This is a genomic window from Streptomyces sp. CRN 30 (assembly GCF_034105845.1).
The window spans coordinates 57,672-115,342 of the sequence record NZ_JAVRHI010000159.1 but is presented as its reverse complement, the minus strand read 5'-3'; the positions used below and the strand labels follow the sequence as shown (position 1 = coordinate 115,342).

At 72.8% G+C, this 57,671-nt stretch carries 38 protein-coding genes (2 of these 38 cut by a window edge); 26 read left to right on the top strand and 12 right to left on the bottom strand.

Annotated features, from left to right (window positions below; all coding sequences use genetic code 11):
• The 5 genes from UW392_RS15935 to UW392_RS15915 all read right to left on the bottom strand — a co-directional run.
• A protein-coding gene (locus UW392_RS15935; protein ID WP_320775676.1) for an oxygenase MpaB family protein crosses the window boundary here: on the bottom strand, window positions 1-254 show its beginning. It extends 910 nt beyond the left edge of the window; only the first 254 of its 1,164 coding nucleotides appear in the window; the start codon lies at window positions 252-254; its stop codon lies beyond the left edge, outside the window.
• Between the two features lie 45 nt (window positions 255-299).
• Window positions 300-1,352, bottom strand: a complete 1,053-nt coding sequence (locus UW392_RS15930; RefSeq protein WP_320775655.1) for a polyprenyl synthetase family protein — start codon at window positions 1,350-1,352, stop codon at window positions 300-302.
• Window positions 1,345-1,629, bottom strand: coding sequence for a polyprenyl synthetase (locus tag UW392_RS15925; RefSeq protein WP_320775654.1), 285 nt, complete (start codon window positions 1,627-1,629; stop codon window positions 1,345-1,347). Before UW392_RS15925 ends, UW392_RS15930 begins: the two co-directional genes overlap by 8 nt.
• Window positions 1,630-1,836: 207 nt before the next feature.
• Complete coding sequence (locus UW392_RS15920) at window positions 1,837-2,478, bottom strand: ALF repeat-containing protein (protein ID WP_320775653.1); 642 nt, start codon at window positions 2,476-2,478, stop codon at window positions 1,837-1,839.
• A 150-nt stretch (window positions 2,479-2,628) separates the two neighbouring features.
• Complete coding sequence (locus UW392_RS15915) at window positions 2,629-3,255, bottom strand: TetR/AcrR family transcriptional regulator (RefSeq protein ID WP_320775652.1); 627 nt, start codon at window positions 3,253-3,255, stop codon at window positions 2,629-2,631.
• A gap of 162 nt (window positions 3,256-3,417) precedes the next feature.
• Between UW392_RS15915 and UW392_RS15910 the strand changes: the two genes are divergently transcribed.
• Together UW392_RS15910 and UW392_RS15905 are read left to right on the top strand one after the other, a co-directional pair.
• Window positions 3,418-4,173 (top strand): SDR family oxidoreductase, encoded by a 756-nt coding sequence (locus UW392_RS15910; RefSeq protein WP_320775675.1) that lies wholly within the window; start codon window positions 3,418-3,420, stop codon window positions 4,171-4,173.
• A gap of 198 nt (window positions 4,174-4,371) precedes the next feature.
• Window positions 4,372-5,580 (top strand): oxygenase MpaB family protein, encoded by a 1,209-nt coding sequence (locus UW392_RS15905; protein WP_320775651.1) that lies wholly within the window; start codon window positions 4,372-4,374, stop codon window positions 5,578-5,580.
• Between the two features lie 120 nt (window positions 5,581-5,700).
• Here the strand turns inward: UW392_RS15905 and UW392_RS15900 are convergent, their stop codons facing one another.
• A complete protein-coding gene (locus UW392_RS15900; RefSeq protein ID WP_320775650.1) occupies window positions 5,701-6,864 on the bottom strand; it encodes a TetR/AcrR family transcriptional regulator in 1,164 nt (387 codons plus the stop codon).
• Between the two features lie 239 nt (window positions 6,865-7,103).
• Here UW392_RS15900 and rph point away from each other — a divergent pair, with 239 nt between their 5' ends.
• Window positions 7,104-9,719, top strand: coding sequence for a rifamycin-inactivating phosphotransferase (gene rph / locus UW392_RS15895; RefSeq protein ID WP_320775649.1), 2,616 nt, complete (start codon window positions 7,104-7,106; stop codon window positions 9,717-9,719).
• A gap of 141 nt (window positions 9,720-9,860) precedes the next feature.
• The gene (locus UW392_RS15890) at window positions 9,861-10,619 is read left to right on the top strand and encodes a glycosyltransferase (protein ID WP_320775648.1); all 759 of its coding nucleotides are present in this window, start codon (window positions 9,861-9,863) and stop codon (window positions 10,617-10,619) included.
• 27 nt (window positions 10,620-10,646) lie between these two features.
• On the opposite strand, the gene UW392_RS15885 is transcribed toward UW392_RS15890, so the two are convergent.
• From UW392_RS15885 to UW392_RS15875, 3 genes are read right to left on the bottom strand one after another with little or no spacing between them, the layout of a single operon-like run.
• On the bottom strand, window positions 10,647-12,107 hold the full coding sequence (locus UW392_RS15885) for a short-chain fatty acid transporter (RefSeq protein WP_320775647.1): 1,461 nt from the start codon (window positions 12,105-12,107) through the stop codon (window positions 10,647-10,649).
• 7 nt (window positions 12,108-12,114) lie between these two features.
• Window positions 12,115-13,074, bottom strand: coding sequence for an ornithine cyclodeaminase family protein (locus UW392_RS15880; protein WP_320775646.1), 960 nt, complete (start codon window positions 13,072-13,074; stop codon window positions 12,115-12,117).
• 35 nt (window positions 13,075-13,109) lie between these two features.
• Window positions 13,110-16,496 carry a molybdopterin-dependent oxidoreductase gene (locus UW392_RS15875; RefSeq protein ID WP_320775645.1) on the bottom strand — a complete coding sequence of 1,129 codons (3,387 nt, stop codon included), beginning with the start codon at window positions 16,494-16,496 and terminating at the stop codon, window positions 13,110-13,112.
• Window positions 16,497-16,608: 112 nt separating this feature from the next.
• Between UW392_RS15875 and UW392_RS15870 the strand changes: the two genes are divergently transcribed.
• The 7 genes from UW392_RS15870 to UW392_RS15840 all read left to right on the top strand — a co-directional run bounded on the left by UW392_RS15870 (window position 16,609) and on the right by UW392_RS15840 (window position 26,045).
• Complete coding sequence (locus tag UW392_RS15870; RefSeq protein WP_320775644.1) at window positions 16,609-17,283, top strand: GntR family transcriptional regulator; 675 nt, start codon at window positions 16,609-16,611, stop codon at window positions 17,281-17,283.
• 136 nt (window positions 17,284-17,419) lie between these two features.
• On the top strand, window positions 17,420-18,712 hold the full coding sequence (locus UW392_RS15865) for an ABC transporter substrate-binding protein (protein ID WP_320775643.1): 1,293 nt from the start codon (window positions 17,420-17,422) through the stop codon (window positions 18,710-18,712).
• Between the two features lie 109 nt (window positions 18,713-18,821).
• Window positions 18,822-19,757, top strand: a complete 936-nt coding sequence (locus tag UW392_RS15860; protein WP_320775642.1) for a sugar ABC transporter permease — start codon at window positions 18,822-18,824, stop codon at window positions 19,755-19,757.
• 15 nt (window positions 19,758-19,772) lie between these two features.
• Window positions 19,773-20,600: a carbohydrate ABC transporter permease gene (locus UW392_RS15855; RefSeq protein WP_320775641.1), complete on the top strand. Its 828-nt coding sequence runs from the start codon at window positions 19,773-19,775 to the stop codon at window positions 20,598-20,600.
• Entirely contained in the window at window positions 20,597-21,649 is a 1,053-nt protein-coding gene (locus tag UW392_RS15850; protein WP_320775640.1) for a LacI family DNA-binding transcriptional regulator, read from the top strand. The genes UW392_RS15855 and UW392_RS15850 overlap by 4 nt, the downstream gene beginning before the upstream one ends.
• A 53-nt stretch (window positions 21,650-21,702) precedes the next feature.
• Window positions 21,703-23,637 carry a cellulase family glycosylhydrolase gene (locus UW392_RS15845; protein WP_320775639.1) on the top strand — a complete coding sequence of 645 codons (1,935 nt, stop codon included), beginning with the start codon at window positions 21,703-21,705 and terminating at the stop codon, window positions 23,635-23,637.
• Window positions 23,634-26,045 carry a glycoside hydrolase family 3 N-terminal domain-containing protein gene (locus UW392_RS15840; RefSeq protein WP_320775638.1) on the top strand — a complete coding sequence of 804 codons (2,412 nt, stop codon included), beginning with the start codon at window positions 23,634-23,636 and terminating at the stop codon, window positions 26,043-26,045. Before UW392_RS15845 ends, UW392_RS15840 begins: the two co-directional genes overlap by 4 nt.
• On the opposite strand, the gene UW392_RS15835 is transcribed toward UW392_RS15840, so the two are convergent.
• A complete protein-coding gene (locus UW392_RS15835) occupies window positions 26,042-26,524 on the bottom strand; it encodes a hypothetical protein (RefSeq protein ID WP_320775637.1) in 483 nt (160 codons plus the stop codon). The two genes, UW392_RS15840 and UW392_RS15835, sit on opposite strands and share 4 nt — an antisense overlap.
• A 310-nt stretch (window positions 26,525-26,834) precedes the next feature.
• Between UW392_RS15835 and UW392_RS15830 the strand changes: the two genes are divergently transcribed.
• The 5 genes from UW392_RS15830 (at window position 26,835) to UW392_RS15810 (ending at window position 31,327) form a co-directional block, all read left to right on the top strand.
• On the top strand, window positions 26,835-27,848 hold the full coding sequence (locus UW392_RS15830) for a ParB/RepB/Spo0J family partition protein (protein ID WP_320775636.1): 1,014 nt from the start codon (window positions 26,835-26,837) through the stop codon (window positions 27,846-27,848).
• Window positions 27,849-28,074: 226 nt separating this feature from the next.
• The gene (locus UW392_RS15825; RefSeq protein WP_320775635.1) at window positions 28,075-28,332 is read left to right on the top strand and encodes an acyl carrier protein; all 258 of its coding nucleotides are present in this window, start codon (window positions 28,075-28,077) and stop codon (window positions 28,330-28,332) included.
• A gap of 13 nt (window positions 28,333-28,345) precedes the next feature.
• On the top strand, window positions 28,346-29,251 hold the full coding sequence (locus tag UW392_RS15820; RefSeq protein WP_320775634.1) for a phytanoyl-CoA dioxygenase family protein: 906 nt from the start codon (window positions 28,346-28,348) through the stop codon (window positions 29,249-29,251).
• A gap of 46 nt (window positions 29,252-29,297) precedes the next feature.
• Entirely contained in the window at window positions 29,298-30,173 is an 876-nt protein-coding gene (locus tag UW392_RS15815; RefSeq protein ID WP_320775633.1) for an amidohydrolase family protein, read from the top strand.
• A complete protein-coding gene (locus UW392_RS15810) occupies window positions 30,170-31,327 on the top strand; it encodes an acyl-CoA dehydrogenase family protein (protein ID WP_320775632.1) in 1,158 nt (385 codons plus the stop codon). Before UW392_RS15815 ends, UW392_RS15810 begins: the two co-directional genes overlap by 4 nt.
• 21 nt (window positions 31,328-31,348) lie before the next feature.
• Here the strand turns inward: UW392_RS15810 and UW392_RS15805 are convergent, their stop codons facing one another.
• Window positions 31,349-32,263: a hypothetical protein gene (locus tag UW392_RS15805; protein ID WP_320775631.1), complete on the bottom strand. Its 915-nt coding sequence runs from the start codon at window positions 32,261-32,263 to the stop codon at window positions 31,349-31,351.
• Between the two features lie 161 nt (window positions 32,264-32,424).
• Between UW392_RS15805 and UW392_RS15800 the strand changes: the two genes are divergently transcribed.
• Window positions 32,425-33,588, top strand: coding sequence for a benzoate/H(+) symporter BenE family transporter (locus tag UW392_RS15800; protein ID WP_414496208.1), 1,164 nt, complete (start codon window positions 32,425-32,427; stop codon window positions 33,586-33,588).
• An 87-nt stretch (window positions 33,589-33,675) separates the two neighbouring features.
• On the opposite strand, the gene UW392_RS15795 is transcribed toward UW392_RS15800, so the two are convergent.
• A complete protein-coding gene (locus UW392_RS15795; protein WP_320775629.1) occupies window positions 33,676-34,686 on the bottom strand; it encodes a threonine/serine dehydratase in 1,011 nt (336 codons plus the stop codon).
• 105 nt (window positions 34,687-34,791) lie between these two features.
• On the opposite strand from UW392_RS15795, the gene UW392_RS15790 reads away from it, so the two are divergent.
• The 9 genes in view from UW392_RS15790 to UW392_RS15750 are tightly spaced (at most 37 nt apart) and all read left to right on the top strand, a layout consistent with a single transcriptional unit that may run on beyond the window.
• A complete protein-coding gene (locus UW392_RS15790; RefSeq protein WP_320775628.1) occupies window positions 34,792-36,456 on the top strand; it encodes a carbamoyltransferase N-terminal domain-containing protein in 1,665 nt (554 codons plus the stop codon).
• A 28-nt stretch (window positions 36,457-36,484) separates the two neighbouring features.
• A complete protein-coding gene (locus tag UW392_RS15785) occupies window positions 36,485-38,314 on the top strand; it encodes a non-ribosomal peptide synthetase (RefSeq protein WP_320775627.1) in 1,830 nt (609 codons plus the stop codon).
• On the top strand, window positions 38,311-39,240 hold the full coding sequence (locus UW392_RS15780) for a chlorinating enzyme (RefSeq protein ID WP_320775626.1): 930 nt from the start codon (window positions 38,311-38,313) through the stop codon (window positions 39,238-39,240). Before UW392_RS15785 ends, UW392_RS15780 begins: the two co-directional genes overlap by 4 nt.
• Before the next feature lie 2 nt (window positions 39,241-39,242).
• Window positions 39,243-40,433: an alpha/beta hydrolase gene (locus tag UW392_RS15775; RefSeq protein WP_320775625.1), complete on the top strand. Its 1,191-nt coding sequence runs from the start codon at window positions 39,243-39,245 to the stop codon at window positions 40,431-40,433.
• Window positions 40,430-41,824 carry an FkbM family methyltransferase gene (locus UW392_RS15770; protein ID WP_320775624.1) on the top strand — a complete coding sequence of 465 codons (1,395 nt, stop codon included), beginning with the start codon at window positions 40,430-40,432 and terminating at the stop codon, window positions 41,822-41,824. Before UW392_RS15775 ends, UW392_RS15770 begins: the two co-directional genes overlap by 4 nt.
• Window positions 41,821-43,455: an AMP-binding protein gene (locus tag UW392_RS15765; protein WP_320775623.1), complete on the top strand. Its 1,635-nt coding sequence runs from the start codon at window positions 41,821-41,823 to the stop codon at window positions 43,453-43,455. Before UW392_RS15770 ends, UW392_RS15765 begins: the two co-directional genes overlap by 4 nt.
• A complete protein-coding gene (locus tag UW392_RS15760; protein WP_320775622.1) occupies window positions 43,448-49,945 on the top strand; it encodes a condensation domain-containing protein in 6,498 nt (2,165 codons plus the stop codon). The genes UW392_RS15765 and UW392_RS15760 overlap by 8 nt, the downstream gene beginning before the upstream one ends.
• Window positions 49,946-49,982: 37 nt before the next feature.
• Window positions 49,983-56,927 (top strand): non-ribosomal peptide synthetase, encoded by a 6,945-nt coding sequence (locus UW392_RS15755; RefSeq protein WP_320775621.1) that lies wholly within the window; start codon window positions 49,983-49,985, stop codon window positions 56,925-56,927.
• Between the two features lie 37 nt (window positions 56,928-56,964).
• Window positions 56,965-57,671 carry the 5' portion of a thioesterase domain-containing protein gene (locus tag UW392_RS15750; RefSeq protein WP_320775620.1) on the top strand. The gene runs 460 nt beyond the window's last position, so only the first 707 of its 1,167 coding nucleotides appear in the window; its start codon is at window positions 56,965-56,967; its stop codon lies off the right edge, out of view.

The window sequence follows — 57,671 nt, the reverse complement described above, 5'->3', positions numbered from 1 at the left end:
TCGATGAAGAACAGCCGGGCCCGTTCCATCTCGGCCCAGTCGACCCAGTCCGGCGGCGCGGCGGTCGTCTCCAGATACTCGCGGGCGACCTCCGGCAGGCCGTCGGGCAACTCCTGCCCGCTGGTGGAGACGTAGCGCATCAGCGAGTTGAACTTCCCCACCTCCCCCCGTTCGAAGAGCGTGGCGACGACCGCGTCGGCGAGCTCGTCACCACCTTGGCGCAGCGCGTCCATCGAGGCGTCGGTGTACGTCAGGTCGTGCGTCAGGTCGTGCGTCATGGGGCATGTCCTCCGTTGTTCTCAGTGCGGGCGGTCCGTGGCCGCCGACGCCAGAGCGGTCAGCGCCCGGTGCGCGTGCGCCGGCAGGTCCAGCCCGTCCAGGCTCCGCGTGGCGTCCTCCACCCGGGCCCGGATCATCCGCTCGATCCGCTCCGGCGCCCGCACCTCACGCATCAGGGCGCGTACGCGGGTCAGGTCGTCGGCGTCGAGGCCGCGCCGTCCCAGCACCCCGCGCAGCTCCTCGCGCTGGGCAGCATCGGCGGCCTGCCAGGTCTCGGCCAGCAGGGCGGTGGGCCGGTGCGCGCGGATGTCGTCCAGCCCCGCCTTGCCGGTGCGGCCCGGGTCGCCGAAGAGCCCGAGCAGATCGTCGCGGAGCTGGAACGCCTCGCCCAGCGGCAGCCCGTAGGCGGAGAACCCCTCCCGCAGCCGGGTCTCCGCACCGGCCAGCAGCCCGCCGATCAACAGGGGGTGCTCCACGGTGTACTTGGCGGTCTTGTACCGGATCACCCGCAGGGACACGGCCGTGTCCGGACGGCCCCCGGTGTGCAGGATCTCCAGGCACTCGCCCGCGATCAGCTCCCGCGCCAGCGCCGCCCACAGCGGACGGGCGCGCGCCAGGTACGCGGCGGGCAGACCGCTCGTGGCGAAGAGCTGGCCGGCCAGCGCCATCAGCAGGTCACCGACGAGCAGCGCCAGCGAACGGGCGGCGCGTCGCGCGCGGGGCCGGCCCCGCAGCGGTTCCCGCAGGGCGCGGTGCGCGGTGGGCAGACCGTGGCGCAGCGGACTGTCGTCGATGAGGTCGTCGTGGACGACGGCCGCCGCGTGCACCAGCTCCATCGACGCGGCGGCCCGCAGCAGGGCGTCGTTGTCGGGCTGGCCGGCCGCGCGCCAGCCCCAGTAGCAGAACGCGGCCCGCAGGCGTTTACCGTGTCCGGCTGCCCGTTCGAGCTGCTCGGCGACCGGCGCGAGCTCCTCGTCGACGTCGAGCAGCCGATCGGCCTCCTCGGCCAGGAAGGCGCTGAGGACCGCGTCGATCCGCTCCTTGAAGGCCGCCGGTTCCCAGCGGTCAGACATCGTCGCCCGCAGGGGGCCGCCGGGTGAGGGTGTGCCGGGCGAGGAGTTCCAGGTGGGCGGGTGGTGCGGACGCGTACCGGTCGAGCACCAGCCGCCCGCGCGCCGCCAGTTCGCACTCGGCGTCGCGGGCGAGGTCGGCGGCGTCGGACCGGCGCAGCAGTCCCCGTACGGCGCCCAACGCCGACCCCGCCGTACTCACGGCGAGATCGGCCAGACCGGCCAGGAGGAGGACGGCCCGGCCGTCCGGGCCCGGTCCACGGTGAGGTGCGTGCGTCATTGACCACCCACAGGTCGAGTACCAGCAGCGGAAGAGAACACCGGCGCGCGGCGCGGCGTCTCCAGCATGGCGGCACGGACCTGTGGAACGATCACGGATTCCCGGATCGGGGGACGGTGCTGTACGCCTGTCGGATTATCGGCGGCACGGGGCACCCGCCGACCCGTCTCCCTCCGTCCCCCTCCCTTCCGTCCCCCTCCCTCAGCCTCAGTCGACCTCGTACTGTCCGTACAGCCGGAAGTACCGCAGTGCCTCCGGCGTTCCGTCCTCCAGCGCCTGCTCCGCCGCCTCGCGCAGCGCGCTGCTGATGGCCGGGTCGGCGAGGATGCGGAAGACGGCGACACGGTCGTCCTCGAACTGGGCCGCCGGGTACCCGGTCACCCGGAAGGCGCGCAGCGCCTCGGGCGAGCCGTCCTCCAGGGCGGCGACGACCGCGGCCTTGACCGCCACGTCGTCGTTCCGCTCGGCGACGGCGAGGATGCGGAAGGCGGCGAAGCGGTCGTCCTCGAACTGGGCCGCTGGGTAGCCCGTCTCCAGGAAGGCGCGCAGTGCCTCGGGCGAGCCGTCCTCCAGGGCCGCGGTCGCCGCCGCGGCGACGGCCTCGTCGTCGTTCTCCCGGGCGACGGCGAGGATGCGGAAGGTGGCGACGCGGTCCTCCTCGACCTGGTCGTCCGCGCCGTCCGCGGCCGAGTCCCCCTGGGCCGCGGCCGTCGCCGCGGCACCGGTGGCGGACGCGGTGCCGGTCGGCTGCGCGGCGAAGGCCGGAGCGGCGGTGGCCGGAGCGGCCAGGAGAAGCGCCGACGAGAGACCGGCGGCCGCGACGGTCAGGGCGGTACGGGTGGATCTCATGGGTGAGCCTTCCTCGCGGTGCGGATGTCCGGTGCGGACGTCCGGTGCGGGCACCCCCGAGGAGCCCGCGCACACATGCTCGCCCCGCTCCCGTCATGGATCACTGCCCGGACCGGGCAGTCTTGACGGGGCGTCGACTGCCGTAGCCGCTCAGCCCGCGCCGTCCGCCGGGTCCGGGGCGATCCCCAGGAACAGATGGGCGATCAGCCGGTCCGCGAACTCCGTCGTGAGGGGCTGCGCGGGCATCAGCAGCCGGTGGTACGCGGCTCCCCAGAGCTGGTCGACGAGGGTCTCCAGATCGACGCCCTCGCGGATCTGACCGGCCCGCCGCGCCACGGCGAGGCGTTCGACGGCGAGGCGGCGGCGCTGGGTGACGTAGTGCGTGGAGAGCGCCTCGGCCAGGTCGGGGTCGCCCTGGGCGGCGCCAACGATCCCGGAGATGACGGGGCCGTTGCGGTTCAGCAGGTCGATGAAGGCGTGCAGTTGTGTCGTCAGGTCGGCCCTGACGTCCCCCGTGTCGGGGAAGGCGAGGGTCTCCTCGAAGGCGTCGAAGTAGGCGTCGAAGGCGAGGGCCCCGGGGGAGGGCCACCACTTGTAGAGCGTCATCTTGCTGACGCCGGCGCGGGCCGCGACCTTGGAGAAGGTCAGGGCGTGGACCCCCTCGGTGAGCAGCAGTTCCGCCGCCGCGGCCAGCGTCGCGCGGCGGACGTCCTGCGCACGGCGGCGGCCGCGGCCCGGCTTGAGCGCGCCGGGATCCCCGGGGTCCGTCGGCTCCATGTACTCCTCCTCGTCCGGTGCGTCGTTGGGTCGGCACGTCGGCACGTCGATGCGACCCGCGACCCGCGACCGATTATATGGACCGGCAGCACACATACATATGGACCGCCGGTCTGCATCCTGTTAGTGTACTAGTAGTCCACAAAATCTGAGGAGACCATGATGACCAGCACCGACCAGTCCGCCGCCCGTACCCGCGTGGCGATCGTGACCGGCGGCTCGGGCGGGATCGGCGGCGCCGTCGCGCGGGCCCTCGCCGAGCGCGGCACGGCGGTCGTCGTGCACTACTCCGGCGGCGCGGAGCGCGCGGAAGAGGTCGTGGCGTCGATCCGCGAGGCCGGCGGCGAGGCCGTCGCCGCCGGGGGCGACGTCGCGGACGAGGTGGCGATGGCGGCCCTGTTCGACACGGCCGAGGAGCACTTCGGCGGGGTGGACGTGGTGGTCAACACCGCCGGGATCATGCTGCTCGCGCCGGTGGCCGAGATGTCCCTGGACGCGTTCGACCGGATGCACCGGGTCAACGTGCGCGGCGCCTTCGTCGTCTCGCAGCTCGCCGCCCGCCGGCTGCGCCGCGGCGGCGCCCTCATCAACTTCTCCACCTCGGTCACCCGGCTCCAGCAGCCGGCCTACGCCGCCTACGCGGCGACCAAGGGCGCGGTCGAGGCGATGACCCTGATCCTCGCCCGCGAGCTGCGCGGCCGGGACATCACGGTCAACGCCGTGGCCCCCGGCCCGACCGCCACCCCGCTCTTCCTGGACGGCAAGAGCCCGGAGCTGGTCGACCGCATCGCCGCCGCCTCCCCTCTGGAGCGGCTCGGCACCCCCGAGGACATCGCACGGGCGACGGCCTTCCTGGCCGGTCCCGAGGGCCGCTGGATCAACGGCCAGGTCCTGTTCTCCAACGGCGGCGCGGCCTGACCGTCCAGCGGACCGCGCCTGCTTCCCACAGGCCCGTGGTATCGACATCGGTCCCGACCGTTGCCGCCGGTAACGCTCCTCGCTATGTTAATGAGGAATCACATCCCTTAACAAGATCGTAGCCACGGGGAACGCGCAACTCGCACGTCGGATACGGCGCTCCGCGTCGTCTGGTCTATCAGGGAAGCGGGTAAGTCAATGCAGAATCTTGACAGGCGGAGAGTCCTGTCCCTCGGCGCCGCGCTCGGCCTCGTCGGTGTGACGGGCACCGCCAAGGCATGGGCGTGGCCGGCGGCGGACTCGGTGGCCGGTGCCGGTGCGGGAGCCGACCCCGAGTACGTCTGGGACGACGCGACGGATCCGCTGATGGCCGCCCTGCTCGACAAGGGCCTCGTCCCGTCGGTCAACACCGCCATGGCGAAGTGGGTGAACAACGGCGACGCGCTGCCCGGCGCCTTCCCCGCCGAACTCACCGCCCACCTGCGGCAGTACAACAAGCTGCCGTCCTGGGCCGACACCGCCAAGCTGACCCGCGCCGCCGACTTCAACCGCCGCCGCGACACCTACCTGTTCATGCTGTACGGCCTCGGCAGCGGCATCATGAGCACCGTCATCCCGCGTGAGGCCCGGAGCGTCTACTGGTCCGCGGGCGGCGCCGACATGAAGGACCGCGCGGCCAAGACGTTCACCTTCGGCTACGACCTGTCGCAGCTGAAGGCGTTCGAGCCGACGGGCCAGTTCGTCGTCACCGCCAACAAGACACGGCTGGTGCACGCCGCGGTGCGCCACCTGCTGCCGCAGTCACCGCACTGGACCCAGGGCGCCGACCAGCAGATCCCGATCAGCGCCGCCGACATCCTGGTCACCTTCCACAGCCTCGGCACCTACGTGCACAGCAAACTGCTGGAGTGGAAGATCCCGTACCCGGCCGCGGACCAGGAGGCGTTCCTGCACTCCTGGCAGGTCGCCATCCACCTGCTCGGCGTGCCGGACGAGTACATCCCGCAGACCTGGGCCGCCGCGAAGGCCCAGTCAGCCCAGGTCCTCACCCCGATCCTCGCCCCGACCACCGAGGGCGTCGACCTCGCCGAGTACTTGCTCGGTCTGGTGTCGGAGGTAGACCTCGGCGTCACCCGCGGCTTCCTCAACGAGTTCGCCCGCTACGTCCTCAGCGACGAGGTCGGCGACTGGCTGGGGCTCAAGCGCGACTACGCGGCGGCCGCCCTCGTACGCACCGCCTGGCCGGCGTACATCCTCTTCCGCGAGGGACTGTCGCCGATCATGCCCGGCACCTTCTACATGGTGGACCAGTTCATCCGCGCGCTGGCCATGCTGTTCCTCAACAAGGGAACCTCCACGACCACCACCCCCATCACGATCCCCACGGGCAACCGGGCCGCCGGCTGAGCGGCCTCCCGCTCGCACCGTTGCCGCCGCGGCTCCTGCCCCGGCGGCAGCGGCGCGGTACACCCGGCCGCGACCGTCCCGGCGCGGTACGCCCGGCCGCCGCCGTCTTCGAAGCCTGTGTCATATCCCCAGCGCCGCCACGAGCAGCGCCGTCACGGCGTCCCGGTGCCCGGGACCGTCCCGCCACCGCAGCCGCCGCCCGGCCTCGACCGCCACGCCGAACCCCGCGTGCACCAGCACCCGGGCCTGACGCGGATCCAGCTCCGGCCGCACCGAGCGGAGTTGCTGCTCCCACACGGCGATGTGCTCGCGCTGCGCGAGGACAAGGGACCGCCGCAGCTCGGCCGGCAGCCCGGCCACCTCCGCCTCCGCCACACTGTTGAGGGCGGTGTACTCGAAGCAGTAGGCCACGTACGTCGCCGCCAGCGCGACGATCGCGTCCCGCGGGCCGGACACCGCACGCAGGCTCTGCTCCACCCCTTGCGCGAGCAGTCCCGCCGCCTGGGCGCACGCCGCCGCGAGGATGTCGACCTTGCCGGAGTAGTGGCGGTAGAGCGCGGACGGGGCCAGGCCCACGGCCTCCGCGATCTGGCCGTTGGTGACACTGGCGAACCCGTCCCGCGCGAACAGCGGGATGGCCGCCGCGAGGATCTCGGCCCGCCGGGTGCGCGCCACCGGCCGGGCGGGCAGGTCGACGGGGCGCGCGCCCGCGAGCGGCACCGCGGGATCGGTCACGGCCACCCGCGACGCGGACGCCGACAGGAGCCCCTCCGCCCGGCGTTGGGCGATCGACGTGTGGTGCATCGTGATCGACCCGACCGCGCCGAGGACTGCCACGGCCCGCAGCCGCTCGTCGGGCAGGGCGCACTCCCGCTGCACCGCCTCGTCGACCCGCTCGACGACGCGCCCGAACTTCGCCTTGAGCCGCAGCCGGTCCTCGCGTTCGAGGTACCGGGCCTCCCACCGGTACACGCCGCCCGACGCGCGGTGCGCGACGGTGACCCGGATGACGGCGGTGAGCACGTCCGTCAGGTCCGCGCCGGGCGGCACCTCGTCGAGCGCGGCCACGAGCCCGTCCGCCATGACGTGGGCGCACTCCGCGAACAGCGCGTACTTGTTGGGGAAGTGCCGGTACAGGGCCGCCGCGGTGATGCCCACACCGGCGGCGATCTCCTCCATGGACGCCGCGTGGTAACCGCGCTCGCTGAAGACCCGGCCGGCCGCCTCGACGATGAGCTGCTTGCGATTGCGGGGCCGGGTGGCGGTGACCGGATCGGCGGTCACGGCCGGACGGGCGGGTGCGGGGACGGAGCCATGCGGATCAGTCAATCACAGCCGTCCACCGCGCACGGCTCGCTCCGCGTCCGCTCGGCCGGACAACGGAAAAGCGAGGAGAACCCTCTCCTCGCCACTCTTAACTTATAGCGCACCGGGGGGCTTGCGGCAAGGCCCCACCCGTCCCGCACAATCGGCGGCCTGAGCCACTGACCCGGCCGACGAGCCGGGAGAGACGAGGGCACCACGTGCGGGCGGACGTGCAGTACGTACGGCATCTGGAACAGATCGAAGAGACACAGACCGCGGTCGTCGGCGGCAAGGGCGCGCACCTCGGGGCGCTGACCCGGATCGACGGCGTCCGCGTACCGGCCGGGTTCTGCGTGACGACGGACGCCTTCCGGCGGGTCGTGGCGCAGGCCCCCGCGATCGGCACACAGCTCAGCCGGCTGTCGCTGCTGGACCCCGGCGACCGGGACGGGGCCCGCACCCTCAGCGCGGAGATCCGGCGGAGCATCGAGGAACTGCCGCTCCCGGACGACCTCGCGGCGGAGATCACCCGCGCCCTCGCCGGGCTCGGCGCGGACGCCGCCTGCGCCGTCCGCTCCAGCGCGACGGCGGAGGACCTCCCGACCGCGTCCTTCGCCGGACAGCAGGACACCTACCTCAACGTCATCGGAGCGGAGGCGGTCCTGCGGCACGTCAGCCGGTGCTGGGCCTCACTGTTCACCGAACGCGCGGTGGCCTACCGGCGGCACAACGGCATCGACCACCGCACGGTGCACATGGCCGTGGTCGTCCAGCGGATGGTGTTCCCGGCCGCGTCCGGCATCCTCTTCACGGCCGACCCCGTCACCGGCAACCGCAAGGTCGCCAAGGTGGACGCCGGGTTCGGCCTCGGCGAGGCGCTGGTCTCCGGCATCGTCAACCCGGACGTGTTCACCGTGCGCGACGGCGAGGTGGTCGCCGAGACGATCGCCGCCAAGGAGCGCGCCGTCCAGCCCCTCACCGGCGGCGGTGTGCGCGAGGTGCCGGTCGACGCCCTCCGGCGGGAGCAGCCGTCGCTGACCCGGCCGCAGGTGCTGCGGCTGGTGGAACTGGGGCGGCGCATCGAGGCCCGCTTCGGCCGTCCGCAGGACATCGAGTGGTGCCTGGACGACGACGGTTTCCAGATCGTCCAGAGCCGGCCGGTCACCACGCTGTTCCCCGTGCCGTACGCCGCCGACGGGGGCAACCACGTCTACATGTCCGTCGGCCACCAGCAGATGATGACCGACCCCATGAAGGCCCTCGGGCTGTCCATGTGGCAGCTGACCGCCATGGTGCCGATGCACGAGGCCGGCGGACGGCTGTTCGTCGACGTCACCGAGCGCCTCGCCTCGGCCGCGGGCCGCGCCGCCCTCCTGGACACCGCCAACACCTCCGACCCGCTGACCCGGGACGCGCTGGAGACCGTCCTCGGCCACGAGGGCTTCCTCCCCCCGCTGCCCGAGGCACCCGACGCGGCTCCGGCCGCCCCCGGCCCGACCCCGCCCGCCCCCGAACCCCTTCCCACCGACCCCGCGATCGTCGCCGGGCTGATCGAGCGCAGCGAGGCGGCCGTCGCCGCGCTGGCACGCGACATCGCGACGAGGTCCGGCCCGGCGCTCTTCGACTTCCTGCTGGAAGCCTTCGAGGAGCAGAAGCGCGAGCTGCGGGACCCGCTGAACTTCCAGGCGATCATGGCGGGCATGGAGGCCACCTGGTGGCTCAACGACAAGCTCCGCCAATGGCTGGGCGAGAAGAACGCCGCCGACACCCTCACCCTGTCCGCGCCCGACAACATCACCTCCGAGATGGGACTGGCACTCCTCGACGTCGCGGACGCCGTCCGCCCCCACCCGGAGGTGATCGCCTACCTCCGGGGTGTCGAGGACGACGACTTCCTCGACGGGCTCGCCGACGTCCCCGGCGGCGCCGGGGCCCGCGACGCCGTCCTGCGGTACCTCGACCGGTACGGCATGCGCTGCGTCGGCGAGATCGACATCACCCGGCCCCGCTGGAGCGAGCGCCCCTCCGAACTGGTCCCCGTCATCCTGGACAACGTACGGAACTTCGAACCGGGCGCCGCCGGGCGGCGGTTCGAGCAGGGCCGGCAGGAGGCGTTGAAGAAGGAACAGGACGTACTGACCCGGCTGCGGGCCCTGCCCGACGGCGCGGAGAAGGCCGACGAGACCAAGCGGATGATCGACCGGGTCCGCACCTTCATCGGCTACCGCGAGTACCCGAAGTACGCCATCGTCCGCCGCTACCACGTCTACAGGCAGGCCCTGCTGCGCGAGGCCGACCGGCTCGTCGGGGCCGGGGTGCTCCGCGAGCGCGACGACGTCTTCCACCTCACCTTCCAGGAGTTCCGGGAGGCGGTGCGCACCCGGCGGGTGGACGACGGGCTGATCCGGCGGCGCGAGGAGGAGTACCGCTCCCACCGGGCGCTCACCCCGCCCCGGGTGCTCACCTCCGACGGCGAGGCCGTCTCGGGGTCCTACCGGCGCGACGACGTACCGGACGGCGCCCTGGTCGGCCTGCCGGTCTCCGCCGGGACCGTCGAGGGCCGCGCCCGCGTCGTCCTCGACATGCGCGAGGCCGACCTGGCGGCGGGCGACATCCTCGTCACCGCCTTCACCGACCCCAGCTGGTCCCCGCTCTTCGTGGGCATCGCCGGCCTGGTCACCGAGGTCGGCGGCCTGATGACGCACGGCGCGGTGGTCGCCCGGGAGTACGGTCTGCCGGCCGTCGTCGCCGTAGAGGGCGCCACGCGGCTCATCGAGGACGGGCAGCGCGTCCGCGTCCACGGAACCGACGGTTACATCGAGCTCCTGTCCTGACCGGCCGGCGGCGCGGGTCCCGGTACCGGATGCGGCGGGCGATCACCGGATGAGAGAGTGCAGGCATCGCCGAGGCGCCGAAGGGGCGGATGGAGGAACGGGCCACCGCCGCGGCGCCCACCGAACACCGGGGCCCAGGTCATGACACGAACCATCAGCGTCGTCACACCCGTCCACGCCGGGGGCGACGCCTACCTGCACGAGGCGTACGCCTCCCTCAGGGGCGAGCGGTCCCGCCTCCCCGACGGCTGGGACCTGCGCTGGGTGGTGCAGGAGGACGGCAGGTCCGGCCGGCCGCTGAAGGGTCTGCCGGACGACCCGTGGATCTCACCCGGTTCGGCCCGCCGGGGCGGCCCCGGTGTCGCGCGCACGATGGCCCTGCCCCGCGCCACCGGCGACCTCGTACGCACCCTCGACGCGGACGACGCCGTCCTCCCCGGCGGGCTGGCGCGCGACATCCGCACCATGACGGCCCACCCCGGGATCGGCTGGTGCGTCTCGGCCGGCCTCGACCTGCTGCCCGACGGCACGACCGCCCCCGGCCCCTACGACCCGCCCGAGGGCCCGCTCGCCTTCGCGACGCTGCTCGCCGCCTACGACGACGACCTGTTCCCGGTGATCGGCACCCATCTGACGGTCCGCCGGACCCTCCTGCTCGCCCTGGGAGGGTGGCCGGCGGTACCCGCGTGGGAGCCCATCGCCACCGTGCTGAACTGCGCCGCCGTCGCCCCCGGACGGATGATCGCGGAACCGAGCGGCTACTACCGCAAGCACCCCGGCCAGACCACCGCGCAGGCCGACTACTCCGAGGTCGCCGAGGCCGGCGAGCTGCGGGCCGTGATCAAGGCCCAGGCCCTCGCCCTGCACGCCCTCGGCTGGCGGTGGACGCCGCAGCCCTGACGGACCCGGCGGTGAACCGGGCGGCCCTCAGGGGTGGACCGGCGGTGTGTAGGGAAGCGTCGACGACAGCAGGGTGAGCAGGCCAAGGACCACCGGCAGCAACGCCACCAGGTACAGGAACGTGTAGCCGATGATGTCCCGCGCCTTCAGCTTCAGCACGCCCAGCAGCGGCAGCATCCAGAACGGGTTGACGAGGTTGGGCAGGGCCTCCGCGGCATTGTAGATCTGCACGGTCCAGCCGAGGTTGACGTGCAGGTCGTTCGCGGCCTGCATCACGTACGGCGCCTCGATGACCCACTTGCCGCCGCCGGAGGGGATGAGGAAGCCGAGAACGACGGAGTACACACCCATCGTCAGCGGGAAGAGGCCCGCCGAGCCGGTGCCGGTGAACAGCTGGGCGAGGTAGTGCGACAGGCTGTCGCCCGACCCGTTGACGGCCTCCGTCATGATGGCCGCGATACCGGCGTAGAACGGGAACTGGATCAGCACCCCGCCGGTGGCCGGGACGGCCTTCGCCACCGCGGCGACGAACCGCCGCGGACGCCAGTGCAGCAGCATGCCCAGCGCCAGGAACAGCAGGTTGTACGTGTTGAGGGTGGAGATCGCGACGATCGGGTCCTCGGCCGTGAACTCCTGCACGGCCCAGCCGCCGACGAGCGCGACGACGACGAAGGTGAGCAGCGGGCTGTACTCCAGCCACTCACCGGGCCGGGTCCGCGGCCGGTCCTCCTCCACCGGGTCGGACGGGTCGATCCCCAGGTCCGCGGCGGTACGGACGGAGTCGCCGCGCGGCGCGGTGAGCCAGGCGACCGCGACACAGACGACGATGACCACGGCGGCGAGGGTGAGGGACTGCCAGGTGAAAATGGTCTGGCTGAACGGGATGACGCCGGTGATGTCGAGGAGCGACTCGGTGAGGCTGTCGGGGTTGGCCTGCAACTGCGCGGCGGAGGAGCTGAGTCCGAGCGCCCAGCTGCCGCCGAGTCCCAGGTAGGCGGCGGCGGACGCGGCCCGGTAGTCGACGCGCAGGTCCTCCCGCTCGGCGAGCCGGCGCACCAGCAGCCCGCTGAAGATGAGGCTGAACCCCCAGTTGAGCAGCGCGGAGGTGAGACTGACGGTGGCCACCATGGCGACGGCGGCCCGGTTGGAGGACGGTATCCCGGCGAGCCGTGCGATGACCCGCTGGACGGGGCGCGCGGTGGCGACGACGTAACCGCCGATCGCCACCATCGCCATCTGCATGGTGAACGGGATCAGGTCCCAGAAACCGTCGCCGAACACGTCGGCGACCTTCGCGGGGGACGACCCGATGCCCATCGCGGCGACGGCCACGACGGCGACGGCGAGCAGGGCGAAGACCAGCGCGGTGGGGAACCAGCGTTCGGAGAAGGCGGCGCTGCGGGCGGCGGCCCGCGCGAAGACGTTGTCGGTGACGGACTGCTCCGTACGGTGTTCCAGCTCAGCAGGGGGGACGTGCTGCCGGGTCATGGGGTGCTCACTCCTGGGACGTGGTGATCTCGGGCGAGGGAACGTGGGCGCGGTAGACCGCGGTCGCGGCGGTGAGGTCGGCGAGCGCGCTGCCCACGGACTTGAAGACGGTGATCTCCTGCGGGGACCGCCGGCCGGGCACCGTGCCCGAGCAGAGGCCGGACAGGGTGCCGCGGATGTCGTCCGGGGTGAGGACGCCGCGCGCCAGGGGCTGGGTGAGGTCCCCGGACTCGCGCACGGCCTGCGGGGTGTCGATGAACACCGTGCCGCGGCGTACGCAGGTGTCGTCGGCCTCCCGCATGGTGGGGCGGAAGCCGCCGACGAGGTCGAGGTGGGTGCCGGGCCGCAGCCACTCGCCCCGGATCACCGGTTCGGTGGCGAGGGTGGCGCAGCTGACGATGTCCGCCTCGGCGACCGCGGCGGGCAGGTCGGTGACGGCCCGCGCCTCGACGCCCCGCCCGGTCAGCCGGGCGGCGAGCCGGGCCGCGCTCTCCGCTGAGCGGCTGTGCACCAGGACGGTGCGGATACCGAGGACGCTGCGGTAGGCGTCGGCGGTGAGGCTGGCGACATGACCGGCGCCGACGACGAGGAGCACGCCGCTGTCCGGGCGGGCGAGGTAGGTCGCGGCGAGCGCCGAGGTGGCCATGGTGCGGCGCCGGGTCAGTTCGTCGCCGTCGATGACCGCCAGGTGTTCGCCGGTGACGGCGCTGGCCAGGATGTACGCGGAGGACAGCGCGGGCCTGCCGAGGGCCGCGTTGGCGGGGAAGACGTTGACCAGCTTCACCCCGAGGAAGCCGCCCTCGGACCAGGCGGGCATCAGCAGCAGCGTGGCGTCGCCCTCGGTGTCGACGGTGTGGTGGTGCCGGTCGGGGCTGTGCGCCCCGCGCACGAACCCGTCCCGCAGCGCGGGGACGAGCCGCTCGAAGGGGAGGGCGGCGACGGTCTGTTCGGCGTCTATGCGCAGCATGCGTTCTTCCGTTGGGGATGCGGGTGGGCGCGGGGTCAGGCGTCCAGGGTGAGGACGTCGGTCACGGGCAGGGCCTGGCAGGTCAGGCAGCGGTCGTCGGGCAGGTCCTCGGGCGGGTCGACGAGGTGGGTGACCCGCCCGTCGAGGACGGTCACCGCGCAGCTCTCGCACTGCCCGAGCCGGCAGCCGCTGGGCAGCCGCACCCCTTCGCGCTCGGCGAGCCGGAGGAGGGTGCCGTCGGCGCGGGTCCAGGTCAGCCGCCGTCCGCTGCGCCGCAGTTCCACGGTGGCGCGGGCGTCGTCGGGGACGCTCACCGCGCGGGCGGCGGCGTGGAACTTCTCGGCGAACACGTCGAAGCGCGGCACCCCGCGCGCGACGAGCCCGGCGGTCACCTCGGAGAGCATCTCCTCGGGCCCGCAGAGGTAGAAGCGGGCGCGGCGCTCGATCAGCCCGGCGTCGACGTCCCCGGCGCCGACCCGGCCACGGTGGGTGGGCCGGTCGCCGGGTCCGGGCCGGCTGTAGTGCGTGTGGACCCGCAGCCGGGGCAGGCGCCGGCGCAGCTCGGCGATCCGGCCGGCGAACGCGTGCGAGGCGGCGTCCCGGCTGCCGTGGTGCAGGACGACCTCCGGGACGCTGCCGCCGCTCACCGCCAGCGTCTCCAGGTAGCCGAGGAAAGGGGTGATGCCGATGCCGGCCGCGAGCAGGACCACGGGGCGGGCCGTGTCGGTGGGGACGACGAACGGTCCGGACGGCGCGGTGAGCCAGGCCCGGGTGCCCGGCGCGGCGGTGTGGGCGAGAGCGGAGACCTCGCCGCCGGGCACCCGGCGCACCGCGATGCCGTAGCCGGTGCGGGCGGTGTCCCGGGCGGGCCCGGTGAGGGAGTAGCAGCGGGCCGGGGGCGCCTCGGCCGGTGTTCCGGGTCCGGTGAAGGAGACGGTGACGTGCTGGCCGGGACGGAAGTCGCCGGGCGCCGAGCCGTCGGCGGGCTCCAGGGTGAGGGCGACGATGTCCGGTCCCTCGGGACGGGCGGCGGTGACGACGAACTCCTTGCCGCCCGTCCAGTGCGTCACGGGCAGCGCGCGCACCTCGCACGCACCGGAGCGCATGGGCACGGACCCGCTGACGGGGTCGCGCACGTCGTCGTCCACCAGCAGGTTGTAGTTGCTGCCCCGCCCGTCGAACGGGTCGGAGCCGGGCAGCCCGAGGTCGGGGGCCTCCTGCCACCAGCCGTACTCGGCGACCACCACGTCGTCGTGCAGGTCCGGGTCGATCCGCGCCCGCATCCGCACGGTGCCCGAACGGGTCGACAGCTCGACCCACTGCCCCTCCCGCACGCCGCGCGCGAGCGCCAGCCGCGCACTGATGTCCACGGTCGGGTCGGGGCTGCGGCGCCGCAGGGAGGTGAGGCCGCGGTGCTGGCTGTGGCAGAAGTAGCCGTTCTTGGCGCAGGTCAGCCGCAGCGGGAAACGGGCGTCGGCGGCGGGGCGGGGGTCGGTGTGCTCGGGCACGGGGGAGTGGCCGTACGCGGCCAGCCGCTCGGAGTACAGCTCGACGCGGCGGGTCGGCGTGGCGAAGCCGGTGACATGCCCGGCTTCGTCGGTCCGCGCGAACTTGCGGTACGCGTGGGGGAGGGGCAGCCGGTGCCCGCCGGGCCTGCGCCGCAGCTCCGCGACGCTCAGCCCGAGCGGGGCGAGCCGGTGGTCCCACCCCGCGGTGACGTCACCGTCGAAGAACTCCGCGCCGAGTCCCAGCCGCCGCGCGAGGTCGAAGACGACCTCCGTGTCCGACCGCGACTCGCCCACCGGCTCCACCATGCGCGGCCGCAGCTGCACGTGTTCCTGCGCGCGCAGCCCGATCTCGAAGCCCGCCTTCACCGCCTCGTGCTCCCACGGGCTGCCGACCGGCAGCAGGATGTCGGCGAACCGCGCGGTGGGGTTCTCGAACAGGTCCAGGTGGACGTAGAAGTCGAGGGCGCGCAGCGCCTCTGCCGTGCGCCGCGGGTCGGGCTGCGAGAGCACCAGGTTGCTGCCGAAACCGACCAGGGCACGCACGCGGTACGGCTCCCCGTCCAGGACGGCGCGGCACAGGTCACGGCCGCTGACCCAGCCCTGGGCCGGCGGTCCCACCGGGTGCTCGGCGAGCCCGAGGGCCTTCGCGCGCTGCTCCGGGGCGAGTTGGCCGACGGAGGTGACCGGGGCGAGGGGCTGCCGGGGCCAGACCACGTTGCCGCCGGGCGCGTCGAAGCTGCCGGTGAGCGCGTACAGGGTGGCGATGGCCCGCTCGGTCTGGGTGGCGTTGGCGTGCTGTCCGACGCCGGTCCAGGCGTGGTACGAGACGGAGCGGGCCGAGGCCAGCGCGTCGGCGAAGGCGCTCAGCTCGGCGACGCCGACACCGGTGGTGCGCGCGGTGCGCTTAGGAGTCCAGGGCGCGCAGGCGTCCCGGTACCGCCGGAAGGCGGGCACACAGTCGACGGGCCCGTCCACGGTGGTGATCCGGTAGGTGCCGTCCAGCGCGAAGTCCTCCGGCCGGACGGCCGGAAAACGGGTGTCGTACACCCGCCAGGTGCCGCTACGGAGGTCGCGCACGACGTGACCGCCGCCCGCCGACGCCGCGTCGACCTCCTCGGCGCGCAGGAACCGCCCGGTGTCCGCCCGCACCAGCAGCGGCGCGTTCGTCCAGGACCGTACGGACTCCTCGTCGTACGCGCCGCGTTCCAGCAGCAGCCGTGCCGTGCCCAGGGCGAGCGCGGCGTCGGTGCCGGGCCGCACCCGCAGCCAGTGGTCGGCGTCCCGCGCGCTGGTCGAGCGGCGCGGGTCGATCACCGCCACCCGCGCCCCCCGGGTACGGGCGTCGGCGAGCGCCGCGGACTGGGCGAGCCACGTCTTGGCCGGGTTGTGGCCCCACAGCACGGCCAGGTCGGTCGCGGCGAAGTCGGCGGTCGGCAGGGCGCAGCCGAAGGTGAAGGCGTGTGCCCAGTCCTTGTGCCAGTTGCAGATCTCGGTGGAGTAGCAGATGTTCGGGCTGCCGAAGAGCCGGACGAACCGCTCGATCCAGTCGATCGAGTCCGACAGCGGCGTCCCGCTCGGCGAGGTCACCGCGAACGCCACCGCCTCCGCGCCGTGCCGCGCCTTGGTCCCGCCCAGCCGCCCGGCGATCTCGGTGAGCGCCTCGTCCCAGCCGATCGGCTCCCATCCCGGGTCCGGATCGGACTTCGGGGTGGTGCGCCGCAGGGGCCGGGTCAGCCGGTCGGGACTGTGCACGATCTCCGGCGCGGCCCGCCCCTTGGCGCACAGCGCGGCGCCCGTGGGGTGGTCCGGGTCGGGCCGCACCCCGGTCAGCGCACCGCCCTCGACGGTGTAGACGGCACCGCACCGGGACCGGCACAGCGTGCAGTACCCCTGCTTCTCCGTCGGCTCCGCCATGGTTACTCCCCAGTAGTCGGTTACCGGCTACCGGTCGCCGGTTGGCCGCTAAGATGCATGCAGGGCGGAGACGAAGTCAAGAGAAGTCAAGAAGAGGCGGTCGAGAGCACCGATGGCGCAGAACCTGTCAGCCGGCTCCCTCCAGCGCACCAGCCTGCGCGACCAGGTCCTCGATCTGGTCCGCCAGTCGCTGGTCTCCGGCGAGATCCGCCCCGGTGACATCTACTCGGCCGCGGCCCTCGCGGCCCGCCTCGGCGTCTCCAGCAGCCCGGTCCGCGAGGCCATGCTCACCCTGGTCAACGAGGGTCTGATGGAGCCCGTCCGCAACCGCGGCTACCGCGTCGTGCCGATGAGCGAGCACGACCTGGACGAGATCTACGAGATGCGCCTCCTGCTGGAGGTGCCCGGCACCCTGCGGGCCGCGGAACGCGCCACCGCCGAGGACCTGGCCGCCCTGCGCACGGTGGCCGACGAGATCAAGGCGGCCGCCGCGACGGGTGACGTCGTCGCCTTCCTCGACGCGGACCGGCGCTTCCACGCCGGCCTGCTGCGGCTCGGCGGCAACCGGCGGCTGGTCGACACCGTCCTGTCCCTGCGTGACCGGACCCGCCTGTACGGCCTGGACGCCCTGGCCCGGCACGGGATGCTGGACCACTCCGCCCACGAGCACCACGACATGCTGGACGCGGTCGCCGCGGGAGACGCCGAGCGGCTGGAGGAGATCGTCCGCCACCACCTCCTGCACACCCGCTCCGACTGGGCCGAGCCCGACGAGCCACGTCCCTGAATCCCGTCCCTGAACCCCGTACGATCCGGCCGGCCGGCGGGTATTGACCCCGGGCGCAACCCCTCCTAAAGTCCTCGCACCCTCGCAGGTACATCGATTAACCACTCGTTAACCGCATGGTTGGAGGCACACCCCTGTGCGCTCACCGCTGACCCGGCGCGGCTTCCTCGCCACCGGTTCCGGCCTCGCCGCCGCGACCGCCCTGCCCGCTCTGACCGGCTGCTCCGCGCTGGCGGCGGTGGACTCCGATCCCGACACGCTCGTCGTCCACAGCCAGCTCGGCACCACCGCGCCGGGATCGCCCGCCTACCTGGCCGCCCTCGACCGCTTCCGTCGCCGGAACCCCGGCCTGAAGGTCAGGAACCTCATCAACGGCGACGACCTGGCGCAGGTCTACGAGACCTCCCGGCTGGCCCGCAAGGAAGCCGACGTCGTCATGGTCAACCTCTACGACAAGACCCTCGCCTGGACCGACGTCGGCGCCACCGTCGACGTCAAGGGGTACCTGGACGACTGGGGACTGCGCGAGCGGGTCCTGCCGGTGGCCCTGGACGCCTGGACCGACGCGAAGGGCCGGCTGCGGGCCTTCCCCTACTTCGCCACCAACTGGCCCGTGGCGTACAACAGATCGCTGCTCGACAAGGCGGGCGTCGAGGAGGTACCGGCCACCGGCGACGAGCTGATCGCCGCCGCCCGCAAGCTGCGCGCCAAGGGCATCGGCCCCGTCACCACCGGCGGCAACGACTGGACCGGGCAGAAACTCCTCGCCCAGATCATCCAGACCTTCCTCACCGAGGACGAGGCCCGGCACGTCTACACCACCGGCGACTTCAGCGGCAGCAGGGGCGCGAAGGAGGGGATCGAGTACTTCGTCGCGCTGCGCGACGCCGGGGTCTTCGTCGACAAGGCGCAGGGCCTCACCTCCGACTCGATGACCACCCAGTACAACACCGGGGCCGCCGCGATCCAGTCGGCGATGTCCTCGGCGCTCGCGAAGGTCCCCGAGGACGTCGCACGCCACACGGAGGTGGGCGGCTGGCCGCTCGCCGAGGGCGCCGTCCACGACCACCCCACCATCCTGCGCACGTACACCCTCATCGGTTTCTGGATCAGCCCCAACGGCACGAAGAAGATCGACGCCGTCGAGAAGTTCCTGCGCTTCATGTACCGTCCCGACACCGTGTCCCGGTTCATCCGGGAGAGCGGCCGCGACATGGCCCTGCGCTCCGACACGGTCAGCACGGACTTCCCGCTGGTCGCCGCCGCGCAGCGACTCGGGAGCGACGTCAGCCAGGTCCTGCTGCCCGACGTGTACGTCCCGCCCACGGCGACCCAGCCGCTCACCACCGCGACCAGCACGTCCTTCACCCGGGGGACGAGCGCCGCGAAGGTGCGCGCCGCCCTCGAAGCCGCGTACCGCTCCGCGTGAACCCGCGTACCTCTCCGCGCGAGCCCGCGTACCTCCCCTCGCGAACCCGCCCCGGCCCTCAGTTCCCGGTCCCCGGTCCCCGTTCCCCACAGTCCTTCGGAGTCAGAGCATGACGACGCTGACGCCCGCACCGGGCGACACCACGGTCCGCCGTCCCGGACCGCCGGCCCCCACCGCCGGGCGCCGGCCCCGGCAGGGCGGCACCGTCCTCGCCGTCCCGGCCCTGGTCTGGTACCTGGTCTTCATGGTCGGCCCGATGATCGCGATCTTCGTGGTCGCCGCCCTGCACTGGCCCGGCATGCTGCAACCGGTCTCCTTCGCCGGCCTCGGCAACGTCCGCACCGTCCTCGACGACCCGGTCTTCTGGGACGCCGTGCGCAACACCGCCGTCCAGCTCGCCGTCGCCCTGCCGGTCATGATCGTGTGCGCCTACATGCTCGGTTACTACGTCGCGCAGAAACCGCCCGGCCACCGCGTCGTCCGCTACCTGCTCTTCATCCCGGGCCTGATCTCCACCCCGGCGAAGGCCATGGTGTTCTACGCGGCCCTCTCCCCGGACGGACTGGCCAACGGCGCCCTGGAGTCCGCCGGCCTCGGCTCGCTCACCGACGCCTGGCTCGCCTCGCCGTCCACCGCGCTGGCCTGCCTGATCGCCCTCGACATCTGGGCCGGCATCGGCTTCACCGCCGTCCTCTTCGCCGCCCGCCTCGGCAGCGTCCCCGACGAACTCGGCGAGGCCGCCCAGCTCGACGGCGCCGGACACTGGCGCACGATGTGGCGCGTCCACTTTCCCGTCATCCGCGACTACGTGGGCGTCGTGACGATGCTCCAGTTCCTGTGGACGCTCTTCGGCTCCGCGCAGCACGTGCTGCTGCTCACCCAGGGCGGCCCCGGCACCTCCTCCACCACCCTGTCCTTCCTCGTCTACCAGAAGGCGTTCATCGCCGCCGACCTCGGCTACAGCCAGACCGTCGGCGTCCTCCTCTTCCTCGCCGGACTCGCCGGACTCCTCACCATCCGCCGCGTGTTCCGCCAGAACCACTGAACGGAGCCGCTCACCATGAAGCTCTCCAAACGCTGGCTGCCCGCGCACATCCTGGTGTGGTCCTACGCGGTCCTGCTGATCGTGCCGCTGTACTACTTCCTCGCCTCCGCGTTCAAGACGAACGACGAAATCTTCGCCCACCCCTTCGCCCTGCCCGCCTCCTTCGGGTTCGGCAACTTCCGCACCGCCTTCGACAGCGCCGACCTGGGCCTCGCCGTCGTCAACTCCACCCTGGTGACGGTCCTCTCGCTCGTCCTCACCCTGGCGCTGGCGCTGCCCGCGGCGTTCGCGCTGGCCCGCTCCTCCGGCCGCCTCGCCTCGGCCGTGGAGAAGGTCTTCTCGCTCGGGTTCCTCATCCCGACCTTCGCGGCGCTCTTCCCGACGTTCCTGCTGGCCGCGGCGACCGGTCTCTTCCACACCCGTACCTTCATGGTGCTGTTCCTGCCGGCGACCGCCATGCCGCTGTCCGTGGTGATCCTGGTGCAGTTCATGCGGACCGTCCCCAAGGAGATGGAGGAGGCCGCCCGCATCGACGGCGCCTCCACCTTCGCGGTCCTGCGCCACGTCTACGTCCCGATGTGCACACCCGGCATCGCCACCGTGCTGCTGCTGAACTTCCTCACCTTCTGGAACGAGTACCTGTACTCCCTCGTCATCGTCGGCCCCGACCCGGCCCAGCGCACCGTCCAGGTCGCCCTGCCCACCCTGAAGTCGATCACCGGCACCGACTACGGCGTCCTCACGGCCGGCACGGTCCTCACCCTCGTACCGGTGTGGGTCGTCTACACCGTGCTCCAGCGGCGCATGCAGCAGGCCCTCGTCAGCGGGGCGGTGAAGATGTGAGCACCCCCGCCGACCGGCACGTGAAGTCCGTCAGACGCCCGACCATCAAGGCCGTCGCGGCGGCGGCCGGGGTGTCCACCGCCGCCGTCTCCCAGGCGTTCAACGACAAGGGACGGCTCTCCGCCACCACCCGCCGCCGCATCCTGGACACCGCCCTCGAACTCGGCTGGTCCCCGAGCGCCCCCGCCGCCGCCCTGCGCAGCGCCCGCACCCGCACCCTCGCCCTGGTCGTCCGGCGGCCCACCGACGTCCTCGGCGCCGACCCCCACTTCAGCGAACTCATCACCGGCATAGAAGGCGAACTCGCCCCGCGCGGCTACGGGCTGCTGCTCCACCTGGTCGCCGGGGACCAGGAGGAGAACGTCCTCTACGAACGGCTCGCCGCCGAGGGCCGGGTCGACGGCGCCGTCCTCACCGACGCCCGCGCCGACGACCCCCGGCCCGCGCTGCTGACCCGCCTCGGCCTGCCCGCGGTGCTGCTCGGCGCCCCCGACAGCACGGCGGCCGTCCCGAGCGTCGGCCTCGGCGGACAGGGCGCCGGCGTCCAGGAGGCCGTCACCCACCTCCTGGACCACGGCCACCGGCGCGTCGCCTACGTCGCCGGACCCGAGGAACTCCAGCACACCCGGCTGCGCCTCGGCGCCTTCGCGGCGGCCCTGCGCGAGGCCGGTGCACGGCCGGTCGCCGTGCTGCACACCGACTTCTCGGAGACCTCCGCCGTCGCCGCGACCGAGGCGCTGCTCGCCGTGGCCGACCGCCCCACGGCCATCGTCTACGCCAACGACTCCATGGCCGTGTGCGGCATGGGCGCGGCCCAGCGCGCCGGTCTGCGCGTCCCCGACGACCTCTCCGTCGTCGGCTACGACAACCTGCCGCTCGGCCGCTGGCTCCACCCGCGGCTGACCACCGTCGACCAGCAGGTGCAGCGGGTCGGCGCCGCCGCCGCGTGCGTGCTGCTCGCCCGCTGCGGCGAGGACGTGCGAGCCGAGCACCTCGACGACCGGCCCCGCCTGGTCGTCCGCGAGTCCACCGGACCCGCACCCGCCTGACCCCGCCCCGCACCCGTATGAGCCCCCCGTACCCGAACGACCCGAGAAGGACCATGCGACGCCACAGCGCCCACCTGACCCACGACGCCGCCGTGACTCCCTGGCTCGGCGCCAACTTCTGGTCCCGCACCGGCGGCCCCCTGATGTGGCGCGACTACGACCCGAAGACGGTCCGCGAGGAACTCGGCGTGCTGCGCGAACACGGCCTGACCATGACGCGCTCCTTCTTCTACTGGCCCGACTTCCACCCCGAGCCGTACCGGATCGACGAGACGATGTGCGAACGGTTCGCGGACTTCCTCGACGCCCACACCGAGGCGGGCATGGGCACCGTCCCCACCTTCATCGTCGGCCACATGTCAGGGGAGAACTGGGACCCCGTCTGGCGCGGCGGCCGGGACCTGTACGAGGACGTGTGGATGGTCGGCCGGCAGGCGTGGTTCGCGTCGCGGATGACCCGCCGCTTCAAGGACCACCCCGCCGTCACCGGCTGGCTCATCACCAACGAGATGCCGGGCTACGGCCGGATCCACCAGGAGAACCCGCCCTCCTCCGACGTCGTCACCGCCTGGGCGCAGGCCATGTGCAACGCCGTACGGGCCGCCGGCGGCACCCAGCCCGTCTCCCTCGGCGACGGCGCCTGGGGCATCGAGGTGACCGGCCGCGACAACGGCTTCTCGCTCCGCGACACCGCCGAGTACGTCGACTTCGTCGGCCCGCACGTCTACCGCTCCGACACCGACCGGCCCCGCCAGCACCACCGCGCCGCCTTCGAGTGCGAACTGGCGTCGGTGACCGGACAGCCCGTGATCCTGGAGGAGTTCGGCCTCTCCACCGACACCGTCTCCGCCGCCAACGCCGCCGTCTACTACCGGCAGACCCTGCACACCTCCCTGCTCGGCGGCGCCACCGGCTGGATCGCGTGGAACAACACCGACTACGACGACCTGTGGGACCGCTCGCCCTACGACCACCACCCCTTCGAGATGCACTTCGGCATCACCGACAGCCAGGGCGCGCCCAAGGCGCCGCTCCACGAACTCGCCGCCTTCGCCGACGTGCTGAAGGCCGTCGACTTCGCCCGCTGCCGCCGCGCCGACACCGACGCCGCCCTGGTCGTCCCCGCGTTCCTGGAGCGCGGCTACCCCTACAGCAGGCCCGCCGACCGTCCGCTGATCTTCACCTCGCTGCACCAGGCGTACGTCGCCGCCCGCGCCGCCGACCTGCCCGCCGGACTGCTCCGCGAGGCCGACGGCCTCCCCGGCGACGCGAGGCTGTACCTGCTCCCCGCCACCCGGCAGCTCACCACCCGCACCCGCCGGGCGCTGGCCCGCCGCGCGCACGAGGGCGCGACGGTCTACCTGTCGTTCTGCTCCGGCGAGCACCCCGGCACCCGCGGCCCCTGGTTCGACGACCTCGACGGCCTCTTCGGCGTCGAACTCCAGTCGTCCTACGGGGTCGCCGAGCCCGTCACCGACGACGTCCTGGAGATGACGTTCACCGAGGACTTCGGACCGCTCACGGCGGGGGAGACCCTCACCTTCCCGGTGGCGGGCAACGAGGACAGCCGCGCCTACCTCCCCGTCGTCCCGGCCGGCGCCCGCGTGGCCGCCGTGGACGCCCACGGCCGCCCCGCCCTGCTCGTCCACGACACCGGCGCGGGCCGCACCGTCCTCGCGACATACCCGCTGGAGTACATGGCCGCCCGCACCGCCCACGTCAACCCCGAGCAGACCCACCGCCTGTACGCCGCGCTCGCCGACGTCGCCGGGGCCGAGCGCCCGGTCACCGTCGACAGCCCGTACGTCGGCGCCGACCTCCTCGAGCACGAGGACGGACGGCGTTTCGTATGGCTGGTGAGCCAGTCCGCCGAGGAGCTGACGGTGCGCCCGCGCAGCTCCGGCGGCCTGCGCGACGTGCTCACCGGCGAACGGAGCGCGGACGTGCGGCTCGCCCCGTACGGCGTCGCGGTCCTGGAGCTGACATGACCCCGCCCCGCTACCGCGACCCGCACGCGCCGGTCGAGGACCGGGTCCGGGACCTCCTCGGCCGGATGACCCTGACGGAGAAGGTCGGCCAGGTCAACCAGCGGCTGTACGGCTGGGACGCCTACGAGCGGACCCCCGACGGCCACCGGCTCACCGACACCTTCCGCACCGAGGTCGCCGCGTACGACGGCATGGGCGCCCTCTACGGACTCCAGCGCGCCGACCCCTGGTCGGGCGTGGGCTTCGCCGACGGCATCACGGCGGCCGACGGCGCCCGCGTCGCCGACACCGTGCAGCGCCACGTCGTGGAGAACACCCGGCTGGGCATCCCGGTGCTTCTCGTCGAGGAGGTGCCCCACGGCCACCAGGCCCTCGACGGCACCGTCCTGCCGGTGAACCTCGCCGTCGGCGCCACCTGGGACCCCGCCCTCCACGAGGCCGCGGCCGAGGCGGCCGGCGCCGAACTGCGCGCCCGCGGCGGCCACGTCGCGCTCGTCTCCGCCCTCGACCTGGTCCGCGACCCGCGCTGGGGCCGGGCCGAGGAGTGCTACGGCGAGGACCCCCACCTCGCCGCCCGGTTCACCGAGGCCCTGGTGCGCGGCATGGACCGGGCGGGGGCCGCGGTCGTCCTCAAGCACTTCGCCGGACAGGGTGCCACGGTCGGCGGCCGCAACAGCGCCGCCACCGAACTCGGGCCCCGCGAACTCCACGAGATCCACCTCGCGGCGGCACACGCGGGCGTCCGGGCCGGCGCGGCGGGCGTGATGGCCGCGTACAACGAGCTGGACGGCCTGCCCTGCGTCGCCAGCCACGCCCTGCTCACCGGGCTGCTGCGCGAGCGGTGGGGCTACGACGGGATCGTCATGGCGGACGGCGCGGCCGTCGACCGGCTGGTACGCCTCGCCGGGGACCCGGTCGCCGCCGGTGCCATGGCGCTCGCGGCGGGCTGCGACCTGAGCCTGTGGGACGGCTGTTTCCCCCGGCTCGCCGAGGCCGTCACCCGGGGCCTGGTGTCCGAGGCCGCGCTGGACACCGCGGTCGCCCGCGTCCTCACCCTCAAGTTCCGCCTGGGCCTCTTCGAGCACCCGTACACGCCGCGACGCCGGACGGGTGTGTCCGCGCGGGAGGTGAGCGAGCGGACCGCGCGGGCCTGCGTCACCCTCCTCGCGCACGACGGCCAGACTCTGCCGCTCGGTCCGGCCGTCCGGCGGATCGCCGTGCTGGGCCCCACCGCCGACTCCGTACCGCACCAGATCGGCGACTACACCGCGCCCCAGCGACCGGGAACCGGCGTCACCGTCCTGGCCGGCATCCGGGCCGCCGCCCCGGCGGGCGTCGAGGTCACCCACGGCACCGGCTCCGCGCTGACCGGCGACGACCGTTCCGCGCTCCCCGAAGCGGTCGCCCTGGCCGCCGCGGCGGACGTGGCCGTCCTGGTGCTGGGTGGCTCCAGCGCCCGCGACGGCGCCACCGCGTTCGCCGACAACGGCGCGGCCGTGGTCGGCGGCTCGGCGCCGCCCGGCATGACCTGCGGCGAGGGCGTCGACCTGGCGGACCTGGCGCTCCCGGCGGGCCAACGGGCGCTCCTGGACGCCGTGGCCGCCACCGGCACACCCGTCGCCGTGGTCCTCGTCCAGGGCCGCCCGCACGCCCTGCCGGACCTCTCCCGGACCGCGGGGGCCGTGCTCAGCGCCTGGTACCCGGGACCGTGGGGCGGCCGCGCCGTCGCCGACGTGCTCTTCGGCCACGCGGAGCCGGAGGGCCGCCTGCCGGTGTCGGTGCCCCGCTCGGCGGCGCACCTGCCCGTGTACTACAACGGCAAGGACCACGGGTACCGGGGGTACGTCGACCAACCCGCCACCGCCCGGTACCCGTTCGGCCACGGGCTGTCGTACACGACGGTCGAGTACGGCGCGCCGGTGCTCTCCCGTACGTCGGTCACGTCCGACGATCCCACGCTGACCTGCACGGTCACCGTCGCGAACACGGGGGACCGGCCGGTGCGGGAGACCGTGCAGCTGTACGTCCGGCGGACGTCGGGCGGCTCGTCCTGGCCGCGGACGCGGGAACTGCGCGGCTTCACCCGGCTCCGGCTCGGGCCGGGGGAGAGCGGTACGGCCGTGTTCGCTGTCGACGCGGAGACCCTCGCCTCCGTCACGCGCGACCTCACCCCGGGGGTGGAGCCGGGCGAACTGCTGCTGGAGACCGGCCCGTCCTCCGCCGCGACCCGCGGCGCACCCCTCACGGTCCGGGCCGGACGGCCGTCCCGCGGCCCCGCGGCCCCGCGGTCGGGTGCGGCGGACGGGTTTCCCCTACCGCACCAGGCCCAGACGGAGCCTGGTGTCCCGGACCAGGCCGACACGGGACCTGGCGTCCCGGACCAGGCCGACACAGGGCCTCCCGTCTAGACGAGGTCGATGCGGAGGTGGACTCCCGCCTGCCGCAGGGCCGAGTAGCAGTACGCCGCCCGTGCCACCGAGACGAGGGGCGACTTGAGCGCCGTGGCGAGCACCGCCGCGTGGCAGGCCGCCAGCACCTCGGCGCCCTCGACACGGCGGTCCAGGGACGCGGCGTAGAGCCGGCCGGCCGAGAGCGTCTCCGCGGGGGAGAGACCGACGACCTCGGTCCCGCCCAGCTCCTGGAACCTGCGGACCGGCACACCGGTGCCGTCCCTGTGGTCCCGGTCGCACAGCTCGTCCCAGCAGGTGCGCATGGCACAGGCGACGGCGAAGGCCACGGCCGGTGTGACGAGACGGACAGCCCCGGCGCGCGTCGCCTCGCCCAGGGCCCGGCCGTCCGCCGTGTGCCCCACGGCGATGCGGTACAGCGAGAACGGGTCGACCACGGCGACCTCGGCGGTCTCCGGGAGTTCGTCCTGGACTGCCACTGCGGTGACTCCTCGCGGGAAGGCCAAGCGGAAGCCGATACGGGCCCCGGCACAGGGCCTTGACACTCCGTGGAATCCTCGCCGGATACGCGTGCGAGTGTCAATGGTGACCGACGCGGCGCCGCCGTGTTTTACACGTGTCGGCGGGTCGACAGCACCAAAGGGCCTCCTTAGGATGCCGAGGTGTTGCCAGCAATCGATTGACCGACCTTGACCGGGGAGTCCCCGCGCTGTGCCCGGCGGACGAAAGACCGTTTGAATCGAGGGGGAAAGTTTGCTGCACATTTCCGACCGGCGGCACGATTCCTTGGTGGACGTCGCCCCGGCAGGCGCCGCGGAGCCGGTACGACCCGCCGGCCTCCGGGACGAAACCCCCGACGAACCGGAACCGTTACGGCTCCCGATCAGGACCCTGCTCCTCGCCGACTCGCCGCGGCTCGACGGGGAGGACCTCGACCACGTCCGCGCCCTCGCCGAGGTCGACGAGGAACTGCTGCCCCCGGTGGTCGTGCACCGCGCGACGATGCGGATCATCGACGGCCGGCACCGGCTGCTCGCCCTGCGCATGCGCGGTATCGACACCGTGCGCGTCCGCTTCGACGACAGCGCCGAGGACCCGTTCGTGCTGGCCGTGCAGCACAATGTCGAACACGGCCTGCCGCTCTCCCTGGCCGACCGCAGCGCGGCCGCCACCCGCATCCTGGGCTCTCATCCCCACTGGTCCGACCGGAAGATAGCGGCGGTCGCCGGGCTCTCCCCGGGCACCGTCCGCACCCTCCGCGCGTGTTCGACCGACGATTCTGCGCAGTCGAACACGCGGCTGGGCCGGGACGGCCGGCGCCGCCCCGCCGGCCGCAGCGCCGAAGGGCGCGTCCGCGCGGGCGAACTCCTGCGGGAGAACCCCGACATGCCGTTGCGGCAGGTCGCCGCGGCGGCCGGTATCTCCCCCTCCACCGCGTTGGACGTCCGGGACCGGGTGCGCGACGGCCGGGACCCCGTCCCCGCCAAACTCCGCGACGGCCACCACAAGAAGCGGAAGAAACCCGCGGCCGAGGCGCCCGCGCCCCGGTCCGCCGTCGACTGGGAGTCGGAGCTGCACCGTCTGCGCGTCGACCCCTCGCTGCGCTACACCGACACCGGCCGCTTCCTGCTGCGGCTCTTCGACGCCCGGCTGCTCAGCACCGACGAGCGCGCCCTGCTGGCCACCGGCGTCCCCTCGCACTGCACCACGACGGTCGCCAACCTCGCCCGCGTCGTCGGCGCGGCGTGGCACCAGCTCGCCGTCGACCTCGAACAGCGCGAGCAGAACTGGGACGAGGGCTGAGCGCCGGAATCCGCCGCTCTGCTCTCGCACCTCTTGACTCTCCTTCCGTTCCCCTTTCTCTCGTTTCTCTTTCTCTCGTACCACCTGCCCCAATCGCAACACACGCACCTCCTTTACCACCCGCACCTCCGCATAAATTCCGTACCGCGCGAACTCGGAAAGACATGCGCCGCGCCAGTCATCCGTCTCGCCAAACGCCGAGTGGGAAGAGCCGATGTCGACTCCAATGACATTGTTCGATGAAGTGTTCCGGGTACTGGTCGCGATGGTCGGCGAGGACGTGGCGGACCGCCGGGACGACCTGTCCCCGTCCACGCCGCTGAAGTCGCTGGGCATGGACTCGATGAAGTACATCAACCTGCTGCTGAGCCTGGAGGACATCATCGGCAAGGAACTCGACGAGGTCGCCGAACACATCGACCTCGCCGAGATCACCACCGTGGGCGACCTCGTCGCCCTGGTGGAGCGGTTGCGGAACCTGTGAAGGGGGCCGGCTCATGACCGACAGCGAACCCGACGTCCACGCCCTGCTGCCGTCGGCCGAGGACATCGCCGGCTACCGGCGCGACGGCTACTACGTCTCCGGGAGGATTTTCAGCGACGACCTGCTGGCCGCGGCGGTGGAGGGCAGCGAGCGGCTCTACCGCGGCGAGTACGACGAGCGCTTCGCGTGGAGCGACGATCCGGCCGTGGACCCCCACTTCGGCGTCCCCTTCACCGACCGCACCCGCAGCCGCGCCGACGGCTACGCCTCCTTCCACAGCCTCGCGCTCCGCGCCCTGGCCCGGCATCCGGTGATCTCCTCGATCGCCGCCGCGCTGACCGGTGCCACGGAGATCAGGGCCTGGAAGGACCAGCTCATCTACAAGGCGCCGGCGAGCGGCCCCGGCGAGAACGAGGGGGTCACCGGGTTCCACCAGGACAAGCGCTACTGGCCGACATGCAGGTCGGACCGGATGATCACGGCGTGGATACCGTTGCACGACTGCTCCACACGGAACGGCTGTCTGGTCGTGATCAAGGGCAGCCACCGGTGGCGGAACAACCACGCCCTGGTCACGTTCGACGAGCGGAACCAGGACTACATCAAGTCCGAGCTGATCAACAGCGAGGGCGACGAGCTGGTCGAGGTACCGCTGCAACTACGCTGCGGCCAGGTCAGCTTCCACGACTGCTACACGATCCACGGCAGCTACCCCAACGTCTCCGACGCGCCGCGCCGGGCCCTGTCGGTGCACCTCCAGGACGGCGAGAACCGCTACCGCGACCTGAACTTCCTCAGCTCCGCGAAACCGGTCTTCCTCCATTCCCACGACCTCATCTGCCGGACGACGGAGAAGGGGCTCCCCGACTACAGCGACCCCGACATCTTCCCCACGCTGTACCGCGGCACCGCGCGGTGACCGCGGGCCCCCGGGTGCCCCGCCCCGGTCCCGGAGAGGGACAGACGTGATCGACGTCCACGTCCATCTGGCCGACGCGCGCTGCCTCTCACCGGGGTTCGTCGCGGGCATCGGCGCGTCGATCGGCGACGACAGCCGGGTCGGGCGCGCCCTCTCCCTCTACCTTCGGGACCGCGACGGCAGACGGCTGCTGTCCCGGATGACCGCCCACGGCATCGCCAAGTCGGTGCTGCTCATAGCCGACTTCGGCCCGGCTCTCGGCGAACCCCCGCTGACCGTCGAGGAGATCCACGAGCACCACGCCGCGGTGGCCGGCGCGTCCGGGGGACGCCTGACCTTCTTCGCCGGCTTCGACCCCGCCCGCGGCGAGCGGGGCCTCGACCTCGTCAGACGGTGGACGGCCGAGCCGGAGTGCGAGGGCGTCAAGCTCTACCCGCCCTGCGGCTTCGAACTGGACGACGAACGGCTGCTGCCGCTCTGGCGGCACTGCAACGACAACAACGTCCCCGTACTGACCCACTCGGGACCTTCCCTGCCCGTGCTCGGCCGCCCGCGGCGCTACCCGGACAGCCTCCAGGAGGTCCTCCGGCGCTTCCCGGACCTGCGCGTCGCACTGGCCCACGGCATGATCTGGGACCTCGACGGCACGGTCCAACTGCTCCAGCGCCACCCCGCCAACCTCTACGCGGACATCTCGTCGTTCCACCAGCTCTCCGCCCCCGATCTGGACCGGATGCTGGACGCCTGCGCCAAAGTCCCCGACCAGGTCCTCTTCGGCTCCGACGCCCCGCTCTTCGACTTCTCCGGCAGCCTCGGGGACAGGATCGAGGAGATGCGCCGACGGCTGACACCGACACTGCGGACCGCACTGTTCGAAGCGAACGCGCGGAGTTTCCTGTACGGCACCAGGACGAGGGTGTGAGCGTGGACTCGATCTACTTCTCTCCCGAGGCGGCGGCGTTCCGCGCCCGGACCCGCCGGTTCCTCCACGAGCACGTCGTGCCCCACCTGGACACGTGGGAGACCGAACGCCGCATCCCGCGCGCGGTCTGGAAACTGCTCGCCGGGGAAGGGCTGCTGGGACTGCACTACCCCGAGGAGTACGGGGGACGCGGCCTGCCGTTCTTCCACTCCGTGGCCTATCTGGAGGAGTTGGGACGGCTGGGCAGCGGCGGGTTCCGCGGCGCGGTGTCCGTCCACAGCTACATGGCGACCACCTACCTGCACCTGGTGGGCGACCCGGCCCAGAAGCAGCGGTTCCTCCGGCCCGCCGTCGCGGGCGACCGGATCGCCGCGCTGGCGATCACCGAACCGGAGGCCGGCTCCGACGTGTCGGGCATCGGCTGCGCGGCACGGACCGTCGGCGACGGGTTTGCCGTCGACGGCACCAAGGCGTTCGTCACCAACGGAATGACCGCCGACTACCTGGTCACCGCGGTCCGCACGGCCGACGGACCGGCGCAGGCCACCGGCTCCGGCACCCTCTCCCTCCTCGTCATCGACGCCGAGGCGCCGGGGGTGACGCGGACCCCCGTCGAGAAGCTCGGGTGGCACTGCTCCGACACCGCGACCGTCCGCTTCGAGGACGTCAGGGTGGCGGGGGACCGGCTCCTCGGCCGGAAGAACGCCGCCTTCATGACGATCATGAAGGCGTTCCAGCTCGAACGCGTCGCCGCCGCGCTCCTCGCCCTCGGCGAGGCCGACCGCGCGCTGGAACTGGCCCGGCGGTACACCTCCCGGCGCCGGGCCTTCGGCAAGCCGCTCGCCGCGCACCAGGTGGTACGGCACCGCCTGGCCGAGCTGATGAGCCACACCGAGGCGGCCCGTCAGCTCACCTACCACGCGGCGTGGCTGCACAGCCGGGGCAGGACGGCGATGTCCGAGAGCGCGATGGCGAAGCTCCGCGCCACCGAACTGGCCGCGGACGCGGCCGGGCAGTGCCTCCAGCTGTTCGGCGGGCACGGCTACCTGGCCGAGGCGCCGGTCGCCCGGCTCTTCCGGGACACCCGCCTGGACACGATCGCGGGCGGCGCCAGCGAGATCATGCGCGAGGTCATCGCCGACACCGAGCTGTGACGCGCCCCGCCCGGCCGGTTCTCAGCACTTCCGCAGGACGAAGCAGCCCCAGCGGAAGTACCCCACCGTCAGACAGGTGAAGACCGCACCGGGCGCGGCGGGCGTCGCGGCCTCGTAGTCGACCAGGTTGATCAGCACATCGCAGGAGAACACGTGCCCGAGCCGCCCGAGGTTGTCGAGGTGGAACTTCTCCCGGCCGGTGCCCAGCTCCCGCATGAGGGCACGCTGCACCAGCATGTTGTAGTTGCCGCAGAAGACCTTCTCCATCTTCTCCCGCGGCAGCTCCGCGGGGATGGCCCGCCACAGTCTGCCCAGGTTCTTGACCGAGTTGTCGACGAAGGCCAGGACGTCGAAGGTCCGCGTGAGATGGGACAGGTCGCTGCTGGTCGCCAGATGCCGCAACTCGTAGTCGCCGCCGGTCTTCGACAGGACGAACGACAGGGCCCCGTCGCTGAGGACGGACTCGGCCGAGTCCATGAAACGGTCGCGGTCCCGGGCGCACTTGTCGCCCACGACGATCAGCACCTCCGCGTAGTCGTTGGCCCGCAGCAGGCTCGACCCCAGCTCCAGGGCGGCCGACAGATTGGAGCACTTGGAGAGGGTGACCCCGTACAGCTTGGCGTCGACCAGACCGTGGTCACCGAGGATCCGCGCCACCTCGGGGTAGTCGAGCCCCACCGCGTGGATGGATTCGACCGTCGGCGCGAGCAGCACCGCGCCGATGCCGGACGGCGCCGTACCGCTCGTCCGCATCGTCTCGCCGACCGCGCGGCCGCACAGCTCGGGCAGGCTCAGCGGACTCTTCCGGTAGTGGCGCAGGCCCAGTCTGGTGAAGAGCTGCACCTGCTCCGGATCGCCCTCCTCGATCTCGGTGAGGGGCACGGCGTCCCCCACCGTGTAGGCGAGACCGCGGAGATAGAGCGACTGATCGGTCATGCTCGGCATCCCTAACGTGAGGCGGGCTCGCGGAGGCGGAGGCACCGGAGAGAGGTCACTGTCCGCTCGGGTATGATCACGGACTCATGAAGTCGCTGTCCCACTTAGCGCGGCACGCAGCTCCCCCCTCGGCCGTCGCCGCCGGCCTCATCGCGGTGTCGGTGGGCTCCGCCAGCTCCGCGGCCATCGTGTTCACCGCGGCCAAGGCCGCCGGTGCGTCCGCCGGCGAACTGGCCTCCTGGATGCTCGCGTTGGGCATCGGCATGGGCGCGACCTGCATAGGACTGTCCCTACGGTATCGCACCCCCGTGGTCACGGCCTGGTCCACACCGGGCGCGGCCGTCCTGGCCACCGGCCTGCTCGGCGCCACCATGGCCGAGGCCGTCGGCGCGTTCCTGGTGTCCGCGGCGCTCATCACCGTCAGCGGGGTCACGGGCTGGTTCGCCCGCGTCATGGACCGCATCCCGATGTCCCTGGCGTCGGGTCTGCTCGCCGGCATCCTCGTCGGTTTCGGCACCGGGCTGTTCGGCGCGATGCGCGAGAGCTTCGGCACGGTCTTCCCCATGTTCGCGGTGTACCTGCTGTGCCGCCGCTGGCTGCCCCGGTACGCGGTGCTGGCCGCGCTGGTCACGGGGGCCGTCGCCGCTTCCCTGGCGGGTTCGGTGCACCTCGGGGACGTGGACCTCGCGACCGCCTCACCGGTCTTCACCGCGCCCGACTTCTCCTGGAAGGTGATCGTCAGCGCCGGGCTGCCGCTGTTCGTGGTGACCATGGCCTCGCAGAACCTCGCCGGAGTGGCGGTCCTGCGCAACGACGGCTACCAGGTGCCCGTCTCCCCGCTGGTCGGCTGGACCGGGGCGGCCAACCTGCTGCTCGCCCCGTTCGGCTGCTTCGGCCTCAACCTCGCGGCCATCACCGCGGCGATCTGCACCGGCAGCCAGGCGCTGGAGGACCGCGACCGGCGGTACATCGCGGCCCTGTGGGCCGGGGTGTTCTACCTCTGCCTCGGTCTCTTCGGCGGCACCATCGCCGCGCTGCTCACCTCGCTGCCCGCGTCCCTGATCGCGGGGATCGCCGGCCTGGGACTGCTGAACACCATCATCACCTCCCTCACCTCGGCGCTCGCGGACGAGCGCTGGCGGGAGTCGGCCGCGGTCACCTTCCTGGCGACCGCCTCCGGCGTCACGCTGCTCGGCATCGGCTCCGCCTTCTGGGGCCTGCTCGCCGGTGTCCTCACCGCGCTCGTGACCCGGACCGTACGCGGGAGGACACCCGAGGCGGAGAAGCCGGCCGAGGCCGGGACCGGGACCGGGGCGAAGCGGTAGAGCCGGACGGCCCCGGGACGTGCCGGAGGCGCACGCCGCCGGCGCGGGGCGGTGTCTGTCCTGCCCGCAGCACGGCCCCGGCACCGCCTACCCCGCCCGTTCCGGCCCGCCGGCAGCCGCCGGCACCGGTGCCGGTCTCGTGCCGACCCACCGGTGATAGGCGTCCATGTCGACGTTGCTGCCGCACACCACGGTCGCCACCCGTCTGCCCGCGAAGCGGTCGCGGTCCTCCAGGAGCGCCGCGATGCCCAGCGCCGCCGACGGTTCGACGACGAGCCCCGCGTGGTCGAGGAGCAGCCGCATCCCCTCGACGATCGACGACTCCTCCACCAGGACGGCGTCGTCGGCGACGACGAGGAGGTCCGCCAGCGCGTCCGGGTTCGGCACCCGGCCCGCGACCCCGTCGGCGATGGTGTCGGTCGACTCGGTGGTGATCACGCGCCGCGCGTGCCACGACCGCGTCATGGCCGGAGCGCCCTGCGGCTGCACGCACACCACCTCCACCTGCGTGGCCAGCGACTTCACCGCGAAACCGACCCCGCCGGCCAGCGCCCCGGTGCCCAGGGCGACCAGCACGGTGTCGAACCGTGAGGTGTCGGCGGCCAGTTCCAGGCCGATGGTCGCCGCACCGTCGCAGGTCTCGACGTCCACACTGTCCTCGACGCGCCGCACACCCCGCTCCCGCGCGATGGCCGCCGCCCGCTCACAGGCCACGTCGTAGTCCCCGTCGACCAGGACCAGTTCGGCGCCGAGCGCGCGGATGCGCTCCAGCTTGACCGCGGGCGCGGAGCGGGACGCCACCACGGTGACATCGAGCCCCCGGTTCCGCCCGGACCACGCCAGGGCCTGGCCCAGATTGCCCGCGCTGGCACACACCACGGCCTTCCGGCCGCTCGCGGCCAGCCGGCTCGCGATGATCTCGGTGCCGCGCGCCTTGAAGCTGCGCACCGGGTTCACGGTCTCCAGCTTCAGGCTCACCGAGCACCCGAGATCCTCCCCCAGACCGGTACACGGGTAGAGCGGGGAGTCCAGGAAAAGTGGGTCGATCGCTTGACGGGCCGCTTGTATTCGAGCTAAGTCGAGGCGTGTTTTCCGCATGACGGAGCAGTGTAGTTCAACGACTTGGACTCCCTTGAACGGTCGCAATGCCGTAGGTAGCATCGGGCTCCGACCGCGAAGCATGGGACAATGAAAAATGGGGCCATGCGTAATCAAAAAATCATTTCTGTCGGCATCAAGCTGAGCCATGACGGCGGTGTCGCCCTCTTCGAGGACAATCACCTGGTCTGCTGTCATGAGATGGAAAAGATCGACAACAACCCCCGTTACTCGGAATTCCGGCTGACCCGGAGCGAGCTGGCCGCCCTCCTCGGCGACGTCGGCTACGACTGGGGCGAGGTCGACGGGCTCGTCGTCGACGGCTGGCACACCACGCCCTTCGCGGTGACGCTCGGCGGGGAGCAGGTACCCTTCGAGGTCGCCGAGTACGGCCACCTCTACGACGTCCGCTCCAATCCGCTGGCGAACAAAGCCGCGTTCAGCTCCTACTTCGACCGCGAGTACACGAGCTACCACCACATCACCGGGCACATCTTCTCGGCCTACTGCAGCAGCCCGATGGCCCGGCGCGGCGACCCGTCGTACGTGCTCTCGTGGGACGGCATGTCCTTCCCCCAGCTCTTCCATTACGATCGCGGCGGAAAACTGGAGTGCCTCGGCCACCTCTTCCCGATGAGCGGGTTCATCTACACGTACTTCGCCGTGAACTTCGAGCCCTACAAGAAATATCGGCCGAACGATCTCTCGCTCGCCGGAAAATATATGGCCTACATAGCCAAGGGCCGCAGACAGCCGACGCTGCTGGCGAACTTCCACGCGATCTTCGAGAAACTCGTCGCGAAGAACGGGCCGGTCACGACCCACGACGAGATGCTCACCTTCGAACGGGCACTGCTGCTGAAACTGGTCTTCCGCGCCAAGGCCAGCGGATTCGGCGACGAGGACATCCTCACCACGTTCCACTGCTTCCTGGAAGAGGTACTGGTCCGCACGCTCTCCGCCCGGCTCGACGAACTGGACAAGGGGCCGCGCGCCCTCTGCTACGCCGGCGGATGCGCCCTCAACATCAAATGGAACAGCGCGATCCGGCGCGCGTGCGGCCTGACGGAACTGTGGATCCCGCCCTTCCCCAACGACGCGGGCAGCGCCGTCGGCACCGTGTGCAGCGAACTGGTCGCCAAACACGGCTACGAGTCGATCGACTGGAACGTCTACAGCGGCCCCGCGGTCCGCGACACCGCCTGGGACGCGGACGGCTGGACCGCGCGCGACTGCACCCTGGCCGAACTGGCCACCCTCCTCCACGAGTCGCAGCAGCCCGTCATCGTGCTCGGCGGCCGCGCCGAACTCGGCCCGCGCGCCCTGGGCAACCGCAGCATCATGGCCGCGCCGACGTCACCGGAGATGAAGACCCTGCTCAACCGGATCAAGCGCCGCGAGTCCTACCGGCCGGTCGCGCCGATCTGCGCCGAGGAGGACGCGCCGCGGTTCTTCGACCCCGGCACCCCGGACCCGTACATGCTCTACGACCACCGGGTGCGCCCCGAGGCGGTGGAGCGGCTGCCCGCCGTCTGCCACCTCGACGGCACGGCACGCCTGCAGACCGTCCACGAGCGGGAGAACCCGCGGGTCCACGAACTGCTCAAGCACTACGAGCGGCTCAGCGGCGTGCCGGTCCTGTGCAACACCAGCGCCAACGACCTCGGCACCGGGTTCTTCCCCGACGTGCGCAGCGTCGCGGAATGGGGCGAGGTACGCCACATCTGGAACGACGGAACGCTCCACACGCGCACGGCGGACGACACGTGACCGGTACCCCTCGGCGGTGAAGGAACAGATGGCAACCATCGCGAACGGCACACCAGCATTCCGGGGCGGACTCCACGAGGTCTTCCGCCGCCGGGCGGAGCAGACGCCCGCGCGGACCGCGGTCGAGAGCGGCGACGAGAGCCTGACCTACGGGGAACTCGACCGCCTGTCCGACCGGCTCGCCGCCCACCTCGGCGCCCGGGGCGTCGGCCCCGGCGAAGTGATCGGCCTGTCCTTCCCCCGGGGGATCGACGTGGTCGTCGCCGTCCTCGGCATCCTCAAGGCCGGCGCGGCCTACCTGCCCGTCGACGCGGACCACCCCGCGCCCCGCGTCCGCCACATCGTCGAGCACAGCCGCGTCCGGTGGGTCGTCGCCGCCCCCGGGCTCGCCGGCACCTTCGACGGCCGGGACGGGCTCACGGTCGTACCGTACGAGCGCGGCTCCCTCGCGGACGACCCGGGTGACACCCCGCCGAAGCCGGTGCCGGTCTCCGCCGACGCGCCCGCCTACGTCATCTACACCTCCGGGACCACCGGGAAGCCGCACGGCGTCGTCGTCGCGCACGGGAACGTCGACCGGCTGTTCCGCGAGACGGAGGACTGGTTCGGGTTCCGCGAGGACGACGTGTGGACCCTGTTCCACTCGATCGCCTTCGACTTCTCGGTGTGGGAACTCTGGGGCGCCCTGCTGTACGGCGGCAAGGCCGTCGTGGTGCCCGCCGCGACCACCCGCGCACCCGAGCGCTTCCACCGGCTCGTCGCGGACCGGGGCGTCACGGTGCTCAGCCAGACACCGACCGCGTTCCGCGCCTTCGACGCCGCGGACGAGCGCCTCGGCGGGGACCTCGCCCTGCGCCACGTCGTCCTCGGCGGCGAGGCACTCGACCACGAGGCCGCCGCGGCGTGGCTCGCCCGGCGCGGCGCGTCCCGCCCGCGGCTGGTGAACATGTACGGCATCACCGAGACGACCGTGCACGTCACCTACCGGCCGCTCACCCCGGACGTGCTCGCCGCGTCCGAGCACTCGCCCATCGGTGTCCCGATCCCCGACCTGACCCTGCGCCTGCTCGACGCCGACGGCCGGCCCGTCGCGCCCGGGGAGATCGGGGAGATCCACGTCAGCGGCCCGGGTGTCGCCGCCGGCTACCTCAACGACCCGGAACTCACCGCCGCCCGGTTCACCCGCTCCGGCCCGCACGGGGCGACCTACCGCACCGGCGACCTCGGCGTCACCTACGACGGCACGGAGTACTTCTTCGCCGGCCGCGCGGACACCCAGATCAAACTGCACGGCTACCGGATCGACCCGCGCGAGATCGAAGCCGTCGCGGACGAGCACCCGGAGCTGTCCGGCTCCGTCGTACTGAAGGTGACGCCCCCCGACGGCGAGGCCCACCTCGTGCTGTTCGCCCTGACCCGGCACGGCGCCACCCCTGGGCTGCGGGAGGAGGCACTGTCCCGCGTCCGCGCGGCCCTGCCGGCCTACGCCTGCCCGGCCCAGTGCGTCCTGCTCGCGGAACACCCGCGCAACCACAACGGCAAGACCGACCACGACGCGCTGCGGGCGGCCTACCTCGCACAGGCGAGGACACCGGAGCCGGACCCGGCCGACGACCACGCCCTGAGGGTGCGGGCCATCTGGGAGCAGGTCCTGGGCCGGCCGGTCACCTCCCCGCACACGGACTTCTTCGAAGGCGGCGGCACGTCGCTCGACCTCATCCGGATCATGCAGGAGACCAAGAAGCAGCTCGCCGTGGAAGTCGACCTGGGCGCCTTCGCGGACGGCCTGTCGCTCGACCTCTACGTCGATCACGTCGGCGAGCGGTTCGCCTCCGGGAAACGGGAGTTGATGTCATGAACAAGTTCAGCCTCACGCCCACCGAGCTGGCCGACTTCCAGCGCAACGGCTACGCCGGGCCGTTCACCCTCTACGAACCCGAGGAGATGGCCGAGCACTGGCGCCGGCAGCGGCTGCAACTGCTCGACCGCAGCAACGCCGTCTACCAGGACACCGAGGCGATCTCGCAGGGCACCAACATCTCCAACTACGACCGCCACCTCGACAACGCCTTCCTGGCCGAGCACATCGCCCGGCCGGAGATCGTGCACCGGGTGGCGAGCATCCTCGGCAACGACGTCATCTGCTGGCGCTCGGAGTTCTTCCCGAAGTACCCCGGCGACGAGGGCACCGACTGGCACCAGGCGGACACCTTCGCCAACGCGGGCGGCGAGCCGCAGATCGTCTGGGACGAGGACCGCGAGTACGGCGGCACCATCACGGTGTGGACCGCCTTCACCGAGGCGAGCACCGAGACCGCCTGCCTCCAGTTCATCCCGGGCACACACCGCCAGATGTTCTACGACGAGACCCTCGGCATGCACTACGACCCGGAGGCCAACAACAACAGGGTCAAGAACGGCGTGACCCGCGGCTTCTTCGGCTACGACTACCGCCAGCTGCAGATCGACCCGGACTGGTCGCCGGACGAGAGCAAGGCCGTGTCCATGGAGATGCGGGCCGGACAGTTCATCGTGTTCTGGTCGACGCTGATGCACGCCTCGCACGGACACGCCGGCCGGACGCAGGAGATGCGGATGGGGTTCGCCGGCCGCTACGTCCCCGCGTCGGTGCACGTCTACCCGGGGCTCGACGAGATCCACGAGTACGGCGGACGCATCTCGCTGGACGACTTCGGGTGCGTGCTGGTGTCGGGGGAGGACAAGCACGGCCGCAACCGGCTCCTGACCCACACGACGACCGGCGTGCCGTTCGGCAAGAGCTGACCGTGGACGGGTTCGAGGAGTGGGCGGCCAGGGCCGTCGAGGTCTTCGGCGAGATCAAACCGCTGGCCGACCGGCTGCCGCAGGACCGCTTCGAGGTGGTCGTGGAGGAGCACGAGCACCACGGCGGGGCCGCCGGGCGGCTGCTCGACACCGTCGCCCGCGAGGTGGGGCTGCGGCAGACCGTCGAGGTGCGTACCGTACCCGAGCAGACCCCCAGCTCGTTCGGACTGGCCGTGGAGCGCCGGCTCCGCGGCCTGCTCCGGGACGGCGGCCCCCTGGCGGACCGGGCCCGGCAGGCCGGGGACGCGCCCGTCCGGCGGGCCGCCGCACGGGCGCGCGAGCTGGCACCCCGCGCGGTGCCGGTCCGCACCCGCGACGGCCTGGTCCTCGACGCGTTCGCCGTGGGCGACCGGACGAGACCGGCGGTGGTCCTCGTCCCTCCGTGCGGTATGCCCGTCGCCCTGTCCCGGCGCTGGCTGCGGGCGCTCGGCGCGGACCACCACGTCGTGACCTGGCAGTCCCGCGGCATGTTCGACCCGGACGGCCCCGCGCCGGGCACGGCGAGCGGCGTCGCCGACCAGGCCGACGACCTGCTGGCCGTCATGGACGCGTTCGACCTGCCGGCCCCCCATGTGATGGGCCTCTGCGGCGGCGCGGTGCTCGCCCTCGACGCGGTCCACCGCCACCCGGAACGGTTCGGGTCGGTGAGCCTGTGGCACGGCGACTACGACTTCGGCGCGGACTCCACCAAGACCGACCACCAGCGGGACGTCCAGGCGCTGATGGAACTGGGCGCCGACAGCCTCGACAAGGCCACCGCCTACCAGAAGCTCATGCACCGCCCGGCCGCCCTGGCGAAGATCCCAGAACGGGTCGCGCCGCTGGTCCTCTACCCGTACGCGACACCGGCCCTGTTCCACCACTACTGCCGCCTCAACCTCGCCATCATGACGTTCGACATCACCGGCCTGCTCGCCGGCATCGCGCACCCGACGCTGGTGGTGACCAGCCGCACCGACACCACCGCGCACCCGGCCGGATCGCACCGTGTCGCGCGCGAGCTGGCCCGCGCGCGACTGGTCGAGGAGCCGTCCGGCGACCACCTCTCCGTCTTCGACACCTCGATCCGACTGACTGGGCTGGCCGTCGACTTCGTGGCGGCGCGGCACGCGATCACACCGGGACACCGATGACCGACACACACGCCCTCGACGTCGAGCACCACGGCCGCGGCCCCGGCGGGCTCGTGGAGGAGTACGCCGTCCTGCGGCACCGGACGGGGGACCGGAGCCCCGTCGCGGTCTTCGCCGTACCCGGCCCGGCCGCCCCCGCCGTCCGGCGGGCGGTCGCCCTCCGCGAGGAGACGGACGGCGGACTCACCCTGTTCGAACCCGACGACGACCTGATGCTCTTCCACCGCAACCGGCGCGAGGCGGACTTCCTCCACCGCGAGGTGTTCCGGGACAACGAGTATCTGCGCAACGGCGTGACCCTCCCCGAACACCCCACCGTCGTCGACGTCGGAGCGAACGTCGGCGGCGCCTCGGTGCTCTTCGGACTCGTGCGGCCGGGCGCCCGCGTCATCGCGTTCGAACCCGTCCCGCAGCTCTGCCGGGCCGTCGAGCTGAACGCCCGGCTGCACGGCATCGACCTGGTCGTCGTCCCCGTCGCGGTCGGCGACACCCGGCGCCGGACACGGATCACCTACTACCCGAAGAACACCGCGATGTCCGGCCTGCTCGCCGACCGCACGGACCGCGACGTCCTCAGGACCTACCTCGCCGGCACCGAGGAGGCCGGAGCCGGACTCGACGCGATGGTCGCCGAACTGCTGGCAGGCGAGTCGGTCGAGTGCGAGGTGCGGACCCTGCGACAGGCGCTCGAAGGACACGCCGTCGACCGCGTCGACCTGCTGAAGATCGACGTCGAGAAGGCGGAGTGGCAGGTCCTGCTCGGCATCGACGACGACCTGTGGAGCCGCGTCGACCAGGTGGTGATGGAGGTCCACGACATCGACGGCCGGGTCGCCGCCTGCGTCTCCCTCCTCCGCGACAAGGGCTTCCAGGTGCTGGTCGACCGCAACCGGGACCTGCTGGAGACCGACATGTACGGCGTCTACGCACGCCGGGGACCCGTCGGCCCCGACACCACCGCCCCGCCCTGGCGCAGGCCGCTCGCCACCCCCCGGGCACTGGCCGCCGCCCTGCGCGCCGCACCGGGCACCGAGTTCACCGGCCTGCCCGCGGACCGGCTGCGGTTCCTGCCGGCCCTCCCGAGGGACGGCCGCGGCCGGGTGGACGCCGCCGCCCTCCTCGCCCGGACACCCGCCGACGACACCGCCGAGACGGGCCCGCCGTCCGAGATCGAGGAGAAACTCGCCGCCATCTGGCGCGAGATCCTCAAGGTCGACGACATCACCGCCGCCGACGACTTCTTCGACCTGGGCGGCACCTCCCTGAAATCGGTGCGGATGGTCCTGGAGGTCGACGAGGTCTTCGGCGAGAACGTCCTGCCGCCCGACCAGCTGTTCCTCGGCAGCCGGTTCGGCGAGGTCGCGGCGACCATCCGCAGGAACCTGGGATGAGGCGGCAGCTCTTCGCGGCCCTCCAGGCGCTGGCGGACAACGACGTCAACGAGGTGGTGCACCGCGACGGCGGACGGGTCCGCACGCCCTGGTCCGAGCTGGCCCGTGACATCGACCGCGCCGTCGCCCGGCTGGCGTCGCTGCGGCCCGCGGCCGGCGAGTTCGCCGTGGGGCTGATCGGGCCGACGTCGTACGCGTGGATGGTGCTCGACCTCGCCTGCCTCAAGGCGGGGTTCCGGTCCGTCGCGGTCCCGGAGTTCCTGACCGCCGCCGAGATCGCTGACCTCTTCCGCGAGGCCGGCGCCCATGTCGTGCTCGCCGACCACGCGCTGGCCGACCGGCTCACCGAGGTCCACGCGCCGGTGTGGTTCTTCCGGACCCGCGGCGCCGCCCCGAGATACGACTTCGACCTCCTCGAAGGCACCGAGTGGACATGCACGGCCGAGGGGATGCTGGACCACTACTCGACCGGATACTCCTCGGGCACCTCCGGCAAGGCCAAGCGCGTCGACCTGACCTTCCCGCCCGAACAGCCGGCGCCGCCCCTGAAGCGCGCCGCCGCACTGGCCGTCCGGTACTACCGCTACCGGACCAGCTTCTGGAGCCGCAAGGACAACAGGCTCTTCCTCTTCATGCCCTTCTCCCACCCCCAGCAGCGGGCCTTCGTACGACTGGCACTGATGCGGAAGATCGACATCGTGCTCTCCGAACCCCTGCGCTGCGTACAGGACCTGACCGTCGAGAAACCCAACATCATGGTGAGCGTCCCCATGATCTACGAGGCGCTCGCGGCGCGGATCGAGCACAAGCTCCAGCAGCTCGACGACCGCCGCAAGGCCGTCCACCGCCTCTACCTCCGGCTGGGCGTCAACCGCCTGGGCAACCGCAACCCCGTCAAGCGTCTTTTCGACCGCTACCTCTTCCCCCAGGTGCGCAAGGTCTACGGCGGGCGCGCGGACTACTTCGTCACCGGCAGCGCCCCGATCGACCCGCGCACCCTCACGACGTTCCACCGGGTCGGCGTGAAGATCTACGAGGGATACGGACAGAGCGAACTGCCCCGCATCATCTCCATGAGCTCCGAGAAGGACTTCCGCATCGGCAGCGTCGGCCGGCCCCGGGTGCCGGTACGGATCGGCGCGGACGGCGAGATCCTCGTCCGGATCGACCGCGGCGAACTGGCCGACCCCTCGGTCGTCACCTTCGACGAGGACGGCTGGATCCGCACCGGCGACCTCGGCCACCTCGACGCGGACGGCTTCCTCTTCCTCGACGGACGCAAGGACGACGTCATCGTCCTCGACAACGGCAAGAAGGTCTTCCCCGCCGGCGTGGAGACCGTCTTCCACGACCTGAAGACCGAGAACTCCCTCTGCGTCACGTCCTTCGACGGCAAACGGATCACCGCCGTCGCGTACTGGCCCGCCGAACGCGGCGGCCGCGACGCGCTGCGCGGCTACCTCGCCGCGCTCAACACCGAACTGGCCGACCACGAGAAGGTCACCTGGTTCGTGCACACCGAGGAGCCGTTCACCGTGGAGAACGGCCTGCTCACCGGCACCGGAAAGCTCCGGCGCCGACGGATCAGGACGGCGTACGGCGAGGCGAGGCGGGAGCGCGTCGATGGCTGAGGACACCGGCCCCGGACAGGGACACCACAACTTCGGCGCCGTCCTGGCGCGCCGCGCCGCCGAGGCACCGGCCGGACCCGCGTACACCTTCCTGCGCGGCGGACCGGACGACGCGCACACCCTCACCTACGGCGAACTGCACGCCGCCGTCGCCGCCCTCGCGGCCCGCCTGGCCCGCTTCCCCCGGGGCGCCAGGGCGCTGCTGCTCTACCCGCACGGCCCGGAGTTCGTCCGCGCGTTCTGGGCCTGCCTGCTCGCCGGGATCGTGCCCGTGCCCTGCTACCCGCCGCGCAACGCCCGCTCGGCCGACCGGCTCCTCGCCATCGCGGCCGACGCGCAGGTCTCCGTGGTCCTCACCGACCCGTCCGTGCTCCGCCGCGCGGGCGAGCGGCTCGCGGACACCGTGCCCTGCCTCGTCACCGAGTCCGTCGTGACCGGCGGCGACATCCCGGACGCCTTCCCGCCCGCGGCCACGCGCCCGGACGACCCGGCGTTGCTCCAGTACACGTCCGGCTCCACCGGCGCCCCGAAGGGCGTCGTCGTCTCGCACCGGAACCTGTACCGCAACCAGGAACTGATCCGTGCCGCCTTCGGCCAGGACAGCGGCTCGACGATCGTCTCCTGGCTGCCCTTCTACCACGACATGGGACTCATCGGAAACGTCCTGCACTCCGTCCACGTCGGCGCGCACGCGGTGTTCCTCTCACCCGTCGAACTGCTCCGCAGGCCCCTGTCCTGGCTGGAGGCGATCAGCCACTACCGCGCGACCGGCAGCGGCGGCCCCAACTTCGGCTACCAGCACTGCGTGGACCGCGTCGACGACGAGGAGATCGCCCGGCTCGACCTGAGCGGCTGGCGGGTCGCCTACTGCGGTGCCGAACTCGTCCGCGAACCGACCCTCACGGCCTTCGCCGAGCGCTTCGCCCCGGCCGGCTTCCGCGCCGAGGCGTTCCGGCCCTGCTACGGCATGGCGGAGGCCACGCTGCTCGTGTCGGCCGCCGACGGCTGCGTCACGCGCCCACCGGGCGGCACGTCCGCCGACCGCGCGCCCGCGCCGCTCGCGCCGACCGGGCATTCCGCGTCGTCCGCGTCTTCCGCGCCGTCCGCGGCGGCCGTCGTGTCGTGCGGCGTCCCGCGCGGCTTCCGCTGTGTCGTCGTCGGCGAGGACGGCGCGGAGCGCCCGGACGGCGAGGTGGGGGAGGTGTGGCTGAGCGGCGCGAGCATCGCGAGCGGCTACTGGAACGACACCGAGGCATCCGAGGCGTTCCGCGCCCGCACCAGCACCGGCGAGGGCCCGTTCTACCGCACCGGGGACCTGGGCTTCCTGCGCGACGGCGAGCTGCACGTGACGGGCCGGACCAAGGAACTGGTCATCGTCCGCGGACGCAACCACTACCCGTACGACCTGGAGTGGGCGATCGCCGAGGGCGCGCCGGGCGTGGCCCGGGACGGCTGCGTGGTGTTCTCCGTCGACGGGGAGCACGGCGAGGAACTGATCGTGCTGTGCGAGTACCGGCGTACCTGCGGCCTGCCCCACGACGACGTCATCCGGTCGGTCCGCACCGTGCTGCTGGAGGAGTACGGCATCGCCCCGGCGGCGGTCTTCCTCGTCGCCGACCGCCGGCTGCCGCGCACCAGCAGCGGCAAGCTCCAGCGGACGCTCTGCAAGGCCGACTTCCTCGCCGGCCGGACCGACGGCCTCGCCCACTGGACGGCGGCGGGCGACGAGCCGGCCGGCCCGGAACCGACCCCGTTCCCGGCGGTCTCGGACGCCGAACGGCTGGTCGCCGAGGCGGTCCAGCGGTGCAGGGGACCGCTCCGCATCGGGCGCGACGACACCTTCTTCGGAGTGGGCCTCGACTCCCTCGGGATCGCCGAACTCGCCGCCGCGGTGTCGGCGGCGTCGGGCCGGGCGGTCGGCGTCGAAGCGCTCTACACCCACCGGACGGTCCCCGCTCTCGCGGCGCACCTGGACACCCTGCCACCGGCGGACGAGCCCGCGGAACGGACGGACGACGGCCCGCTGCCCCTGAGCGCCGTCCAGGAGGCGATCTGGGTCGACCACCAGTCGAGGACGCCCGACAGCCGCTACAACATCCCCGTCCGGGTCGGCTTCCCGCCCGGCGTCCCGCGCGAACGCGTCGAGGAAGCGGTCGCCGTCGAACTCGGCCGCGCGGAACTGCTGCGGTGCCGGATCGTCCGGCGGGACGGACGCCTGGGCCTTGTCCCCGCCGACTCGGACGCGTACCGGCCCCAGGTGCTCGACCTCACCGCCCTGGACGGACGGCGGGCGGCCGAGGAACTGGACGCGAACGCCGGCGCGCTCGTACGAGAACCCTTCGACCTCGACGAACACCCCCTGTTCCGGGCCGTGCTGACCCTCCTGCCGGACGGTTCCAGCACGCTGATCCTCGTCGCCCACCACGTGGTGTGCGACGGCTTCTCGCTCCACGCGCTGGCCCAGCGGCTGCTCACCGCGGTGACCGGCGCCGGGCCACTGGCCGACGCGAAACCCGACACCTCCTACCGGGGTTACGTCCTGAGGCAGCGCCGCGCGGTCGCCCGGGACGGTGGCGACAGCGCCGCGCACCGCCGCGAGCGGCTCGCGGACGCCGTCCCGCTGCGGCTGCCCCGGGACCGCCGGCCCGCCGCCGACGGCGCCCGCGGTCCGGTCGCGAGCCGGTGGCTGCACCTGAGCGACGAAGAGTCCCGGTCCCTCGCCGGGGCGGCCCGCCGCTGGGGCACGACCCCGTTCGCCGTGGCGCTCACCGCGTTCGCCACCGTCATCGGCAGGATCACGCGCCGCACGGACGTCGTCCTCGGCGTGCCGCTCCTCGACCGCGACCTGCCCGCCATGAAGGACACCTTCGGCCCCTGCGTCAACCCGGCCACCCTGCGCGTCGAACTCGACGCCGGGCGGTCCGGCGCCGACCGGGCCGCGGCGGTCACCGCCGTCCTGGCCGACGCGCTCCGCCGCCGCGCCGTACCGGAGAGCGCCGCGGCGGGGGAGCGCGGCACCGGCGGGCCCGCCCCGCGCACGCCGCTCACCTCCGTGTACTTCAACGGACTCACCTTCGCCGCCCCCGACCGGGTCGCCGCCGGCTTCCTCGGCGACCAGGGCCTCACCGCCCGGCTCGACCTCGACGTCTACGCCGCCCTCGACGGCGACGGACGCGGCGCGCTGCGCTGGGACTACGACACCTCGCTGTTCGAACCCGACACGGTGCGCCTGTGGACGGACGGGTTCCGGACATGCCTGCACCGGCTCACCGAACGGCCGGACGAACCGCTGGACGCCGTACCCCTCCTCGTACCGCCTCGCCCCGTACCGCCCCGCCGCGCCCGCCCGCCCGCGGCCGAGGCACCCGCCGACGCCCCGCCCACCCTGCTCGCGGCCGTCAGGGAGACCATGGCACGGCACCCCGGGCGGACGGCGGTGGTGACCCCGCGGGGCGGGACGACGTACGGAGAACTCCTCGACACGAGCCTCCGTGTCGCCGCGCACCTGCGCGAAGAACCCGGGGACGACCCGGTCGGCCTCTGCTTCCGCGCCGCGGACACCGCCGCCGCGCTCGCCGCGATGGTCGGCGCGCTCGACGCCGGCCGGCGCTACGTGGTCCTCGAACCGCGGGACCCCGCTCCACGGCTCCGCCGGATCGTCGCCGACGCGGGGGTGCGCACGGTCCTGGCGGCCGGGGACCTGCCCTGGACCGACGGAGCGGACGGACCGAGGACGGTGCGCGTCGACGAGATCCACGCGGCGCCGTCCCCCGGGGCCACCACCGCCCCGCCGCCGGAGAGCGGCTACCTGCTGTACACCTCCGGCACCTCCGGCACGCCCAAGGCCGTGATCCAGCGGGCGGAGAACGTACGGTACTTCGTCGAGCAGTACCGCCGACGGCTGTCGATCACCGAACGGGACACCCTCACCCTCGTCTCGTCGCTCGGATTCGACGCCGCCGTGCTGGACGTCTGGACGGCCCTGGTCACCGGCGCCCGGCTGGAGGTCCTGGCCCTGCACGAGTCCACCGCCCACCGCGACCTGTGGCAGTGGGCGGCCGACCGGTCCGTCACCGTCCTGCACACCACACCCTCGCTGTACCGCACGATGCTGGCCACCCGGAACGGCCCGGACACCGGCCGGCTGCGCGCCGTCGTCCTGGGCGGCGAACCCGTCCTGACCGCCGACGTCGTCCGGCACTTCGAACTGGCCCCCCGAGTCGGCCTGCACAACCTGTACGGCCAGGCCGAGAACACCCTCGGCTCACTGCACCGGTTCGAACCCGGGCACGCCGCGCGCGCCGTCACCCTCGGCACGCCCTGCGACGGCACGACCCTGAAGCTCCGGACCGAGCACGGCGGCGGCCCGGAGGTGTACGAGGTCGGCGAGATCGTGGTCGGCTCCGCACACGTCGCCCGCGGCTACCTCGGCCTGCCCGGCCTCACCGCGGCGAAGTTCCCGCCCGGCGGCTACCGCACCGGCGACCTCGGACGGTTCCTGCCCAGCGGCGAGATCGAGCTGGTGGGACGCGCCGACCGGCAGGTCAAGGTGAACGGCTACCGCGTCGAACCCGCCGAGATCGAGACCGTCCTGACGAGCCATCCCGCCGTCACCCGCGCCCTGGTCCGCCGGCACCGCGGCGGCGACGGCACCGACTCGCTGACCGCCTACGCGGAGATCCCCGACGAGCGGCGGCCCGCCGCACCGGACGCCGCCGGCCTGCGCGACCTGCTGGCGCGGTCGCTGCCCGCCCACATGGTCCCGGCCGCCGTCCGCGTGCTCGGCGCCTTCCCGCTCACACCGAACAACAAGGTCGACACCGCCAGACTGCCGCCGCCCGGTCCACCCGCCCCGCGCGACGGCCGCCCCGAGCGGCCGCTGACCGAGCGGGAGCGGGCCGTGGCCGCCTGCGTGGAGGACGTCCTGGGGGTCGCGCCCGCAGGCCCGGAGACGTCCTTCTTCGAACTGGGCGGCAACTCCATCGGCGTCATCGAACTGCTGCACCGCCTGGAGCGGACCACCGGCCTCACCCTCTCCTTCAAGGACGTCTTCGAGGCCCCCACCGTCGCCGCCGTCGCCGCGCGCCTCGCACCGGCCCGGACCGGGACGTGGCCGGAGCTGTCCCGGCACCCGGCCCGCCCCGAGTACCCCGCCACCTCCGCCCAGACCCGGATCTGGGTGCAGGACCAGCGCACGTCCTACAACGTGCTGGCCTCGGCCCACGTCGCCGGCGGCCTCGAACCGCGCCGGCTCGCGCGCGCCGTCGACGCGGTGACCGCCCGGCACGCGATCCTGCGCACCCGCTTCGCCCTGCGCGACGACGAGGTGGTGCAGCGCGTCGAGGACACCCCGGCGGGCAGCGAGGTCCTGGTCGAGCGCGTCGGCCCGGACGACGACCGGGAACAGGCCCTGACCGCCGTCGAACAGCGCGAACTGCACCGGCGGTTCGACCTGGCCACCGGCCCGCTGTTCCAGGTGACCTCCGTGACCGGCGCCGGCCCGCACGACGTGCTGATGCTCTCCATGCACCACATCGTCTGCGACGCGATCTCCGTGGCCGTCTTCACCGAGGAGGTGCTCACCGCCTACGCGCGACGCCGCACGGCACTGCCCGAACCGGCCGTCCAGTACGGCGACTACGCCCTGTGGCTGCGGGACATCGCCGCCCGGGGCCTGCTGGAACCCAGCCGCGCCTACTGGCACCGGAAACTCAAGGACGGCGTGCCCGCCCTGCGACTGCGCACGGACCGGCCGCGCGGCCCCGTCAAGTCGTTCACCGGCGCCGTCCTCCACGGCCACCTCGACGAGACGGCGGCCGCCCGCGCCCGGGAGCTGTGCCGCAGCGAGGGCGTCACCCTCTTCACCCTCCTGCACGCCACCCTGGTGCTGACCCTGCACGAGCGGACCGGCCAGACGGACCTCTGCCTCGGCACGCTGTCGACGGGCCGCGAGTTCTCCCGGCATCTGGCGCCGCAGCTCGGCTTCCTCGCCAACACCCTCGCCCTCAGGACGGCCTTCACACCCCGCACCACCTTCCGCGAACTGCTGGCGCTCGCCCGCACCGAGTTCCTGGAGTCCCACGCGCACCAGCTGTACCCGCTGGAACAGCTCGCCGACGTCGTGCCGCACCCCGGGGCGGGACGCGGGTTCCTCTTCGACGTCCTGCTGGTCCTGCACGACCACGCGGACCTGGAGGAACGGGTACGCCGCGCGACCGGCATCGACATCACCCTGCGCCGACGCCGGGCGTGCGTCGCCAAGTTCGACCTGACCTTCAACTTCGTGGCGCGCGACGGACGCGTCGAGACGATGGTCGAGTTCGATCCCGGCCTCTACGACGAGGAGACCGTCGCCCTGCTCTGGCGGCGTTTCACGGCACTCCTCGCCGAGGTGACGGAAGCCCCCGGGCTGCCCCTCGCCGCGTACAGCGGCAAGGTCGAGGAGGAACGGACCGCCGCCGCCGGCCACGACATCGACTTCGACTTCTAGCGACGCCACCGACGCCACGGACGGGACGGACGGGACGATGACGGACAACACGCTGGACCCGCGCATCGCCCTGGACTACTGGGCGAAAAAGCTCAGCAGCCGGGAGCGGTCGGACCTGCCCATGGCGCTCACCCCGTCGGGCCCCGCCGACGGCCGGACGTACACGTCGCTGACCGTGCCCGAGGAGGACCTGGCCTTCCTGCGCAAGGCCGCCCGGAACGACGTACCGGCCCAGACGGTCCTGTACGCCACCCTGTACCGCTTCCTGCTCGCGTACTGCTTCGGACCGGAGTCCGACGCGATCGCCGTGAGCGATCCCGCCCGCGACGCCGGGGTGCCCGTCTTCCGCACCGCCCCCTTCGACGAGGACGGGACCCTCAGGGACGCCATCGGCGTCACCCGCGCGGAGACCCGGGAGGGCCTGCCCTACCGCGCCTACCCGTGGGACGGCCTGCGCGACTGGCTCGACACCGAGGACGGCGCACTGGACACCGTCCGCTTCGGCCTGGTGTGCGGGAAGGAACCGGTCACCCATGCCTGGCTCGCGACCGGGACGGCCTGGTGGCTGAAGGTGCCGGTGGACGCGACCGACCGGGAGTTCGGCCTGTCCTTCGGCCCGGGGTGCGACGAACGGCTGGCCGTCCGGTTCCTGCGCCACTACACCGGACTCGTCCGCGACCTCAGGGACGGCCTCGACCTGCCGCTGCGCCGGGTCCCGATCCTCACCGGCCCCGAGACCGACCGGCTCACCGCCGCCCTGACCGGCCCGCCGCCGGAGCCCGGTCTCCCCCCGAGCCTCCTCGTCGACTTCCACCGGCAGGCCGCCGCCACCCCCGACGCCGTGGCGGTCGTCGACGCCGCCGGCACCCTCACCTACCGGCGGCTCGACGAACGCGCCAACCAACTCGCCCACCTGCTGCGCGACGCGCACGGCGTCGGCCGCGGGGACTTCGTCGGGATCGCGCTCCCCGACAGCGCCGACCTGGTCGTTGCGGTCCTGGCGGTGCTCAAGGCGGGCGCGGCGTACGTCCCGATCGACCTGCGCTACCCGGCGGACCGCCAGACCCTGCTGATCGAGCGGAGCCGCGCCGCCGCCGTCATCGTGCGCGCGCCCGCGGACCTCGCGGCGCCGCCGGCGAACACCGTCGCGCTGACCGGGCTCGCGGACCGGATCGCCGCGTGCCCGACGACCCGCCCCCCGGTGGACGTCCGCGCCGACGACAGCGTGTACGTCATCTTCACCTCCGGCTCCACCGGCACCCCGAAAGGCGTCGCGGTCGAGCACGGCGCCTTCCGCAACCTCCTGGCCTGGTACACCCGGGAGGTGTGCGCGGGAGAGCGGCCCCCCGCCTTCCTCCTCATCGCCCCGGTCAGCTTCGACCTCGCGCAGAAGAACCTGTTCGCCCCGCTGCTGTGCGGGGGGCGGCTGCACCTGCTGGGCGCGGCACTGGACGACTACTCCGCGATGGCCCGCTACATCGGCGAGCACGGCATCGAGGTGCTCAACTGCGCGCCGAGCGCGTTCTACCCGCTGCTGGAGTTCGGCGCCGCCGACCGGTTCCGCGCGCTCGCGCCGCTGCGGCACGTGGTGCTCGGCGGCGAACCGGTCGACGCCGCGAAACTCGACGCCTGGGTCCGGTCGCCCGCCTTCCGGGCGGCGGTCATGAACTCCTACGGCCCCACCGAGTTCACCGACGTCGTCAGCCATCACCGGCTCACCGCCGAGGACCTGCGGCCCGACGGCGGACCGGTACCCCTGGGCAGGCCGGTCGACGGCATCCGCCTGCTCGTCCTCACCCCGCGACAGCGGCTCTGCCCCCCGTACCTCGTCGGCGAGCTGTACCTCGGCGGCGCCGGCCTCTCCAAGGGGTACCTCGACGATCCCGAGGAGCAGGCGCGCCGCTTCGTCCGCCTCGACCCGGCCGAGACCGGTTTCGACGGCGTCCTCTACCGGACCGGCGACCTCGTCCGCTGCGACGCCGACGGCCGGCTGGAGTACGTGGGACGTGCCGACGACCAGATGAAGATCAACGGCTACCGGATCGCACCGGGCGAGGTCGAACGGGCGATCCGCGCCCTGGACGGCGTGCGCGACGTCGCCGTCTGCGCCAAACCGGTCAGGGGCGAGGAGGTCCTGGTCGCCTACGTCGTCTCGGACGACCCGATCGACCCGGGCGCGCTGCGGCGGCAGGCCGCCCGGAGCCTGCCGCCGTTCGCCGTGCCGACCTGGTTCAGCCGCCGGACGTCCTTCCCCCGCACCCCGAGCGGCAAGCTCGACAAACGGGCGCTGCCCGCACCGGACGGCGACGACGCGGCAGCCGGGCACGAGCCGCCCGCCACCCCCGCCGAGCGGCGGCTCGCCAGGCTCTGGGCGGAGCTGCTCGACCGCGAACGGGTGGGACGGCACGACGACTTCTTCGCGCTGGGCGGGCACAGCCTCACCGCCCTCCGGCTGCTCTCGCGCGTCTCACGGGACTTCGGTGCCGAACTGACCCTCGACACCGTCTTCACCCACTCCCGGCTGGACGACCTGGCCGTCGTCCTGGAGACCGCGGCCCCCGGCCGGTCCACGGACATCCGGCGGCTCGCCCCCGCCGACACCTACGAACTCTCCAACGCCCAGCACCGGCTCTGGCTGGCCTCCCAGTTCGACTCCGCGTCCCGGGCGTACAACCTCCACTCGGTCTACGAGGTCCACGGCGAGATCTCGCCCGAGCGGCTGGAAAGCGCCCTGCGAAGGGTCGTCGACAAACACGAGAGCCTGCGCACCGTGTTCCGCGCGGGCCCCGACGGCGACGTACGGCAGGTGATCCTTCCGGCGTCGGCGACGGGCTTCCGGCTGGAACGCGCCCCGTCGGCCGGGGACGACTTCCTCGCGGAGTTCGTGGCACGCCCCTTCGACCTCGCCCGGGGACCCCTCCTGCGGGCCGCCCTCACCGGGACAGCCGACGGCGGCCACGTCTTCGTCCTCGCCGTCCACCACAGCGTCTGCGACGCCTGGTCGCTGGGCGTGCTCGCGAGCGACCTGCTCAGGTTCTACGACCCCGTGCCCGCGGGACCGCCGACGACCGGACTGCCCGTGCAGTACAAGGACTACGCCGCCTGGCAGCGGGCCGGCCTGGCCTCCGCGGACCACGACGTCCACCGCCGCTTCTGGCGCGACACCCTCGCCGGCGTCGACACCGTCCCCCCGGCCGAACTCCCCGGCTGCCGGCCCCGCCCCGTCGTCAGGACCCACGACGGCGCGGTCGTCACCCACACCTTCCCCGCGCCCCTGCTCACCCGGATCGAGGAACTGGGCGCGCGGCACGGCCGCACCCTGTTCATGGTGCTGGTGGCCGCCCTCAAGGCGACACTGTTCCGGCAGAGCGGCCAGGCCGACATCACCCTCGGCACACCCGTCGCGGGCCGCGACCACGTCGACCTGGAAGGCCAGATCGGCTTCTACGTCAACACACTCCCGCTGCGCACCCGGCTCACGGCGGACGACACCTTCGAGACCCTTCTCGCCCGGGTCGGGCGGGGCGTCACCGCGGCGCTGGAGCACCGGGCCCACCCGTTCGACGCCATCGTCGACGACTTGGCGCCGCGCCGCGACCCCGGCCGCAACCCGGTGTTCGACCTGCTCGTCGTCCTGCAGAACGCCACCGAGAACCACGCCCTCGACCACATCGAGGGCCCCGGCCTCCGGCTGCGGCGCAGGCCCGCCCCGCGACGGTTCAGCAAGTTCGACGCGACCTTCGACTTCGCCGAGCGGGAAGAGGGAGCCGGACTCCGCCTCGAAGTGGAGTACAACACCGACCTCTACGACGAAGGAGACGTCCGCCGGTTCATCGGCGCGCTGGAGACGCTGCTCACCGAGGCATGCGACGATCCGGCACGCCCGCTCGCCCGGCTGCGCTGCGTGCCGGAGGCCGAACGGCGCCTCGTCCTGGACGGCTTCGGACGCGGCCGGACCGACCCGCACTGCCCGCCGTTCCTCACCCTGTTCGCCGAGCGGTGCGCGGCGTCGGCCGGCGATCCGGCGGTGCTGTACGGCGACGAGACGGTGTCCTACGCGGAACTGGACGCCCGGTCCGACCGGTTCGCGGGATTCCTCGCCGGAGAACTGCGCGTGCGTCCCGGGGACCGCGTCGCGATCCTCCTCGAACGGGACGACTGGCTGGTCGCCTGTCTGATCGGCGTGCTGAAGGCGGGCGCCGCCTACGTGCCGCTCGATCCGGCCTACCCCGAACGCCGGATCGAGTTCGTCCTGCGCGACTGCGGATGCGGAACAGTCGTGGACGCGACGGTCATGGAGCGGTTCCGGACGGGCCTCGGCTCCTGGCCCGCCGCCCCGGCCGTGACTCCGGCGCCGCGGTCCCTGGCCTACGTCATCTACACCTCCGGGTCGACCGGCGACCCGAAGGGCACCCGGATCACCCACGACAACCTCGCCGCCTTCCTCCGGTGGAGCCTGCGCGAGTTCGCCGCCACGGAGTTCGAGGTGGTCCTCGCCGCCACGTCCCTCTGCTTCGACCTGTCGGTCTTCGAGCTGTTCGCCACCCTGGCGGCCGGCCGGACCCTCCGTGTCGTCGAGTCGCCCGCGCACATCGGCGAGTGGCTCGGGGCGCACCGCCGGGTCCTTCTGAACACCGTCCCCTCGGTGATCATGGAACTGGTCCGCTCGGGCCACGACCTGTCCGGCGTCACGGCGGTCAACGTGGCCGGCGAACCCGCGCCGCCCGCGCTCCGCCGGGTCCTCGACCTCAGCCGCACCGAGGTCAGGAACCTGTACGGCCCCTCCGAGGACACCACCTACAGCACCGTCTACCGCTTCGACGACACCACCGCCGACGTCCCCGTCGGAAGGCCCGTCGACAACACCCGGCTCTACGTCCTCGACGCCGCCGGACAGCCGGCCGGCATCGGCGTGCCGGGGGAGATCCACCTGTCCGGCCGGTGCCTGAGCCCGGGATACGTCGACCGGCCCGACCTGGACGCCGAGGTGTTCGTCACCGAGCACCCGGAGTTCCCCGGCGAGCGGCTGTACCGCACCGGCGACCACGGCCGGTGGCGGCCCGACGGCAACCTCGTCTTCCTGGGCCGCCGCGACGCGCAGGTGAAGATCCGCGGGCGCCGCGTCGAACTCGGCGAGATCGAGACCGCCCTGGAACGCCTCCCCGGCGTCCGGCGGGCCGCCGTCCTGGTCACGGGGGAGGGGAGCACGGCCGAGCTGTACGCCTGCTACGTCGCGGACGGCCCCGCGGCGGAACCGGCCGACGTCCGGCGGGCGCTCGCCGCCGTCCTGCCGGGATACATGGTCCCGGCGCGGGCGGTCCGCCTGGCGGAGTTCCCGCTGCTGCCGAACGGCAAGGTGGACCGGCGGGCGCTGCACGCCCCGGGGACCACCCGGCCGGCGGCGGACGGCCCCGCGGCGGCACCCGGGAACGACCTCGAACGCCGGATGCTCGACATCTGGCGGACCGTCGTGGACGCCCCGGCCGCCGGCGTCGACGACTCCTACTTCGACCTGGGCGGCGACAGCCTCCGCGCAATGACCCTCGTCGCCCGCCTCAACGACGCACTCGGTACCGGACTCGGCATCAGCGACCTCTACCACCACCCCACCGTGCGCGCACTGGCGCGGCACACGCACCGGCACCCCCGGCACACCGCGGCCGCCCCGGCCTCCCCGGTGCCCCCCGAGGCACTGACCGCGACCGCGTACCCGATCACCCCGTCCCAGGCGGGCATCTACTACCTCCAGCGACTCGACCCGCGCGGCACCGCCTACAACATCCCGCTCTCCCTCGCCGTCCGCGGCCCGCTCGACGCGGCCCGCCTGCGCAAGGCCGTCGACGAACTGGTCCGGCGCCACGACGCCTTCCGTACCCGCTTCACCGTCCGCGACCGCCAAGTGGTCGGCCTGGTCGAACCCACCGCCGAGGTGCCGATCGTGCGCCAGGAGATCCGCGACGGCGAGGAGACCGACGTACTGCGCGGCTTCGTGCGGCCCTTCGACCTCTCGGAGGCGCCGCTGATGCGCGTCAAACTGGCCAGCCGCTCGGAGACGGAGCACCACCTCGTCATCGACGTCCACCACATCGTCTTCGACGGCGCGTCGGTCGCTCTGCTGCTGGACGAACTGGTGCGGCTCTACCTCGGCGGCGCCACCACCGAGCCACCCGGGCCGAGCTACGCCGCCCACGCGCTGCTCGCCGGCCGGGAGGACACCGCCGAGCGGGCCCGGCAGCGCGCCTACTGGCTCGGCAGGCTCGGCGGTGAACGGCCGCCCCCGGACCTGCCGTTCGACTTCCCCCGGGGCACCGTCCAGCGGTTCAGCGGCGACTACGTGGAGCTGTGGATCGACGCCGAGCGGCGGCAGCGGGTGGAGGCACTGGCCAGGGCGGCGGGGACGACGGTGTTCGCGGCGCTGTTCTCGCTGTTCGCGGGCGTGCTGGCACACCTCACCGGCCAGGACGACGTCACCCTGGGCATCCCGGTGGAGTGCAGGCGCGACGAACGGGTCCGGTCCACCATCGGGATGTTCGTGAACACCCTCGCCGTCCGGGTGTCCGTCGACCGCACCCGGCCGCCGCGGGAGTCGCTGACCGCCCACGCCGAGGAACTCTTCACGGCACTGGACCACCAGGAGTACCCGTTCGAGGCGCTGGTCCGCGACCTCGGCCTCCGGCAGGGCGGCGACCGCACCCCGCTGTTCGAGGTCATGTTCGCCTACTATCCCCGCCTCCCCGTCGAGGACCTGTTCCCCGGCGAGGACCTGACCGTCGAGCACTGCCGCGTCGACCGGCCCCGGATCAGCAAGTTCCCGCTGACCTTCCTGGCCGACGAGACCGAGGACGGCCTGCGGGTCAGCCTCAACTACGACAGCTCGCTGTTCAGGCGGGAGACGGCCGAGGCCATGGCGGCGGTGGTCCGCGCCGCCTTCGACCTGCTGTCGACCCCGGGGGAGCCCCCCTCGGCGCTCCCGCCCGTGTGACCGCCCCCTGACGAAGTCCGACCGCGAAGGGCAGACCATGCAGACCGAGGACGACGTACGGGCCACCGTCGGGAAACTGTGGTCCCGGGTCCTGGACCACGACCGGCTGGCCGGTGACACCGACTTCTTCGCGGCGGGCGGCAGTTCGCTCATGTCACTCGTCCTGCTGACGGAACTCAACGAAGCCTTCGACACCGAGTTGGAGATGGCGGAGCTCGCCGACTGCCGCACCATCGACCGCCAGTCCGCGGCCGTCTGGCAGCACCTCACCCGCGGGCGGTCCACGCCGGTCGACCGCTCCGCGGTCCTCGTACCGCTGACCCGGGCGGCCGCCGCCGACGCCCCCACGATCATCGCCGTCCACGACGTCAGCGGCGACGTCTACGGCTACACCGGGCTCGCCCGCGAACTCTCCGGCCGGGCCACCCTCCACGGCCTGAAACTGGCCCACGAACGCTTCGAGGCACCCCGCGCCCTGACGGTGACCGGCCTGGCGGAGGAGTACGTCACGGCGCTCGAAGCGGCGTTCGAGGCGCCCCGCCGGCTCGTGCTCCTGGGCTGGAGCCTGGGCGGCCTCATCGGCTTCGAGATGGCGAGACTCCTCGACCGGCGCGGCCGCCCGCTCGAACGCCTCGTCCTCGTGGACACCCCGTACGGCCTCGACCTGCCGAGCCCCGACGACGGAGAGTTCACCCCGGAACGCGAACGGGCCCTCCTGGACGGCTTCGCCCGGCCCGGCGACCC

Bases quoted from the DNA above. Each gene is read 5' to 3' on its own strand.
- UW392_RS15840 (WP_320775638.1), top strand. From the start codon at position 23,634: ATGACCCCGCCCCGCTACCGCGACCCGCACGCGCCGGTCGAGGACCGG.
- UW392_RS15790 (WP_320775628.1), top strand. From the start codon at position 34,792: ATGCGTAATCAAAAAATCATTTCTGTCGGCATCAAGCTGAGCCATGAC.
- UW392_RS15795 (WP_320775629.1), bottom strand. From the start codon at position 34,686: ATGCGGAAAACACGCCTCGACTTAGCTCGAATACAAGCGGCCCGTCAA.
- UW392_RS15845 (WP_320775639.1), top strand. From the start codon at position 21,703: ATGCGACGCCACAGCGCCCACCTGACCCACGACGCCGCCGTGACTCCC.
- UW392_RS15785 (WP_320775627.1), top strand. From the start codon at position 36,485: ATGGCAACCATCGCGAACGGCACACCAGCATTCCGGGGCGGACTCCAC.
- UW392_RS15885 (WP_320775647.1), bottom strand. From the start codon at position 12,107: ATGACCCGGCAGCACGTCCCCCCTGCTGAGCTGGAACACCGTACGGAG.
- UW392_RS15920 (WP_320775653.1), bottom strand. From the start codon at position 2,478: ATGAGATCCACCCGTACCGCCCTGACCGTCGCGGCCGCCGGTCTCTCG.
- UW392_RS15825 (WP_320775635.1), top strand. From the start codon at position 28,075: ATGACATTGTTCGATGAAGTGTTCCGGGTACTGGTCGCGATGGTCGGC.
- UW392_RS15770 (WP_320775624.1), top strand. From the start codon at position 40,430: ATGACCGACACACACGCCCTCGACGTCGAGCACCACGGCCGCGGCCCC.
- UW392_RS15765 (WP_320775623.1), top strand. From the start codon at position 41,821: ATGAGGCGGCAGCTCTTCGCGGCCCTCCAGGCGCTGGCGGACAACGAC.
- UW392_RS15875 (WP_320775645.1), bottom strand. From the start codon at position 16,496: ATGGCGGAGCCGACGGAGAAGCAGGGGTACTGCACGCTGTGCCGGTCC.
- UW392_RS15910 (WP_320775675.1), top strand. From the start codon at position 3,418: ATGACCAGCACCGACCAGTCCGCCGCCCGTACCCGCGTGGCGATCGTG.
- UW392_RS15755 (WP_320775621.1), top strand. From the start codon at position 49,983: ATGACGGACAACACGCTGGACCCGCGCATCGCCCTGGACTACTGGGCG.
- UW392_RS15870 (WP_320775644.1), top strand. From the start codon at position 16,609: ATGGCGCAGAACCTGTCAGCCGGCTCCCTCCAGCGCACCAGCCTGCGC.
- UW392_RS15805 (WP_320775631.1), bottom strand. From the start codon at position 32,263: ATGACCGATCAGTCGCTCTATCTCCGCGGTCTCGCCTACACGGTGGGG.
- UW392_RS15925 (WP_320775654.1), bottom strand. From the start codon at position 1,629: ATGACGCACGCACCTCACCGTGGACCGGGCCCGGACGGCCGGGCCGTC.
- UW392_RS15820 (WP_320775634.1), top strand. From the start codon at position 28,346: ATGACCGACAGCGAACCCGACGTCCACGCCCTGCTGCCGTCGGCCGAG.
- UW392_RS15890 (WP_320775648.1), top strand. From the start codon at position 9,861: ATGACACGAACCATCAGCGTCGTCACACCCGTCCACGCCGGGGGCGAC.
- UW392_RS15855 (WP_320775641.1), top strand. From the start codon at position 19,773: ATGAAGCTCTCCAAACGCTGGCTGCCCGCGCACATCCTGGTGTGGTCC.
- UW392_RS15760 (WP_320775622.1), top strand. From the start codon at position 43,448: ATGGCTGAGGACACCGGCCCCGGACAGGGACACCACAACTTCGGCGCC.
- UW392_RS15930 (WP_320775655.1), bottom strand. From the start codon at position 1,352: ATGTCTGACCGCTGGGAACCGGCGGCCTTCAAGGAGCGGATCGACGCG.
- UW392_RS15880 (WP_320775646.1), bottom strand. From the start codon at position 13,074: ATGCTGCGCATAGACGCCGAACAGACCGTCGCCGCCCTCCCCTTCGAG.
- UW392_RS15860 (WP_320775642.1), top strand. From the start codon at position 18,822: ATGACGACGCTGACGCCCGCACCGGGCGACACCACGGTCCGCCGTCCC.
- UW392_RS15915 (WP_320775652.1), bottom strand. From the start codon at position 3,255: ATGGAGCCGACGGACCCCGGGGATCCCGGCGCGCTCAAGCCGGGCCGC.
- UW392_RS15780 (WP_320775626.1), top strand. From the start codon at position 38,311: ATGAACAAGTTCAGCCTCACGCCCACCGAGCTGGCCGACTTCCAGCGC.
- UW392_RS15905 (WP_320775651.1), top strand. From the start codon at position 4,372: ATGCAGAATCTTGACAGGCGGAGAGTCCTGTCCCTCGGCGCCGCGCTC.